Source organism: Mycobacterium pseudoshottsii JCM 15466 (genome assembly GCF_003584745.1).
Taxonomy (GTDB): Bacteria; Actinomycetota; Actinomycetes; order Mycobacteriales; family Mycobacteriaceae; genus Mycobacterium; species Mycobacterium marinum.
Genome location: NZ_AP018410.1, coordinates 5,934,329 through 5,990,925, shown reverse-complemented (window position 1 = coordinate 5,990,925; position 56,597 = coordinate 5,934,329). Strand labels below are relative to the sequence as shown.

Below are 56,597 nucleotides of genomic sequence, written 5' to 3'. Positions count from 1 at the left end.
TTTATGTTCCGGAATCTAATTCCGGTTTATTTCAGAAGATAGTTCTGAAATAAAAATGCCGGAATTTGGTGCGCGAACCATCGAATTTAGCGACGATAATAGCTATAGCACGATGAAGGGGTTTCGGCATGTCGCAGCCGTGGATGCTGGCGGTGGATCCCAGCGAGATCGTGGCCAGGGCCACCGAGGTGGAAGCCCCGATCGCTGATCCGCCCGGCGGTGCGGTGTTGGCCGCGTGCGCCCTGGGCCCGGCGGTTGCGGGGGCCACACAAATGGCGTTGTCGGCCGAGAGCATGCGCGCCTATCTGCAGTCGAGCGCCCAAGCGCGGCAACGGCTTGCGCAGTTCATGCGGGACGCGGCCAAGGCCTACGAACAGATCGACGAAGGTGCGGCAACGGCTTTGGGCACCAACGGCCACGGCATCGGGGCACCGCCGGTGCCCTCGGGTACGGACCTGCCCCTGCCCGCGCTAACCGACACCCCCACCGCACCAGCAGCGCCTCCGTCTCCATATACCGGCGTCAAACTGGCCGCGATCAACCTCAACAAGCCCGACCAGGGAGTATCGCTGAAGAAGTTCGCCCATGACTGGAATGCCTACAACCTGACAATTCAGCAGTCCCTGGGACGGTTCCGCGACTTCGAGAATTGGGAAGGTGAAGCGGCCACCGCGGTGCAGGCCGCATTCGATCAACACCGGGACTGGCTGCGCCTGATCGCGCGGTTGCGTACCACGATGGCCAAACAAGCCTCAGGCCTCGAACAAGCCCACCACTGGGCCATCGGCCAACACCCGACATTGGCTGATATCACCACATTAGAAGACGTCCTTCGTGACCCCAGGGTGCCCGATAAAAACCGTTTATGAAGGTCTACGCGCAATGTCAGAAGAAATCCGAGGAAGTGCTGACCGGATACGCCACCAGGACAATCACCGAGCCCGTACAACCACCCCGACCACCGGCAGCCCTCACCCACAACGACCCCAAACCCCCACCCCCGCTACCACCCCTCCCGCCTAGCGGGGACCCCACACTGCCCTTCACCGGCACACCACCGATGCCGACGATGCCGTTCACCCCACCCCCGCCGCAACCCCCGACACCACTGAAGCCGCCCGCGCCGCCGCCACACTCGCCACCGGCCCCACCGTCAAACCCGCCGCACTCGGCGAAAGCGCCGGCGCCGCGATCCCCTTGACCGCCCCCCTAGGCGCGGGCCCCACACCCCCGGGTGCACCAGGCGCCCTGGGCCCCGGCACCACCCCCACCGGCCGCCCCCCCGGGCGCCGGCCCCATGGCAGGCATGCCCCTAGGCACCAACAGCCCAGCCCACACCACCAAAACCAAACGCACCCACCAAGACGACCGAGCCCTCTACACCGAACAACGCCCCTGGACCGAAGCACTCATCGGCCCCGCCCGACCCCACCTCACCACCACAACCACCACGGAGCACAAACCATGAACCTCGACCCCACCGCCGCACACCTGCTCGCAGGGCTCACCCAATTCCACACCGCCCTACAAAACCGCTTCCACCAAATGAACGCCGGCAACTTCAAAGCCTCAGACAACACCCACACCGTCGAGGTCACCCTCAACGGATACAACTGGCTCACCGGCATCCGCATCCAAGACGGCCTCCTCAAACAACTCGGCTCCCAAGGCGTCGCCCACCGCGTCAACCAAGCCCTCCACAACGCCAAACAAGCCGTTCACGCCTACGGCAACGCCGCCAACCACGCCCTGGCCACCACCTTGGCCACCCTCGCCACCGCCATCAACCAAACCCACCCCTAACCACACCAAACCGAAAGCGACGCCACACTGACGAAAAGCGAAGTTCAGCCGATGAATGACATGTTGACGTTGCAGCCCGACGTCGTGAACCGGCTTGCCAGCGGGCACGACGCCACCGCAACAAGTCTGCGGGCAGCGACGGCGGCGCCCGCCGGGATCGGTGCGACAGTCGCCGAGACCCACGGCCCATTCACCTCGACCTTCAACAATGCACTAAGCGCCTACGAGGCAGTCTGCGCTAGCGCGGGGCGAGCCCTGGAGGGGGTCGCTGATGGGCTTTCCACGAATCTGACCCGGGCGTTCGCCGCCTACGCCGATACGGACCAACGTGGCGCCGAGATCCTCGACGAGCAGATTGACAACTGATGTTCCCGCTCGGCGTGTGGCCAGACCACGCCGAGGCCCAAACCTCGGGCTAGCTTCTCGCCACGCCCGCAACCCATCTCAGAAAGGCATGTCATGACCGACCAGCCCGGGTACGACGCCCATAACTATCTAGCGGGACTGGGTTTCTCCGGCCCCGCAACCGGAGAGACCGACTCCGCCATCGACGCGTTGCTCAGCTACGCACCGGCCCAACCCGAGGACACCGGATCCGACATGTCAGCAATCCTTGGCGCGACCGAGGAGGACAAAACCGATGAGTGCGAACTGTTCACGGTAACCAATCCTCAAGGGAGCGTTTCGGTGTCGGCCGTCATGGGCGGAGACATCCACCGGGTCGAGCTGTCGGACAAGGTCGACAACATGTCCGAACCGAGGCTTGCCGAGGAGATATTTGTTCTTGCGGACCTGGCCCGGCAGAAGGCGCGGGCCGCGCAGCACGCCTTCATGCTCCAAGGCATGGATGAAGTGAACGACGAAGAACAACGCGCCGTACTGCGCGAAATCGTTGAGAAGACAATGAACTTGCCGACGCCCGAGCAGGCGGCCGCGGCAGAAGAAGAGGTGTTCGCCACCCGATACAAGAACGACTTCACTGCAACAACTGGCTAGTCCCGATCGCCGCCCGTGAACCAAGACCACGGCGGCTCGGACGGGCACAGTTGCGGCGGCCCGACCGAATAGGCCACGCTATGCCGTCGCAGAGATCGGGCAACGCAGCCAATTCGTTTTGTCCCGGTACAGGTCAGCCAGGTCTAGCGAATCGGGGACCATGATGGGCATGGTTGGCAAAGCCGGTCAGGTCAGTAGGCGCTGCCGGTGGGGGCGGGTTTGGGTGTCCAGTGGTGCGCGTTCACTGCTGCTGGTGGTGGCTGCGGTGGCGGTGTCGGGGGTGTTGGTGGCGTCGTCTCGGGAGAGGTGATCGGCCGGCGTGGTGTGCTGTTGGGCCGGTTGAGTCGTGGTGCTGGTGGGTCCGGCGAGGTTGGTGAGTTGGCTCAGGGTGGTGCTGAGTTGAGCGATCGTGGGCAGGCCGGCCAGCGTGCTGGTTGGGTCGGGCAGGTTTGTGGGATCGGGCAGGGTTGGCAGGCCGGTCAATGCGGTGATGGGTAGCTGCGGTGCGCCGAAGTCGGGGAAGCCCGCGCCGGCCCCGGTGGCCAGGTGAAACTCGGGGGCACCGGGTAACTCGGCCAACGTCGACTGCAGATCGGGAAGCTGCGGTGGGGTGGGGCCGGTGGCCTCGGTGAGATCGAACTCCGACAGGGAATGTATTGGTGGAAAGGTCATCTCGGGCGGACCGGGAACTGTGTCCGCCCCGGTGGTCAGGGCCGCCGCCATGGCGGTCAATCGCTGCGTCGCCGCCTGCACGGCGCTGGCATCCTGCGACTTCGTGGCCGCCAACACACCCAGGGCGGTAGCGGCCGTAAACACCGCCATAGTGCATATGGGTATTGCGATATGGAAGGACAGGATTTGGCCCTCGGGCCCGTGCAGCTCCAAGCCAATGCAAACCACAAGCAAGACCAAGACAATCCAAATTTCGGCCGATAGCAGGTCGCGTGCCCGCTTCACGGCGTCGGCCTGGGATGACACCAGCTCGCCGGTGAGCCGGTCCAGATCAGCGACCAGCGTGGTGTGTTGGGATTGGGCGAGGTTCTTGGCGCCATAGGCCCGCGCTGCGTTGCCCCGCCAACCGCCGTCGGGATCAAGGGTCGCGATCTGGGTGCTGACACCGTCGAACATCGATCCACTGCGGTCCAGGGATTCGCCCCGGGACGGGCCGGCCTCTCCAAGCAATGCCAGTAGAAGGCCGAGGATGCCCTCGGTCACCCCGCAAACAACGCTTCCTCGACGCGCCCAAGGGGAATTGTCGGGCGCCCCCTCCTGCGCCGGCGGCGGATTTCCGCCTCCCTCTTGGATGTCTTGGAAGTTCTGCAGATTTCCATCTCCGCGTACCCATCGCGAGATTCCCTGAACCAAACGCTGAAGTTGACTGAGATACATGAGATGAACGTTCCTTTCGGGCCCACGTTGTGCCGGCCGCCCCCAGTTATCGGTGTGACCAGTTGGGCTCACACGATGTGGTCTAGGCGGTGTTGGGTGGGGTGGGTTGTGGTGTGCAGGGGTGCGCGTTCGCCGCTGCTGGTGGCTGCGGTGGCGGCGTCGGTGTCGGGGGTTTCGTCTGTGGTGTGGTGATCGGTCAGGGTGGTGTGCTGATGGGCGCCCTGTTGGGCCAGGGTGGAGATCATTTGTGCGTGTTGGGTGGCGGTGTTGGTGAGTTGGCTCAGGGTGGTGCTGAGTTGAGCGATCGTGGGCAGGGTTGGTAGGCCGGTCAGCGCGGGGATGGGCAGCTGTGGTGCGCCGAAGTCGGGCAAGCCCGCGCCGGCCGCGGTGGGCAGGTGAAATTCGGGGGCGCCGGGTAGGTCGGCGAAAGCCGAGTCCAGATCGGGGAGGTGCGGCGGGGAGGCGGCGCTGCTATCGATGAGATCGAACTCCGACAGGGAATGCGCTGGGGGCAGGCTCATTTCGGGTGCACCGGGGATCATGTCCGACCGTGTAGGCACCCCCGCCGCCATGTCGGACAGTCGCTGCGTCGTCGTCTGCAGACTGCCGGCCCTGCGCGACGTCTTCTTCGCCAAGTCGTGCAGAACAAGAGCAGAGATACCCAGCACGGCACCGCATACGACTACGGCGAAGTTGAAGGAGAGTAGCTGGCCCTCGGGGCCCTGAAGTTCTATGCCGAGGCAAATCAATAGGTAGGCCGAGACAAAGCCTATTGCTGCCCACAGTGCGGTGCGGGCTTGCTTCACGTCGTCGGCTTGGGAGGACACCAGCTCGGCGGCGAGCCGGTCCAGATCAGCCATCAGCGTGGAGTGTCGGGACTGGGCGAGGGTGTGGGCCCCGTAGGCGTGGGCCGCGCAGCCCTGCCAACCGCTGTCGGGAACAAGAGCCGCGATCTGGGCGCCGAGGTCGTCGAACATCGCCGCGCCTTTGACCAGGCAACCACCTTGGTCGGGGGACGCATGTCCAAGCCATGCCAGTTCGCCGCCAAGGATGCAGTCGGTCACCAGGCAAACAACGCTGCCTCGGCGCAGCCGTTGGGGATTTTCTTCGTTCCCCTCTGCGTCTTCTGCGATCAGTCGTCGAATCAGATTCCTCATTGTTCCGTTGAGGTTCATGCGTTGAACTTTCCTTCGGTTTCACGTGGAGCCGGCTGTTGAAGGTTGATCGGTGGTGTGATCTGTGTGGCCTCACACGACGACGTCTTGGTGTTGTTGGGTGGGGCGGGTTGTGCTGCCCAGGCGCGCGCGCTCGCCGCTGGTGGTGGTGGCTGCGGTGGCGGTGTCGGGGGTGTTGGTGGCGTCGTCTTGGGTGAGGTGATCGGCCGCGGTGGTGTGCTGTTGGGCCGGTTGGGTCGTGGCGCTGGTGGGCCCGTCGAGGTTGGTGAGTTGGCTCAGGGTGGTGCTGAGTTGAGCGATCATGGGCAGGGTTGGCAGGCCGGTCAATGCGGTGATGGGCAGCTGCGGTGCGCCGAAGTCGGGGAAGCCCACCCCGGCCCCGGTGGCCAGGTGAAACTCGGGGGCGCCGGGTAACTCGGCCAACGTCGACTGCAGATCGGGCAGCTGCGGTGGGGTGGGCCCGGTGTCCTCGGCGAGACCGAACTCGGAGAGGGAATGTTTCGGGGGAGTGGGCATTTCAGGCGAACCGGGAACCGCGTCGGAGCCGGTGGTCAGGGCCGCCACCATGGCGGTCAATCGCTGTGTCGCCGCCTGCACGGCGCTGGCATTCCGCGACGTCGTGACCGCCAAGAAGGTCAGGGCGACAGCGGCGACAAACAACGCGGTACCGCATATGGGTAGTGCGGAATAGAAGGAGACGAGTTGGCCCTCGGGCCCCTGCAGTTCCAAACCAATGCAAACCACAAGCAAGACCGAGACAATCGCTACTAGTGCCCACAGGGTGGAGCGCACTTTGTGCACGTCATCGGCTTGGGCTGACACCAGCTCGGCGGCGAGTCGGTCCAGATCCGCCATCAGCCCCGTGTGCTGGGATTGGGCGAGGTTGCGAGCCCCATAGGCGCGGGCCGCGCTGCCCTGCCAACCGCCGTCGGGACCAAGGGCCGCGATCTGGGCAATGACACCGTCGAACATCGATCCACTGCTGTCCATGCGGTCCCCCTGGTCGGGGAACCCATGTCCAAGCCATGCGAGCAAGCCACCAAGGATGCCGTCGGTCCCCAAGCAAACAACGCTTCCTCGATGCTTCGAAAGGAAACTATCGGTCAACTCCTCTTCCGCCGCTGGCGGATTCGCCTGTGCGGCGTTGAGGTCGTCGAGCACTTGCTGCGAAAGGTCTTGCATCGCTTTTATTGTTTGAATGGTGGCTGGCTGCATGAGATGAACGTCTCCTTCGGTCGGACGTTGTGCCGGACGTGGCCTGTTGGCTTCACACGGCGAGTTTTCGGTGTTGTTGGGTGGGGTGGGTTGTGCTGTCCAGGGGTGCCAGGGCTCCGGCGTTGTTGATTAGCAGGCTTGTGAGCTGGGGGATTGTGGATTGAGGAGGTCTAGGCGGCGGTTGGCGGTCAAAGCGGTGATCCGGCAGGCTTCGGCGATGTTGTCGGCGCCGTTGAGGCGGTGCAGATTGATCGCGGTGTTGCGTAGCGTTGCTAGGACCTGTGCGCCGTTTCCGGTATGTGCCCTTTGACGGTCTTCGTCGAAGGTGACGTCGCGTATCCAGTGCAGGCTGTTCTCGATTCCCCAGTGTTGACGCATCCAGGTCATGATCGCGGTAGGGCGGGCGTGCTCGAACGGCAGGCTGCAGATGGCATAGACCACCTCCACGCTGCGCTGGTCGGTGGCGGTGATCAAGCGTTCACGAGTGATCCGAATGATTTGTTTTGCGTAGGGGAAGCCGATTCCTCGTGCAGCGGCGATGATTTGCAGGGTGCGGGTCTCGACACGGCCGTGGCCGCGGGAGTCGTCGGTAGCGGCTGCGGGCACCTCGGCCCAGGGCAGCGCGGTGATACGCGCAAATATTTTGGCTTGGTTGGACTTGACGATCATCAGGTAGTGCGACTTCAAGGTGGCGCAGATCAACTTCGCGGTGACAACCTGGGTATGCATCGCATCCACGGTGACCAGCCACCGCAAGCTACCCGGCAGCAGCGTGAGCAGGGCACGTACGCAGGGAATTTCATTGCTTTTCTCGGCGACAGCGAGTTGACCGAGCACCAATCGGGCACGGTGGGCGAACACCGACACGAGATGCGTGGCTGTCGCTTTGGCGCGTAAAGCACCACGCAGCATCTTGCCGTCCAACGCGATCGGCACCAATCCACTGGGGTCGCTGCTGGCCACGTGTGCAGTGAAGTAACTGCCCATCCTGGCGTTGAGGTCGGCGGGGTCTAGCCGAGACAAAACAGCGCGGAAGGTCTTCTCACTGGGCCGCCGGAACCGGACCCCTAATTGGGCCAACACATCATCGGGAGCGGTGGCCGCCCATGTGGCAAAACCAGCATAGCCGCGCATCCCCGCGGCAGTGGCCAGAACCGCGATCGCCAACAAAGCCATCAGCGAATACCTCCGACCGCGTGGGTCCCTCGGGTCTGGCACCGAGGCCAACACATCGAGAAACTCCGATCCGATGAGCTCGCTGCGCTCACCAGGACTCCAGCGGTCGAACACCTCTGGAACCGACGACACAGGCAATACTGAAACGGTAGGCACGGGCAACTCCAGACCAACGACGAACAGTAACCAACTCGATCGTTCTCCAGATAGCCCGTGCCTACACTCCGGCCCCAATAGCGCGGCACCAAAGATCATCAACCCAGCTCACAAGCCTGCTAATCAACAACGCCGGAGCCCTGCTGGTCGGTGGCGGTGATCAAGCGTTCACGAGTGATCCGGATGATTTGTTTTGCGTAGGGGAAGCCGATTCCTCGTGCAGCGGTGATGATAAAGGCTCCGGCGTTGTTGATTAGCAGGCTTGTGAGCTGGGGGATTGTGGATTGAGGAGGTCTAGGCGGCGGTTGGCGGTCAAAGCGGTGATCCGGCAGGCTTCGGCGATGTTGTCGGCGCCGTTGAGGCGGTGCAGATTGATCGCGGTGTTGCGTAGCGTTGCTAGGACCTGTGCGCCGTTTCCGGTATGTGCCCTTTGACGGTCTTCGTCGAAGGTGACGTCGCGTATCCAGTGCAGGCTGTTCTCGATTCCCCAGTGTTGACGCATCCAGGTCATGATCGCGGTAGGGCGGGCGTGCTCGAACGGCAGGCTGCAGATGGCATAGACCACCTCCACGCTGCGCTGGTCGGTGGCGGTGATCAAGCGTTCACGAGTGATCCGAATGATTTGTTTTGCGTAGGGGAAGCCGATTCCTCGTGCAGCGGCGATGATTTGCAGGGTGCGGGTCTCGACACGGCCGTGGCCGCGGGAGTCGTCGGTAGCGGCTGCGGGCACCTCGGCCCAGGGCAGCGCGGTGATACGCGCAAATATTTTGGCTTGGTTGGACTTGACGATCATCAGGTAGTGCGACTTCAAGGTGGCGCAGATCAACTTCGCGGTGACGACCTGGGTATGCATCGCATCCACGGTGACCAGCCACCGCAAGCTACCCGGCAGCAGCGTGAGCAGGGCACGTACGCAGGGAATTTCATTGCTTTTCTCGGCGACAGCGAGTTGACCGAGCACCAATCGGGCACGGTGGGCGAACACCGACACGAGATGCGTGGCTGTCGTTTTGGCGCGTAAAGCACCACGCAGCATCTTGCCGTCCAACGCGATCGGCACCAATCCACTGGGGTCGCTGCTGGCCACGTGTGCAGTGAAGTAACTGCCCATCCTGGCGTTGAGGTCGGCGGGGTCTAGCCGAGACAAAACAGCGCGGAAGGTCTTCTCACTGGGCCGCCGGAACCGGACCCCTAATTGGGCCAACACATCATCGGGAGCGGTGGCCGCCCATGTGGCAAAACCAGCATAGCCGCGCATCCCCGCGGCAGTGGCCAGAACCGCGATCGCCAACAAAGCCATCAGCGAATACCTCCGACCGCGTGGGTCCCTCGGGTCTGGCACCGAGGCCAACACATCGAGAAACTCCGATCCGATGAGCTCGCTGCGCTCACCAGGACTCCAGCAGTCGAACACCTCTGGAACCGACGACACAGGCAATACTGAAACGGTAGGCACGGGCAACTCCAGACCAACGACGAACAGTAACCAACTCGATCGTTCTCCAGATAGCCCGTGCCTACACTCCGGCCCCAATAGCGCGGCACCAAAGATCATCAACCCAGCTCACAAGCCTGCTAATCAACGACGCCGGAGCCCTGGTCATGGCCCGACCTCTCTTATCGATCTGATCTTTGTGTTGCTGTGGTCCGCGCTGGTGGCGGGCTTGGTGGCCGAATTCAGTCGTTTCTGCACCAAAGTCTCCGGCCTCAAGAATGGAATTGCGTTCCAGAATGAATCAGGAGTAGTTTCTGAAATGGAATGGCTATGCAAGCGAACCGGACTTTACTTCGGAAATGCGAGTTGCAGGGCGTTTTCGGCTAAATGGACAACGCTGTTATCGAAGCGGCCTGCAGGACGGCTGCCCGAACTGGCGTGGACGCTGCGCACGGGCCCGGCGCGGTATCGGCGCTAGCCCCGCTGGGGGGTGCCGACGCGCGGTTGGTGGTGTTGGGTTCGGCCGGTCGCGGTCGTGACCGGCGCACGCTCGTCGGTGCTGGTGCTCGCGGCAGCGCCGGTGCTGTCGGCCCCGGTGCGCTGTTGAGCAAGTGAAGAGATCATCTGGGCCTGTTGAGCCGCGGCGGTGTTGAGCTGGCCCAGGGCTGCGGTAACCCGATTCATTGCCGCCAATTCGCCGCCGGTGGGCGTCGTGGGCATGCCGGCCAAGGTGGGGATGGGCAAGTGGGGCGCACCGAAATCGGCGAAACCGGGGCTCGGTGCGCTGGGCTGGCTGAACTCGGGTGAGCCGGGTAGGTCGGGTAGGCCGGCCAAAATCATGGCGGCATCGGTGGTCTGAGGAAGGGGCCCAAGGTCCTCGGCGAGTCCGGCGGCACGCCACGGCAAATCTTGCGCGGCTCCATCGGATGCCGACGTGGAAGCCGATGGGGGAACGGCCGCGTCGGCCAGCGCGGGAACCGGGCCAGACCAATTCGGCAAATTGGTCATCATGTCGGTCAATCTTTGCGTGAGCACCTGCAAGCTCCGCCGATTCCGATCACTGGCAATACCGCCGTACACCAGCAGGCCGAACCAGCTGGTCAGCGCCCCGACGCAGACGACCCCGGCGATGTGTTGTGACAGTCGCCAGCCCGCCGGTCCCAGCGCCCCCTCAATGTAGAGACACACCGCGCCCGTACCGGCAACGATGACCATCAACGCAATCACGCCGGTGCGAACGGTTTTCACGATTTCTGCTTGAGAGGCCACTAGGCCGGCGGAGAGGCGGTCAAGATCGCCCATCACCCGCGCGTGTTGTGACTGTGCGAGAGTCTGGCCCGCATAGGCCTGCGCCGCGATGCCCTGCCAGCCCTCCTCGGGAACCAGGGCCGCGATCTGGCCGCTGAGTTGGTCGAACATCACCCCGCTGCGCACCAGGGCTCCGGCGTTGTTGATTAGCAGGCTTGTGAGCTGGGGGATTGTGGATTGAGGAGGTCTAGGCGGCGGTTGGCGGTCAAAGCGGTGATCCGGCAGGCTTCGGCGATGTTGTCGGCGCCGTTGAGGCGGTGCAGATTGATCGCGGTGTTGCGTAGCGTTGCTAGGACCTGTGCGCCGTTTCCGGTATGTGCCCTTTGACGGTCTTCGTCGAAGGTGACGTCGCGTATCCAGTGCAGGCTGTTCTCGATTCCCCAGTGTTGACGCATCCAGGTCATGATCGCGGTAGGGCGGGCGTGCTCGAACGGCAGGCTGCAGATGGCATAGACCACCTCCACGCTGCGCTGGTCGGTGGCGGTGATCAAGCGTTCACGAGTGATCCGAATGATTTGTTTTGCGTAGGGGAAGCCGATTCCTCGTGCAGCGGCGATGATTTGCAGGGTGCGGGTCTCGACACGGCCGTGGCCGCGGGAGTCGTCGGTAGCGGCTGCGGGCACCTCGGCCCAGGGCAGCGCGGTGATACGCGCAAATATTTTGGCTTGGTTGGACTTGACGATCATCAGGTAGTGCGACTTCAAGGTGGCGCAGATCAACTTCGCGGTGACGACCTGGGTATGCATCGCATCCACGGTGACCAGCCACCGCAAGCTACCCGGCAGCAGCGTGAGCAGGGCACGTACGCAGGGAATTTCATTGCTTTTCTCGGCGACAGCGAGTTGACCGAGCACCAATCGGGCACGGTGGGCGAACACCGACACGAGATGCGTGGCTGTCGCTTTGGCGCGTAAAGCACCACGCAGCATCTTGCCGTCCAACGCGATCGGCACCAATCCACTGGGGTCGCTGCTGGCCACGTGTGCAGTGAAGTAACTGCCCATCCTGGCGTTGAGGTCGGCGGGGTCTAGCCGAGACAAAACAGCGCGGAAGGTCTTCTCACTGGGCCGCCGGAACCGGACCCCTAATTGGGCCAACACATCATCGGGAGCGGTGGCCGCCCATGTGGCAAAACCAGCATAGCCGCGCATCCCCGCGGCAGTGGCCAGAACCGCGATCGCCAACAAAGCCATCAGCGAATACCTCCGACCGCGTGGGTCCCTCAGGTCTGGCACCGAGGCCAACACATCGAGAAACTCCGATCCGATGAACTCGCTGCGCTCACCAGGACTCCAGCAGTCGAACACCTCTGGAACCGACGACACACGCAATACTGAAACGGTAGGCACGGGCAACTCCAGACCAACGACGAACAGTAACCAACTCGATCGTTCTCCAAATAGCCCGTGCCTACACTCCGGCCCCAATAGCGCGGCACCAAAGATCATCAACCCAGCTCACAAGCCTGCTAATCAACAACGCCGGAGCCCTGCGCGGCGCACGACGCTGTCACCCTCTTCGGGGGGTGTTGGATGTGCCAAAGCGTAGATCAACCAGGCGAAGAGGACGGCCTCGGTGCAGGCGCACATCACTGATCCAGGTTCGCCACGTAATTCCGGTTCCGGCGGGTTGTTGTTTCCGCCAGGCACCGGCGCGTCATTGCCTGCTGGATTGAAAGGCTGTATGCTGCAAAGTTCCTTCTGATCTGGTGTTATCGTTGCTGCGGTTCAGGCTGTGCCGGCTCGGCTCGATGGGCTTACCGGAGGTGCGCTCGAATGGATTCTCGTTTGGCGTGCCCGAATTTCTATCCGCCGTGCACATCTATTATGGGCGACAAAATGCGGTGATCCCCACGCCAATTTTCAGCCAAGAAAGCAGAACGGCCTTCCAGGATAAATCAGAATTACCTTCTGAAATAAAACGATATGCACGGCTTCTGATACATTGCGTCAAGGCGACCTGGCGGGGGCAAGTGTTAAATAGTCAATGCAGTTGTCGCCACAGCGGAGGGTGTGCCCACTCGTTGGATCCCGCGATTCGTATGGCGATCACGGCGACGCGGGGGTGTGGGTGTGTCGGCGCGATCAACAGGCATTGGACCGCGCGCTAGAGGCGGTGATCTAGGCACACCCAACGGGCCGGAGTCGGCGGTGTGGTTGTCGTGGTTTTCGTTGTCGGGCTCACCGGCCACGGCCAGGTGTGTCCGATCACACTCTCGCGGACTGTCGATGGACGCTGAACTGGGGTCGGTCCAGAATCGGCTGCTAGCTATTGGGCGAGGCGGGGCGAATCGCCGACCCGGACCGCTGACCTTAGCGTTTTCTTAATATTGCGCAAACATGACCGGCGGCAACCGGGGGATGTCGTGGCGTCGTGGCCATGGCGCGTGCACGGTGATCCCAAAATTCCTGCACGATAACTGCCACGCCTTATCGTGGAACGTGTTGCCGAAGTGACTGTTGTGTGACGCGGTCTCCGCTGTGGCCGAGTGCGCTTCGGCGCCGGTCCAGCAAATTAGTCTAAGCAGTTACTGTGGCTCGTCGCGGGGTTGGGGGCGGCGGTTGGCACGCCGATAATTCACCGGAAAACGGCACGTGAGCGCGGCCTTCGATCATTGGCTGCGCTGACCGTACGGCATCACCACTGGGCGGGTTACCATTGGTAAGTTGGCATGTCAGGCGGGCTTTGTCATATCGTTTTACGACTTGTCGTGATCGGTTACAGGGGCACCGTTCAGCGCTGCACGGACGAATCCCTGACTGGGTCATCCCGCACGAGGGCAAGCCTATCGACAAGACCGAAGGGGCCAACGCGGGCAACGTCGGGGCGAGGTGGCCTACGGGCTGCTGGTGAGGCCGCGCAGTTAAGTCTGCTGAAGGGTTAGGTGGGTATGACGCCCAAGCGCGTCGGGCTATACAACCCCGCATTCGAACACGATTCGTGTGGGGTAGCCATGGTGGTCGACATGCATGGCCGGCGGAGCCGCGACATTGTGGACAAGGCGATTACTGCGCTGCTCAACCTGGAACACCGGGGCGCTGCTGGTGCCGAGCCGCGCAGCGGTGACGGTGCCGGCATCTTGATTCAGGTCCCGGATGCATTCCTCCGGGAGGTCGTCGACTTCGAGCTACCGGCCCCGGGCAGCTACGCCACCGGCATCGCCTTCCTGCCGCAGTCGTCCAAAGACGCGGCCGCGGCCTGCGCGGCCGTTGAGAAGATCGCCGAAGCCGAAGGCCTGCAGGTGCTGGGCTGGCGCAACGTGCCCACCGACGACTCGTCACTGGGCGCACTTTCACGCGACGCAATGCCGACATTCCGCCAGGTTTTCCTGGCCGGAGCCTCTGACATGGCCCTGGAACGGCGCTGCTACGTCATCCGCAAACGGGCTGAGCACGAGTTGGGGACCAAGGGCCCCGGCCAAGACGGCCCGGGCCGGGAGACCGTGTACTTCCCCAGCCTGTCCGGCCGGACGTTCGTCTACAAGGGCATGTTGACCACCCCACAGCTCAAGGCGTTCTACCTGGATCTGCAGGACGATCGGCTGACCAGTGCCCTGGGAATCGTGCACTCGCGGTTCTCGACCAACACGTTCCCGTCCTGGCCGTTGGCGCATCCCTTCCGGCGCATCGCCCACAACGGGGAGATCAACACCGTCACCGGCAATGAGAACTGGATGCGGGCCCGCGAGGCGTTGATCAAGACGGATGTCTTCGGCACCGAAGCAAACGTGGAGAAGCTGTTCCCCATCTGCACCCCGGGCGCGTCTGACACCGCGCGTTTCGACGAGGTGCTCGAACTGCTACACCTGGGCGGGCGCAGCCTGGCCCATGCCGTGTTGATGATGATCCCGGAAGCCTGGGAACGCCACGCGAGCATGGACCCGAGCAGGCGGGCGTTCTACCAGTACCACTCCTCGTTGATGGAGCCGTGGGACGGCCCGGCGTCGATGACATTCACCGACGGCACCATGGTCGGCGCGGTGCTGGACCGCAACGGCTTGCGCCCGTCTCGGATCTGGGTCACCGAGGACGGCTTGGTGGTGATGGCCTCCGAGGCTGGTGTGCTGGACCTGGACCCGTCGACGGTGGTGCAGCGGATGCGGTTGCAGCCGGGCCGGATGTTCTTGGTCGACACCGCGCAAGGCCGCATCGTCTCCGACGAGGAGATCAAGGCGGAGCTGGCTGCCGAGCATCCCTATCAGGAATGGCTCGACAACAACCTCGTGCCGCTGGAGAAGTTGCCGTCGGGCGAATACGCCCGGATGGCCCATGAACGGGTGGTCCTGCGGCAGCTGGTTTTCGGATACACCTACGAGGAACTCAACCTGCTGGTGGCGCCGATGGTCCGCACCGGTGCCGAACCGATCGGGTCGATGGGCACCGACACCCCGATCGCGGTGCTGTCGCGGCGTCCCAGGATGCTCTACGACTACTTCCAGCAGCTGTTCGCGCAGGTGACCAACCCGCCGCTGGACGCGATCCGCGAAGAGGTGGTGACCAGCCTGCAGGGCACCACCGGTGGCGAGCGAGACCTGCTCAACCCCGACGAGAACTCCTGCCACCAAATCCAGCTGCCCCAGCCGATTCTGCGGAACCACGAGCTGGCCAAGCTGATCAACCTCGACCCCGAGACCGTGATCAGCGGACGGCCACACGGGCTCAAATCCAAGGTGGTTCGTTGCTTGTACCCGGTCGCCGAAGGTGGTGCCGGGCTGGCTGCCGCGTTGAATGAGGTACGTGCTCAGGCGTCGGCGGCGATCGCCGATGGCGCCCGGATCATCGTGTTGTCGGACCGCGAGTCCGATGAGCGGATGGCACCGATACCGGCCCTGCTTGCCGTTGCCGGGGTGCATCACCACCTGGTACGCGAGCGAAGTCGCACCAAGGTGGGGCTGGTGGTCGAATCCGGCGATGCCCGCGAGGTTCATCACATGGCGATGCTGCTGGGCTGCGGCGCGGCGGCGGTGAACCCCTATCTGGCCTTCGAGTCGATCGAGGACATGCTCGACCGGGGGGTCATCGACGGCATCGACCGCAACACCGCGTTGAGCAACTACGTCAAGGCTGCCGGCAAAGGCGTGTTGAAAGTGATGTCCAAGATGGGCATTTCAACGCTGGCTTCCTACACCGGGGCCCAGCTGTTCCAGGCGGTCGGGGTGTCCGAAGAAGTCCTCAACGAGTACTTCAGCGGACTGACCTGCGCCACCGGAGGGATCACCCTCGATGACATCGCCGCCGATGTCGCCAGCCGCCACACGCTGGCCTATCTGGACCGGCCCGACGAACGCGCACATCGAGAGCTTGAAGTGGGCGGGGAGTACCAGTGGCGTCGCGAAGGCGAGTACCACCTGTTCAACCCCGAGACCGTTTTCAAGCTTCAGCACTCCACCCGCACCGGCCAATACAAGATTTTCAAGGAGTACACCCGCCTGGTCGATGACCAGAGCGAATGGATGGCCTCGCTGCGCGGACTGCTCAAGTTCCGGGCCGGCGTACGGCCCCCGATACCGCTGGACGAGGTCGAGCCCGCTAGTGAAATCGTGAAGCGCTTCTCGACCGGAGCGATGAGCTTCGGGTCCATTTCGGCCGAGGCACACGAGACGCTGGCGATTGCCATGAACCGGCTCGGCGGCCGGTCGAACAGTGGCGAAGGCGGCGAGGACGTCGGGCGATTCGAGCAGGACCCCAATGGGGACTGGCGTCGCAGCGCCATCAAGCAGGTCGCCTCGGCGCGTTTCGGCGTCACCTCGCATTACCTGACCAACTGCACCGATATCCAGATCAAGATGGCGCAGGGTGCCAAGCCCGGTGAGGGAGGCCAACTTCCGGGGCACAAGGTCTATCCCTGGGTGGCGAAGGTGCGCCACTCCACCCCGGGTGTCGGCCTGATCTCGCCGCCACCGCACCACGACATTTACTCCATCGAGGATCTGGCGCAGCTGATCCACGACCTGAAGAACGCCAACCCGTCGGCACGGGTGCACGTCAAGCTGGTCTCCGAGAACGGGGTGGGGACTGTCGCCGCCGGCGTCTCGAAGGCCCACGCCGATGTGGTGCTGATCTCCGGGCACGACGGTGGTACGGGTGCGACGCCACTGACGTCCATGAAGCACGCCGGTGCGCCCTGGGAGCTGGGCCTGGCCGAGACGCAGCAGACGTTGCTGCTCAACGGATTACGTGACCGGATCGTGGTTCAGGTGGACGGTCAGCTCAAGACTGGGCGCGACGTGATGATCGCGACGCTGCTCGGTGGCGAGGAGTTCGGTTTTGCGACCGCGCCGCTGGTGGTGGCCGGCTGCATCATGATGCGGGTGTGTCACCTCGACACCTGTCCCGTCGGCGTGGCCACCCAGAATCCGTTGCTGCGGGAGCGGTTCAACGGAAAGCCCGAATTCGTGGAGAACTTCTTCATGTTCATCGCCGAAGAAGTGCGCGAATACATGGCGCAGTTGGGCTTCCGCACCATCAACGAGGCTGTCGGCCAAGCGGGGGCACTGGACACGACGCTGGCGCGGGCGCACTGGAAGGCGCACCGGCTGGATCTGACGCCCGTGCTGCATGAGCCTGAGTCGGCGTTCATGAACCAGGACCTGTACTGCAGTTCCAGCCAGGATCACGGGCTGGACAAGGCGCTCGACCAGCAGCTGATCGTGATGAGCAGGGAGGCCCTGGATTCCGGCAAACCGGTCCGGTTTGCCACCACCATCAGCAACGTCAACCGCACGGTGGGCACCATGCTTGGTCACGAGGTGACCAAAGCCTATGGCGGCCAAGGCTTGCCGGACGGAAGCATCGACATCACATTCGAGGGATCCGCTGGCAACAGCTTCGGTGCGTTTGTGCCGAAGGGGATTACCTTGCGCATCTACGGCGACGCCAACGACTACGTCGGCAAAGGCCTCTCGGGTGGCCGGATCGTGGTGCGGCCATCGGATAATGCGCCACCGGGTTATATCGCCGAAGACAACATCATCGGGGGAAATGTGATCCTTTTTGGTGCCACCAGCGGAGAGGTATTCCTGCGCGGCGTGGTGGGTGAGCGCTTTGCGGTTCGCAACTCCGGGGCTCATGCCGTGGTTGAGGGCGTCGGCGATCACGGTTGTGAATACATGACCGGCGGCCGGGTCGTCATCCTTGGCCAGACCGGCCGCAACTTCGCCGCCGGAATGTCGGGCGGTATCGCCTACGTCTACGACCCCGACGGCGAACTGCCGGACAACCTGAACACCGAGATGGTCGATGTCGAGACGCTCGATGACGATGATTCCGAGTTCGTGCACGGCATCGTCCAGGCTCACGTCGATGCCACCGATTCCGCTGTCGGCCAGCGCGTCCTGGCCGACTGGCCGCAGCAGCAACGGCATTTCGTCAAGGTGATGCCGCGCGACTACAAACGGGTGCTGCAGGCGACTGCCGAGGCCGAACGCGACGGTGTGGATATCGACAAAGCGATCATGGCGGCTTCGCATGGCTGACCCGACCGGCTTCCTGAAATACACGCATCGCGAACTGCCGACCCGTCGGCCCGTCCCGTTGCGGCTACGTGACTGGAACGAGGTCTACGAGGACTTCGACAACGAGACGCTGCGTGAGCAGGCGACACGCTGCATGGACTGCGGTATTCCGTTCTGCCACAACGGATGTCCGTTGGGCAATCTGATACCGGAATGGAACGACCTGGTGCGCCAGGGGCGTTGGCGCGATGCAATCGAACGGCTGCATGCCACCAACAACTTTCCGGACTTCACGGGGCGGCTATGTCCGGCGCCGTGCGAGCCGGCGTGCGTGCTCGGGATCAACCAGGATCCGGTGACGATCAAGCAGATCGAGCTCGAAATCATCGACAACGCCTTCGATGAAGGCTGGGTGAAGCCACTGCCGCCGCAGACGCTGACCGGTAAGACGGTTGCCGTTGTGGGCTCCGGTCCGGCCGGTCTGGCGGCCGCGCAGCAGCTCACCCGGGCCGGGCACAAAGTCACCGTCTTCGAGCGTGAGGACCGCATCGGTGGTCTGCTTCGCTACGGCATCCCCGAGTTCAAGATGGAAAAGCGTGTTCTGAATCGGCGGCTCGAGCAGATGCAGGCCGAGGGCACCGAGTTCCGGGCCGGCGTCAACGTCGGGGTTGATATCACGGCCGAGCAGCTGCGCGCCGATTTTGATGCGGTCGTGCTGGCCGGTGGTGCCACCGCGTGGCGGGATCTGCCCATCCCCGGCCGGGAGCTGGATGGCGTCCATCAGGCGATGGAATATTTGCCGTGGGCCAACCGGCTGCAGGAGGGCGACGACGTGCTGGGGCCCGACGGGCAACCACCGATTACCGCCCAGGGCAAGAAGGTCGTCATCATCGGCGGCGGCGACACCGGCGCGGACTGCCTGGGCACCGCGCATCGCCAAGGTGCGGCCAACATCCACCAGTTCGAGATCATGCCGCGTCCGCCGGAAGCCCGCGCTGCGTCGACCCCGTGGCCGACCTACCCGCTGATGTATCGGGTGTCTGCGGCACTCGAAGAGGGCGGCGAGCGGGTGTTCTCGGTCAACACCGAGAAGTTCATCGGTGACGATGGGCGCGTGCGTGCGCTCAAGGCGCACGAAGTCGCGATGCAAGACGGCAAGTTCGTCAAGGTCGAAGGGTCAGACTTCGAATTGGAGGCCGACCTGGTTTTGCTGGCGATGGGCTTCGTCGGTCCGGAGAAGCCCGGTCTGCTCACTGACCTCGGGGTCAAGCTCACCGACCGCGGAAACGTGGCCCGCGGCGACGACTTCGAGACCTCAGCACCGGGCGTCTTTGTTGCCGGAGACATGGGTCGTGGCCAGTCATTGATCGTCTGGGCGATTGCCGAAGGCAGGGCGGCGGCGGCCGGAGTGGACCGCTATTTGATGGGTTCCACGGCGCTGCCAGCCCCAATCAAACCGACCGCAGCACCGCTTCAATAATCACAACAGCCACATTAGAAACATTTGATAATTGCTCGGCGCGTCGTTTTCGGTTTGCCAGAGCCGGGGTGTCTAATTGGCCGATGTGGGCTCCGTCACATAGACGTCGCACATGGGGTCCAAGTAGTTTGTCCGATCACAGGGAGCGTCACTGTGCGTAGTAACCCGTTACCCCGGTCAAGGATGGGGCGAATCGCCTGGTCATGGTTTCGCCACCCCGTCAAAAGCCACGAGTTTCCTGCCAAACACGAGCGCCTGGCAACGGCCGAAGAGCTGCTGCGGTTCGCGGTCTAGCGCCTGGCCCGGCGCACTTGCCGGCGCCAAACGGGTTTGCTCGACTTCATCGAGTTGTTATTAGAAGCATCGTTTATCCGTCAATTAATCCCGACTCGCGGATCGCCTCGGCCATCGGCTCCAGCACGGCCGGGTCATGCGGTGGCGCGATATAGACGATTCCCAGATCCAATCCCTCGGCCGCCAGCGCGGCGGCGTTCTCGATCACCTGCCCGAAATCGCGCTCCGGCGCCAAACCCAGGTGGGCTGAAAGCGTGATCTCTTTCGGATCGCGCCCGATATCGGCGCAATGGGCCGCCAATACGTCGCGCTTGCGGGCAAATTCCTCCGGAGTTCCGCCCGCAAAATTCCAGTGTTGGGCATAGCGGGCGGTGATCCGCAGCGTACGTTTCTCCCCGCTACCACCGATACAAATCGGCGGGTGCGGACGCTGCGGGCCCTTGGGCTCGTTGCGCGCGTCCTCGAGCTGGTAGTACTTCCCGTCGAAGGTGGTGCTCGGTTGGCTCAGCAGCCCGGTCAGTACCGCGCAGGCTTCCTCGAATCGGTCGAAGCGCTCCTTGACGCTGCCCAGCTCGATTCCGTAGGCACCGGACTCCTCCTCGTTCCAGCCGGCGCCAATCCCCAGCTCGAGTCGCCCATGGGAAATGATGTCGAGTGCGGCGGCCATGTTGGCCAACACCGCGGGATGGCGATAGTGAATGCCGGTCACCAGGGTGCCTAGCCGCAGCCGCGTGGTGGCCTGAGCCAGCGCGGTCAGCGTTGTCCACCCTTCCAGGCAGGGGCCGGTGGGGTCGCTGAAGATCGGATAGAAGTGGTCGAAGGTCCAACCGGATTCGTAGACGTCGATGCCGTCGGCGGTCTGCCAGACCGCCAGCATCTGCTCCCAGGTGGTGTTCTGCGGTGAGGTCTTGAAAGCGAAACGCATGCCTTCGACGGTAGTCGCGGTGCAACTGCCGCAAACGCCCGCGCAGGTCCACGGTCGCCGCGCGTATGACTTGCCCTGTGCGCCAGCGGTTTTAGACCTACCGAACACGAAACCTCGCACACTTGCCTGCGAGCAATAGTGCCCACGGAGAAGGGACCAACGCCTCCTGCCACCCGCACGCGGATTAACTAACGTCGGTGTTAGCCGGCAAAGCTTGAACGTCCACCACATGCGGTAGCGATGCCCGAACAGGGAGGTTGTCTATGTCGACCGAGTCCACGAGCCCGGCAATTGTGGTCGGCGTCGACGGCTCGCCGGCCTCCACGTTGGCGGTGGAGTGGGCCGCGCGGGACGCTGAGATGCGTAATGTGCCGCTGAAGGTGGTGCACGTCTTCGCGCCCATGGTGGCTCCCGCTAACGGATGGGCAGACGTTGCGATGCCCGCGGACTATGCGCGCTGGCGAGAAGACCAGGCGCACCAGATTGTGCAGCAGGCCCACGCGGTGGCGGTCGACGCGGCCGCGCCGGGTCGGGCAGCGCACGTCACGAGCGAGGTGCGCTATGCCGCGATCGTGCCCGCCATGGTGGAGCTGTCCCAGCAGGCCGAGATGGTCGTGGTGGGTTGCCGCGGCCAGGGCGGGGTGGCTAGTGCCCTGCTGGGGTCGGTCAGTTCCGGGCTGGCCCACCACGCACATTGCCCCGTCGCGATCATCCATGACGATGAACCGCTGCCACCGCGGTCCGCACAGGCGCCGGTGCTGGTGGGCGTCGATGGCTCGCCCACCTCGGAGTTGGCCACCGAGATCGCTTTCGACGAGGCATCTCGGCGCGGCGCGGAATTGGTGGCATTGCACGCTTGGACCGACATGGGTCCCCTCGACTTCCCGAGCATCAATTGGGCGCCGATCGAGTGGAGCAACATCAAGGACCAGGAGGAAGAAGTCCTAGCGGAACGCCTTTGCGGATGGCAGGAACGCTATCCCGATGTGGTTACGCACAAGGTTGTGGTGAGCGACCGACCAGCACCTCGGCTGCTCGAACACGCCCACGACGCTCAGCTTGTGGTTGTGGGCAGCCACGGTCGCGGTGGGTTCCCCGGCATGCTGCTCGGCTCGCTCAGCCGAGCGGTCGTCAACTCGGCACGGATTCCGGTCATCATCGCCCGCACGCCCCCAAACTCCTGAGGCCAAGCCGCGGCTAGGCCAGCATCGGGTCCACCGCAGCGCGGGGGACCAGCACCTGGCGAGCGCCGGCGGCTTCGGGCAGCAGTTCCCCCGGGCTGAAGAAGAACGCGATCCCGTCATTGGAGATGGCGAAATTCTGGTAGTTCTTCGGGTCCAGACCGGCGCTGGATGCGATCACCACCTGCTCCTCGGACTGCTTTGACAATTCGCTTTCCACGATTGGGAAAACGACCTTCAGCGGATCGGTTTCAGGCTGCCACAACTTGTCCCAAGTGATCGGCTTGCGATAGGCCTGGTCCCAATTGAACGCCTTGTATGTGGTTTGGGGGCGCGGGCCACCGACGTTTTGATAAATCTTGAGCACCACGCTCTGCGTTCCCCGCGGAGGAATCGCCGACTCGTAATTGGTCGAGGTGATGTCGAGCTCGTAGGGTGCGTCGCGCGCAGTGGAGGATTTCGCCTTGTCGAGGAAATGCTCGCCCGTCTCGCGGACGAAGCTCTCGAGCGACTTCCCGTCGGGGTAGTTGCTTGGCAGGCTGATATCGACGGTGTAGCCGGGTTCGGTCATCTGAATCTTGCACACCTCGCCGGTGGTGGTCCCTTTGAGTTCGTCGCAGTAGCTCTTGGGCGGCGCGGCTGCGGCGAGGCCGGTAGAGCCGAAGAGCGTGGCAAACGTGACCAGCACGAACATCATGATGTGACGCATGTCGAAATTCCTCCTGGAGCACATCGCGGCGCGACGGCATAGACACAAGGGATTGGCTTGCCGCGAGATTTGCATCGACGACAAGGCGGGGCCAGCTGGTGCGGACCCCGGTGACCGACGTGACCCAAGCTAGCAGATCATCTGGATTTGGCCGCTAACGCGCAGCAGACGACCGGCGCGCAGGCCGTGCGGCTCCCGGCGGTTTAGGTGAGGCCTGCCCGTAGCCCGCGGGTTATCTCCTCGGGCATGATCGGGCTCTCGGCCGGCCCACAATTGCAGCTGAAGCCGCCGAAGGGGTTGGGCTCTTCGATGACTTCACCGGGACTGGCGCCGGCCGGTGTCGCCCCAACCAGGCAGCCGATAATGACGGCAGCGCCAACCAACACCATTCTCATCGCGGGGCGCTTCAGAATGGGGAATCCCACGTTTGGCCGTTCGTGCTTCGCGATCGACATGACGGCCTCTCCTTCAGAATTGTCGGTATTTCACGGACGACTAACTCGTCACGCAGCTGTATTCGACGGTATTTGCCGGGTGATCGACGGTTCAAGCAAATGGGTGACACACATGCAGAATCCATAACCACCGCGGTGCCCGATGGCGTGACGTCGGAGAACGCCATGAAGCCCGGGGCGCAACTAGACTCCATACAACGATGAGCCACATCCTCGGGGTCGACACCGCCATCACGCTGGTGGCGGCGGGAGCCATCTTTCTGCTGGCCCTGGCGCTCGGAGTGTGGAAGTACCGGCAGGTCATGGTCAGCGATGGGCACCGGGCCCACGTTTACGTCGATATCGCGCATCGGGCCGCGCTGCTCTACGCGTTCGCAACGCTGCTGGTTGCCGTCTTCGTCGAGCTGAGCGTCTGGCCAGCGTGGCTCAATCTCACGGCGGCGATGGTCATGGTGTTCTTTTTCGTCGCTGCGATCGCGACATACATCTTCCACGGCGCGCGTCGTGACACCGAGAATCAGTTCGATCCTGCTGTGCCGGGGACCGGCGTGTTCATGGTCTCGCTAATGCTGGGGGAGATTGGGGGCTTCACGGTGGTCTTCGTGGGGTTCATCGTCGGTCAGCTGAGGTGAGCGACAAGGCATGGATCCGGTAGCCGCACTTCGGCAGATCGCCTACTACAAGGACCGAAGCCGTCAGGACCCCGGACGGGTCATGGCCTATCGCAACGCCGCCGACATCATCGAAAGACTGGACGAGGATGCGCGCCAGCGGCATGGTCGGGCCAACAGCTGGCAATCGCTGCCGGGTATCGGTCCCAAGACCGCAAAGGTCATCAGCCAAGCGTGGTCCGGTCAGGAGCCCGATCTGCTGGTCGAACTGCGGTCTGCGGCGCAAGATCTGGGCGGCGGTGAGATTCGCGGCGCGCTGCGTGGGGATCTGCACCTGCACTCGGAGTGGTCGGACGGCTCGGCGCCGATCGAGGAGATGATGGACACCGCGGCGGCGTTGGGGCATGAGTATTGCGCGCTAACCGACCACTCGCCGCGGCTGACGATCGCCAACGGGCTGTCGGCAGAGCGATTGCGCAGGCAGCTCGATGTCATTGACGAATTGCGCGAGAAGTTCGCCCCGATGCGCATCCTCACCGGAATCGAGGTCGACATTCTCGAGGATGGCAGCCTCGACCAGGAACCGGAGCTGCTCGACCGTCTCGACATCGTGGTGGACAGCGTGCACTCGAAGCTCTCGATGGAGTCGGCGGCGATGACTCGGCGGATGGTGCGGGCCGTTTCCAACGGTCATGCCGATGTGCTCGGCCACTGCACGGGCCGGTTGGTGACGGGCAACCGTGGCATCCGGCCCGAATCCAAATTCGACGCCGAAGCGGTGTTCACCGCCTGCCGTGACCACGGCACCGCGGTGGAGATCAACTCGCGTCCGGAGCGGCGCGATCCGCCGACCCGGCTACTGAACCTGGCCCGCGACATCGGCTGTGTCTTCAGCATCGACACCGACGCACACGCACCCGGCCAGCTGGACTTCCTCGGCTACGGCGCTCAGCGCGCGCTCGACGCGGGAGTTGCGGCCGATCGCATCATCAATACCTGGCCGGTCGACAGACTCCTCGACTGGGCTTCAGTCCGGTAGACGGGGCACCTCCTGGTCCGGGGCCCGGCCCACCAGCACCGCGCGGGTGAGCGCGGAGTTGCCGTATCGACGCCGAATCCGGTCCACAGCCGCGTCAATGGCCACGGGTTCGCCGCCGAACGGCAGCATCAGTTGCTGGGCACCGCCGGGGTCGATGCTGGACACGGCGAAGCCGACCAGCGTCAATCCCCGCTGCGCGATAGCCGGCGCGGCCGAGCGCACCAGTTGGCGCGCCGCGGCGAGGATCGGCTGGGTAGACGACGTTGCCCACGGCAACGTGTGGGACCGGGTCGCCCGGCTGAAATCGTCGAATCGTAGCCGCAGCACCACGGTTCGGCCGGTGCGGCCGGCCGCTCTCATCCGGCCCGTGATTCTGTCGATCAACGTGACCACCACCGCGTCCAACTCCGCCGGCGACAGGGCGTTGCCCGCTCGCCCCAGTGCGCGCTGGGCGCCCACCGAACGCCGTCGCACACCGGTGCTCACCCGGCGCCGATCGATGTTGCGGGACAGGGCATACAGCTGGCGCCCCATCGCCGCACCCAGCATCGAGCTCAGTGCCGATTCGCTGAGCTCGGCGACGTCGGCGACGGTGCACAGGCCGTGCGACTGCAGTTTCGCGGCCCACTCCCCAGAGCCGGCGCACCGGCAGGGGATGCAGGAATGCCAGCTCATCTTCCGGCGGCACCAGCAGCAAGCCGTCCGGCTTGGCCTCTTGGCTGGCGACTTTGGCCAGAAACTTCGTCCGCGCCACGCTGACGGTGATGGGCAGCCCGACCCGCCCGCGTACGTCTTCCCGCAGCCGCGCCGCGATCTGCACCGGTGTGCCCGAGACCCGGCGCAAGCCGGCCACATCGAGAAACGCCTCATCCACCGAAAGCGGCTCCACCAGTGGAGTGCAGTCGCGGAACACCTCGAACACGGCATCACTGGCCCGCATGTAGGCGCGCATACGCGGCGGCACCACCACGGCCTGCGGGCACAGCCGCCGCGCCTGAGCTCCGTCCATCGCGGTGCGGACCCCGTATGCCTTGGCCTCATAGCTCGCCGCCAGCACGACACCGCCGCCGACGATCACCGGCCGACCCCGCAACGAGGGGTCGTCACGCTGCTCGACGGACGCGTAGAACGAATCCAGGTCCGCGTGCAGGATGGAGGCATCGCCGTGCACGAACATATGTTCGCACCGCGGACCGACAAGTTCCTGGTTAGCGAGCCGCGCCGTAGATGCTGCTGACCCAGACGTGCACCAGGGTGTCGACCACATGTGTCTCCGGCACGGACGGCTCCTCAGCCAGGAACGACGCCGACAAAGTCCGCTCGTTCATCAGGTTGAGTGCGGTGGCCAGTTCCAGGGCGGGCAGCGTCACCGGCGCGGCGCCCCGTTCGCGCTCGGCTTCGATGATCTTGGCGGTATAGGCGATCCACTTCTGCATGAATGTCGACCACAGCTCCCGGACTTCGGTGCTGATACTTCGGACGCCCTGACCGCCCTGCACGACCGCTCGGTGCGATCCGAAGGTCTCGAAGAACACGTTGATTCCGTTGCGCCACATCGTCACGTGGTCGACGTCGGGTGCCTGGGCGAGGTTGTCCAGCGCCGCGTCGGCCTCATTGACCACCCGGTCCAGCAAGGTCAGCAACACTGCTTCCTTGGACGGGAAATAGAAGTAGAAGGTGGGGCGGGAGATGCCGGCTCCCTTGGCCAGGTCGTCGACCGAGATGTCGACCATCGGACGGTCCTCGAGCAGCTTCTCGGCCGTGTTGAGGATCGCCAGCTCCCGCTCATCACCGGATGGTCGCGCGCTACGGCGGCCCCGGCTCACCGATGCCTGACTGGCAGTGGAAGTAGACACCACGGCAGCTTACCGCGCGTCGAGAGTTTCGACACTCCGTTGACGGACTCAACACAGCGTTGATAGCGTGGCGCCATGACTGAGCATCTTGACGTCGTGATCGTGGGGGCGGGTATCTCCGGCGTGAGTGCAGCCTGGCATCTTCAAGACCGCTGTCCGACCAGGTCCTACGCGATCCTGGAGAAGCGCGCCGCCATGGGTGGCACCTGGGATCTGTTCCGCTACCCCGGCATCCGATCCGACTCCGATATGCACACGCTGGGCTTCCGCTTTCGTCCGTGGACCGAGCGCCAGGCCATCGCCGACGGCAAGCCGATCCTCGAATACGTCAAAGGCACGGCGGCCATGTACGGCATCGACAAGCACATCCGGCTCAACCAGAAAGTCATCAGCGCGGACTGGTCGAACGCGCAGAACCGCTGGACGCTGCAGATCGAGAGCAACGGTGCCATGAGCGCCGTCACCTGTTCGTTCCTGTTTCTCTGCAGCGGCTACTACAACTACGACCAGGGCTACACCCCGAACTTCGCCGGCGCGCAGGACTTCGCCGGCTCGATCATCCATCCGCAGCACTGGCCCGAAGACCTCGACTATGACGGCAAGAACGTCGTCGTGATCGGCAGCGGTGCCTCCGCGGTCACTCTGGTCCCGGCGCTGGCGAACTCGGGGGCAAAGCACGTCACGATGCTGCAGCGCTCGCCGACCTACATAGTCTCCCAGCCAGAACGGGACAGCATCGCTGAGCGCCTCAACCGCTGGCTTCCCGAGAACATGGCCTACGCCATGGTGCGGTGGAAGAACGTGCTGCGCCAGGCCGCCGTATACGGAGCCTGCCGCAAGTGGCCGCGGCGAATGCGGAAGAACTTCATGGGACTGGCCCAGCGTCAGTTGCCCGAAGGCTATGACGTGCGAAAGCATTTCGGCCCGCACTACAACCCATGGGATCAGCGGCTATGCCTCGTGCCCAACGGCGACTTGTTCCGGGCCATTCGCCACGGACAGGTCGATGTGGTCACCGACACGATCGACCGGTTCACGCCGACCGGCATCCGGCTCAACTCGGGCCAGCAGCTGCCGGCCGACATCATCGTCACCGCAACGGGTTTGAACCTGCAGCTCTTCGGCGGGGCGGCGGTCACCGTGGACGGAGAGTCGGTGGATCTCACCAAGGCGATGGCCTACAAGGGCATGATGCTTTCCGGCCTGCCCAACATGGCCTACACCGTTGGCTACACCAACGCGTCGTGGACACTGAAGGCGGATCTGGTGTCGGAGTTCGTTTGCCGTCTGCTCAACTCCATGGACGCCAATGACTATGAGTCCGTCGTCGTCGAGCGCCCGGATTCGGATGTGCAGGAATGTCCATTCATGGAGTTCACTCCGGGCTATGTGCTGCGCGTGATCGACGAACTTCCCAAGCAGGGTTCACGCAAGCCGTGGCGACTCAACCAGAACTATCTGCGCGATATTCATCTGATTCGCCGCGGCAAGATCGACGACGAGGGTTTGCGATTCGCCAAAAAGCCGGTCGCAGTGCCGGTTTAGTCGCCGGCTTAGCCGCGATTCAGGATTCGGTTGCGACGGCGGCGACCACCACGATGCCGTCGTCGTCGCTGTAGGCGATCTCGCCCGGCACGAACGTGACACCGCCCAGCGTGATTTCGGCGTCGAGTTCACCCGACCCGGTCTTGGCGCTCTTGCGCGGATTGGTGCCCAGTGCCTTGATGCCAATGTCAATGCCACGCAGTGCGGCCGAATCGCGGACCGCGCCGTGCACCACCAGCCCCGCCCAGCCGTTGGAGCGCGCCAGTTCGGCGATGACATCACCGACCAGGGCGGTATGCAGGGAACCGGCACCGTCGATCACCAGCACCCCGCCCTCACCCGGCTGCGAGAGCACCGATTTCAGCAGCGCGTTGTCCTGAAAACACCGCACGGTGCTGATCGGTCCGGCGAACTCGGCGCGGCCACCGAACTGGCGGAATTGAAGATCACAGCTGCGCACATCGGGCCCGATGTCGTCAACGAGATCGGCCGTTGGCCGAAACGCCACGTTTCCCATCGATCAGCGCCGGCGCAGCTGGCGGATCAGCAGCATCGCCAACAGGCTCAATGCGATTGCGACGACCAGCGGAACGGTGGAGTGGCTTGGCTGCTCATCGGCGACCCGGGGAAGTGGGTTGTTGGCGCGGTCTACCGTCGACTTAGCCTGTGCGGCCGCATCTTTAGCGGCTTCGGCGAGTTGGCCGTTGGCGCTCGGTTGTTGCTGTGAAACGTTGGCCAGCGCGGTCGGTTGCGGGGCCGGTTCGGGGCTTTGTGCGGGCGGCTTGGTCGCCGGGGCCTTTTTGGCCGGTGCCTTTTTGGCGGGGGCCTTCTTGGCTGGCGCCTTCTGCGCCGGGGCCTTCTTGGCCGGCGTCTTCTTCGCAGGTGTCTTCTTGGCCGGTGTCTTCGCAGCCTTGTCGGCGGGCGGCTTCTTGGCCGGCTGTCCCGGTGTCGCGTCGGGTTCGCCGTCGGGTCGATCCTGCGGGTCTGCCATGCGGCCGCTCCTTTGCAGCTTCCTCATTGCTCACTAGATCGCGAAACACTCGGGTCCATCATGCCAGGACACGGTTCGTCGTCTGCCTCGCCTACCAGGTCGCCGGCCCAAGCCGCTACGGCCGGCGCCGCGTAGCCCACAGCGCTGCCGCGCCTACCGCAGCGACCACTCCCACCGCGAACGGCCAGGCGGGCAGGTCCTCGCCCGAATCGCCACCGCCATCACCACTGGCGCCGACGGTCACCGATTCGTGCGCCGCCATGCCTCCAGCCTGCGCGGATGCCGCCGGAACCGGCAGCGCGACGACAATCGTGATGGCGACCAATAACGGCGCGAACCGCAACTTCCCGAGCACCTGCGCAACCACACCACGCGAATATCTGGCTCGTGACTGAACACGGCTGCTCGAAACCCAACTGCGCAGGACCGGCATGCTGACTCAGGCTAGCCCTAGACGCGCCATCAGGTCCGCCTCGATGCCGTCGAGTTGCGAGGAGATCGCGGAATGCGCGGCTCGACGCCGCTGGGCCGGCATGTTCTTGGCTGCTGTGATAGCGGCCGAGAGTTCGCAGAGCCGCTCGCTGATGGCCGAGACGAACTGCTTGGTCTCCGCGTCCTTCGGCTTCTTTTCCTGCACAATCCGCAGCGACCGCTCACAACCGGACACCCGGGCGGACAGCTGTGCGCCGTGGCCCGAGAACTGTCCGATCTGAGCCAGCGGCACCCCGAGCTGGTCTGCCCGCCGTTGATCCAGCAGTCCGCGGGCCGCGATGGCCGCGCGATACATCACCGGCGCAAGGATCGGGGCGAGTAATCGAGACACCGTCAGTGTCCGGCGGATTCGAGCGGGCGAGAGGAACTTGCCCTCGCGGGCCGCCTTGAGTTGGGTCTCGGCGACCTTCAATGCCGCCCGGTCGCTGTCGCGCTGCGCCTTGAGCTGCGCCTTGAGCGCCTTGTCGGTCGCCTTCTGCGCGGACTTGATGCGGCGCGCCTCATTCTTGGCGGACAGTTTGGCTTCCAGCTTGGCGCGGGCCTTGATCGCGCGGGCTTCGGCGCGACGCGTCGCGCGGCTCTTTCGCTTGCGGAACAGGCCCATTCCCGGCCGCCTCCCGGTATCTCGTGGACTATCGCGGTGCGTGCGCGCTCGCTGGGCCCAACCCTAATCCGGGAGGGGCGTCGGCAATCCCTCAGGTCGGGGGACCGGCCCTGCGGTAATCGCGTTAAGCGTCGAGGCGTTCCGTCCGGCGGAGTTCTTCGATTCGCTCCACGATCTCCTGCTGCGCTTGGGTGGACAACCCTTGGGAACGAACGGCGATGCGGCGCACGCCGTCGTCACGCATCGTGGCCAGCCACTGCAGTTCCTGATTGAGGTTTTCGTAGTACTCGTCATCGGTGAAATAGGCCGACTTGATGCGAAAGAAGTTGGCGAGGGCGGCCATGGTCGCGGTGGAAGGGTTTGTGCGGTTGCCGGAGCGTAGCTGCGATAGATAAGGAGCCGACATCGTGATGCCCTCCGCCTTGAGCGCCGCAATCACCTCGGCGGAGGTATGCGGCCCCCGCCCGGGCGGGTACACCGTGTCAAACAGACGGTTCAGGCGGGCAGCGAACGTCGTGCTCATCGATATGACCTCCACCGGGCTGCAAAATTGAACGCTTATCTATATGTATTTGCTGATCATGGTAGCGACAGTTATGTCAACAACCAAGTGCAAACCTGAGGCGATTGGGTGCCGGTGCGTCGGACAGGTGCCCAAGCCGCCTCCGACGAGCGTCCAACCGATTCGGTGGGGTGTCCATAAGATGAACGAATTTCACAGGTTATCCGCAGAATACGGCCTTCGGATGGCATCGAAAGCCCACGAGCACCGGCGCTGGCAAGGAACAAAGGTGCTGCCCGTCGGCGGAACGCGCTCGATTCTGGGCAACCAGACGCCAACGGCGGACGTCGGATTGGGCGCTTTGCTGTCTATGAAGCCTCGGCGGGTGGCAGCGCGAAACCGGGGCGGGCGGGGGACCGGTGCGACGATGTCGGGGGCGGTGGTCGAGATGGCCGGAGCCCGGCCGATGCCGGTTGGTGCCGGCTACCGGCCCGAGGGTGAATTCGTGCCGAGTGCGGAGGCGCTGCGACGCCGCCGGAGAGTTTGCGCCGTGGCTCCGGCAGCGGCGGCCAGCGCCACCGCCGCGGTCACACCGATGGCGACCGAGCGCCATCCCAGCGCCCCCTCGAACAGCATCCACAAGCCGAAAAGCAGGAACAGCAGGCTGGCCAGCAGATGCAGCAGCTGTTCGGGCAGCCGGTGATGCAGCAGTAGTCCGACACCTATTGCCAGGCCGTCGGCCACGATCATGCCCAAGGTGGTGCCGATCCATACGCCGGCCCAGTTGTGATCGCTGGCCAAGGTGACCGTGGCCAGGGTTGTCTTGTCGCTGAGCTCGGCCAGGACAAACGACGACACCACGGTGAGCAGCGCGAATCGGGGGTTGGGCAGATGCGCGACCTCGTCGGCGCCGGCCGGGTCTTCGCGGCCTTCGCGCCAGGCCCAGCCCGCGAATATCAGGAAGGCGATCGCTCCCACAAACGCCATCGGCCGGGCCGGCACCGTGGTGCCCAGGAAGTGGCCGACCGCCACCGAGACACCATGCACGGTGACGGATGCGATCGCTACCCCGGTCAGCACCACCCACCAGCGGTACCGCAACGCGTAGGTCATCGTGATCAGCTGCGATCTGTCGCCCAGCTCGGCAAGGAAAACCACTCCGAGACTCAGCATTGTGGCGGAAAGCATGCGGGCGACCTCTCGACACGTGCCGATGACCGTCCGGTCATCGAACATCGGTCGAAGGTCTCGCCCACCGTCCGGTGTGACGGTTCGCGGGCCGGGCTGTGCGCCAGTATGTCGACCCAACGATTCGGGGCTACTCCCCTTCGCTAACAGTTTCCCAGGCTAGCGGCCGGATTCGATGCGCGCCACCGTGGCGATGAAGTTCGGGCGGCCGTATCCGTCGATTCGGCGCGCGAACTTATTGGTTCGAATCTCCTTATGCGGCAAGCAGCATCGCCAGAATTGCGGTGTCGGGATGACTGATGGGGTCAACGCCGACGCGGCTGACCATCGAGGTGATGGTTCTGTCGGCTTCGGCCTCCACCCACGCCGCCCGATGTTCCAATCCCAGATACGGCAACCCCGGTAGTAGCACACAGCCCGAGGCGGCGCCGGTGCACTCCGGCAGCGACGGCGTCGTTTCCGACGGCGGATGCAACATGAGCAATGCAGGGGGTTGATGATCGGCGAAGTATCCCGGCTGGATCGCGGATTCGCCGAACACCGTGCCCTCGGCCAGCACCAGTCCGACGGTGCCGGGCTCGGGCTCATCGGGCAATTCCTCGCGCGCCCCGAATACCGTGGTGGTCGAAAGCAACCCGGGCAAAGATGCGACGCGCACGGCGACCATCAACAGTTGAGCCCATTCTTTCGTTGAATCAGGCCAACGCCCGGAGATGACAAACCCTTTCAGCGAACCACGAGAATGAAAGGGTGCAACACCGATAGGCCCATCTGACCCAGCATCCATCTCGCCCTCCGTTGACGCCTCCATCCGAAATAACCACGCTGGTAGCTCGAATAAATGGTAGCTCGAATGATCAAGCATGCGCGGGGTTTTGGCGCCGTGCAACTCGACACGGCGGGTGTCCGGCGGTGTTCGTAAGCGCGAAATATTAAGGCCCGGTTAAAACGCAAGGGCGCCGCGCAATGGTGTGCGCGGCGCCCAAGCCTTCGGGTATTCGAGTCAGCCGAAGATTAATCCTTGAGTTTTCGAGGTGGCGGCGTCGTAGCGCGACTGTACGTCGGCCCAGTTGACGACATTCCAGAAGGCCTTGGCGAAGTCGACCTTCACATTCTTGTACTGCAGGTAGAACGCGTGCTCCCACATGTCGAGCAGCAGCAGCGGGACAATGCCCAGCGGGAAGTTGGTCTGGTGGTCGTAGACCTGGAAGATCAGCAGCTTGTTGCCGAGGGTGTCCCAGCCCAGCGCTGCCCAACCCGACCCCTGCACGGTGGTCGCGGCGGCGTGGAACTGGGCCCGAAACTTGTCGAACGACCCGAACGCCTCATCGATGGCCGCGGCGAGTTCACCGGTGGGCTTGTCGCCACCGTTGGGGGAGAGGTTCTTCCACCAGATGGTGTGGTTGACGTGGCCGGCGAGGTTGAAAGCGAGGTTCTTCTCGTTCAGCAGGATCGTCGAGTGGTCTTCCTTAGCGCGCGCTTCCTCGAGTTTGGTGACGGCGTCATTGGCACCCTTGACGTAGGTGGCGTGGTGCTTACTGTGGTGAAGCTCGTTGATCTGACCTGAGATGTGGGGTTCCAGGGCTCCGTAGTCCCAGTCCAAATCGGGCAAGGTGTATTCAGCCACGGCATTCCTTCCTTCGATCGTCCGATAAGTCATTCGCGTGGGGACCGCCACGCAGCGGGCTGCAGTAGTTAACCCTGCTTCATGAGCGCTCGCGCCGCAAGGACGCCCCACCGGGCTGATACTGCCGGGTACCCGGTTGGTCGGGGATCTAATACAAGACGATGAGGGCGAGAACTCCCAGTAATGCCAGCGCAATCAGGCCCGCACGCAGGGCGGCTATGACGTAGGCGTGATTCCAGGTGGGCGATCCGGAGTGCGACTTCGGTGAGGGAGTCGACCCGGGGCCGTAGGAATGTGTCGCCATCGAGCGCCTTTCACCTGCACGGTCACCTCCAACAGTGAGGTGACTCACACTGAACCTGGCGTCCGCGATCATAACCCCTGGTGCCCGGCTTGAAAAATTCTTGCCTGGGCGGGTCGGCAACCGCACCAGGTGAGAGCGCCAATGCGGCGATGTGGGCCGCCGGCGGACGCTGTTCGGTGGGCCGTGGTCGGTCACGTTTGTCGAGTCGTCCAACTGGGTACAAGTGCTTAGCGCGGCAATGCATTTCGCTCGGGCCCGGCCAGGGCTGTCGATCGGCGGGTGTTGGTGGCGGGGGTTATCCACAGCGACGGCCGATCTCGACCGACAGACGCTGTGTTGATAACCAAAACCCACCCAACCCATGTTGTGGATAAACCTGTGGAAACTGTGGATACCCACAAGTAGCTGAGTCGGAGGTCGCGCGGCCCGTATGCCCACGAGTGCCGACTCGCATTACGCTGGTCCGGTGATACAGGTGTGCTCCCAGTGCGGCACTCGGTGGAACGTACGCGAGCGACAGCGCGTGTGGTGTCCCCGTTGTCGGGGAGCGCTGATGGCGCCGCTGACCGGGGCTGCGGCCGCCGACCCGCAGTCGCGAACCTCGGTCGGCCCGCAACGGGTGGCGTCTACCGCGCGGCGGGCGGCGCCCCGGCTACCACCAGGTTTTCGCTGGATAGCGGTGCGTCCGGGCGCTGCGCCACCGCACCGGCCCCGGCGACGCGCGTACGGGCCCACCCCCCGGTACACGGTGATGCCGCGCTGGGGACTGGGCGACCGCGTCGCGCAGCCCGGCCCTTCGCCCGTGCCGGTAGCGACCAAGACGGGACCGGCGGCCGCGACCGTACGCACCCTGTTGTTCGCCACCATGCTGGTTCTCGGTGCCGCCGCATTCGTCTACGCGGTGCGATACGTGTTGCTGATCATCAACCGCGACATTCTGCTGAATTCCGTGCTGGCCGGCATCGCGGTCTGGGTGGGAGTGGCGGTCAGTTTCGCCGCGCTCGCCGCGATGGGCGTCTGCTTCGTCGTACTGATCAAGTGGCTTGTCGCGCGCCGGGCCGCCGCCTTCGCCTACTACGGCCTACCCGAGCACCGCTCCACCCTGCAGTTGTGGGCTGGTTGCCTGACGCCGCTGGCAAACCTGCTGTGGGCGCCGGTGTATCTCATCGAACTCGCGGTGGTCGAGGACACCTATCAACGGTTGAAGAAACCCATCCTGGTGTGGTGGATCGCATGGGTGGTCAGCACCGCCACGTCGCTGTTCGCCATCGCCACCAGCTTTTCCAGCGACGCTCAGGGCATCGCGAACAACACCGTCATGGTGGTCGTCGCGTATGCACTGGCGGCAGCCGCCGTGGGCACCGTTTCTCGCGTTTTCGAGGGATTCGAGCGCAAGCCGGTGCAACGGCCCGCGCACCGCTGGCTGGTGATGGGTCAGGATGATCAACCCGGCCGGTCCGCCACGGATGAAGACGATCGGGTCGATGCGGCCCCTGATGCTGATGCGGTTGAGCTGGAGGGGCAGGAACCGGCAGCATAATGGGTATGACCTGGGCCGACGAGGTGATCGCCGGGCATCCTTTCGTGGTGGCCCACCGCGGGGCGTCGGGCGCCCGGCCGGAACATACGCTCGCCGCCTACGACCTGGCGCTCAAGCAGGGGGCCGACGGTGTGGAGTGCGACGTCCGGCTCACCCGTGACGGTCATCTGGTTTGCGTGCACGATCGCCGGTTGGATCGGACTTCGACCGGGGCCGGGTTGGTCAGCACGATGACGCTGGATCAGCTGCGTGAGTTGGAGTACGGCGCCTGGCATGACAGCTGGCGGCCGGACGGTGCCCACGGAGATACCAGCCTGCTGACCCTGGACGCGCTGATCTCGCTGGTGCTGGATTGGAAACGGCCGGTGAAGGTCTTCATCGAGACCAAGCATCCGGTGCGGTACGGGTCGCTGGTCGAAAGCAAGGTGCTGGCGCTGCTGCAGCGCTTCGGCATTGCCCAACCTGCGTCCGCAGACCGGTCCCGCGCCGTCGTGATGTCGTTTTCGGCGGCCGCGGTGTGGCGGATTCGCCGAGCAGCACCGCTGCTGCCAACGGTGCTGCTCGGCAAAACGGCTCGCTATCTGGCCAGCGGTGCCGCCTCGGCTGTCGGAGCGACCGCCGTGGGACCGTCGCTGGCGGTGTTGCGGGAATATCCACAACTCGTCGATCGCGCCGCCGCCCAGGGGCGAGCGGTGTACTGCTGGGGTGTCGACGAGTACGAAGACATCGATTTCTGCCGGGACGTCGGCGTGGCGTGGATGGCCACCGACCACCCCGGCCGCGCCAAGGCCTGGTTGCAGCATGGCCGGCCGGGCGTGAGTAGCGGTCCCGCCGCCCCGCCGGAGGCCTAGAGGTTGCCTCCGGCGGCACGCGGAGCGGCTGCGCCCGACGGAGCCCGGCCGACCTCACGCGCAACGAAGTTCTCGAGCTCGAACAGGTTGGCCCCGGCCCGGTCGGCAATGCGCACCAGGCTGGCCATCAGCGCCACCTCTTCGATCTGCTCCTGCAGGAACCACTGCATGAACTGCTCGCCGAGGAAGTCGCTCTCATCGCGTGCCACCGCGGTCAGCCGACTGACCTGATCGGTGACGGCCCGCTCCTGATCGAGGGCCAACGCCAGGGCGTCGCGCGGCTTGTCGAAGTGATTTCGTACCGAGTCGATTCCCGGAATCTCGACACGGAGGTCGCGGTCGATCAGATGCTGCACCAGCATCATCGCGTGGTTGCGCTCCTCGACCGCCTGAGCGTAAAAGTGCTTCGCCAATTGGGGCAATTCTTCGCTATCGAAATAAACGGCAATGGCAACGTATTGTTGGGCCGCGGTGAATTCGTTGAAAATTTGTTCCTGCACCAGCGCATGGAATTTCGTCTTTGGTCCGTCGTAGTCGGTCATACCGCCAGAATAGTGCAGGTAAAACGCCACCTGCAACGAAGGCATGACTTACTCAGGAAAGGTTTTCCTAAGCCGATGCGCGAAATCAATAAGGTCAGGTTTGCCTAAGTAAACCTAGCCGGGCCGGAATTATGGGCGCATTTTCCGCATTTTTATGACCTACAACACACCCGGGGCGCCGAAATTGCGTTGTTATGGTGGCCCGTCGAAAGCGTCGGCCGGTATCGGTGTGTCGGAAGCCAGCGCGTCGAACATCTCGGCGGCCGCGTCGTGGTTCCACACCACGACCGAGCCGACGTCGGTGGTGGTGAATTCGCCGATCGGCACCGTCAGGGCCGTCGGGTGCCCGTGTAGCGCCCACCCGAGCCGGGCAAGGTCGAATACGTGGGCCCCCTGGTCGACGGTGAGCGCCGCGGCTGCGGCGCGCGGCACCGAATACCAACGCCACGGATTGAGCCATACCGCGGGGCTTTCGGCCCGGCGCAGCAACGCGGACATGAACTGGCGCTGGTTGATCATCCGGTCCAGGTCGGCTCTCGGTGTGGCTCGGGACCTGACGTAGCCCAGTGCGCTTCGGCCGTCGAGTTGCTGGCAGCCCGGCGCTAGGTCGATGCCGGCCAGTGGATCGCCGATCGGTTCCGTCAAACACATCCGGACACCGCCGAGCGCGTCGACCAGTTCGGCGAATCCGCCGAATCCGATCTCGGCATAGTGGTCGATTCGCAGGCCGGTGGCCTGTTCGACCGTTTGCACCAGCAAGGGCGCCCCGCCTATGGCGAATGCCGCGTTGATCTTGTCGCGGCCATACCCGGGAACGGGGACATATGAATCGCGCGGGATCGATACCAGGGCCGTCGGGGTGCTCGATCCGAGTCCGGCCAGGTGGACCAGCAGGATGGTGTCGGTTCGCCCGTCTCCGGGATCTCCGCCGGTGGTCAGCTCCTGCTGTTGCTCGGCGGTCAGACCCTGGCGACTGTCCGAGCCGACGATGAGCCAGTTGGTGCCGCGCCCGGGGCCGGGCCGGTCGGCATAGTCGCGCAATACCGGTTCCCGGTGCAGCGCCGTGTCCAGCCACAAAGCCCCGCCGAGAATGCCGGCGCCGGCCAGCAACACGGCGGTCAGCAGGCTCAGCGCAACGATCTTGCCCCAGCGGCGCTTGGTCTTTTTGCGGCGCGCTTTGGGTGCGGCCGGACGTGGCGGCGGCGCCGGGGTGGGGGTGCGCCGCCGGCGTCGGGGGCCGACGGGGCCGGTGGCCGGTTTGGGTGGAGGTGGCGCTGAGGTTGGTTGACGCGGTGGCGCCCCGCTGGGTTCGGCCGGACGGCGCAGGGGCAGCGTGTCGCGCCGGATGACCTGCGAGGGTTCCGATTGCGGCGGGATCGGAGGCTGGGGTCGCCGAAACTGAGCGGGTCGATCGCCGTTCACCTGGAAAACGTACGTGCCAGGACACCGGAACGCAGCCGGCCGCCACGGCGCGCGGGGCGCAACGGGTTGGCCGCGGCCGGTTATCGCCGGGCGCGCAGACCGTTGCCGAACGGGCAGCCCAGCAGCACCCGGATGGCCTGCCTGAGCCCGTGCATGTCGTCGACCGGGCGATGAAATGGCAGCCGGATATCGCGGTCGCCGTCGTTGCTTTCGATGCGAAACCGCACGCCGTAGCGGTCGAGGCCAAGCGGGCGGACCTCACCGCGTCGCAGCGGGGCCGGCAGGCGCGACACCAACCGCGCGACCACGTCCTGATGGTCGGTCGTCAGGTGGCGCAGCAGGCTCGACTCGATCTCGCAGAACGGATCCGGTCGCGCGGCCAGTAGGTCCACGACGCTGATCGGTTCCGCGCCGGTGGAGTCGGTGACGACCACCGACTCGATCTCCAGTCGCATCAATGCGTATCGGATCTCCGCGCCGTGCGCCGGTGCGGATCTAGGTGTCTGGACTTGCAGCAAGGCTGGGTTGGGGTTCTTGGTGGCGATCAGGTCGAGCGCAGCGCCGATCATGTCCGCGGGAACGGGGTGCAGGCGCCCGCGTATCCAGACCAGCGAGCGGACGGGTTCACGCACCGGCAGTGGGGCGTAGTCCGTTAGTTCGAGGAGGGCCTGCGACGGGGGCTGCCCGGGATCGCCGGTGCCCGCACCCGGGTGCTCGATGGGAACGGCCACCGCAAAAGACCCGTCGGGCATCAGGTGATGGATGGGTGTGGCGACGGGGCCGTCCCGTTCCACCGCCAGCAGGGCACCGCCGGCCCGGGCGCATGCGCTGCGAATACGTTCGGCGGTCGTCGGCGCCGGGCTGGTGAGCGGCAGCATCACAAACTCCTCCATGCTCTTAGGTAAGCCTAAGTTAACTTACTGAGGTGGTGGCTGCAAGCACCGAAAGGGCGGGCGCCGCCGTTAATGTTGTGTGCGTGGCGCGCATCGCATATCTCGGTCCGGAAGGGACATTCACCCAAGCGGCGCTGCTCGAGATAGCGGCTGCCGGGCTGGTCCCAGGCCACGACGACGGCGGCGCGCAACCGCTGCCGGTCGAAAGCACTCCCGCCGCGCTCGACGCCGTCCGTACCGGCGCCGCCGAATTCGCCTGCGTGCCCATCGAGAACTCGATCGACGGCTCGCTGGCCCCCACCCTGGACAGCCTGGCCATCGGGTCGCCGCTGCAGGTGTTCGCCGAGACAACGCTCGACGTGGCCTTCAGCATCGTGGTCAAGCCCGGCGTCGGCGCGGCCGACGTACGGACCCTGGCGGCTTTCCCGGTGGCAGCGGCGCAGGTTAGACAGTGGCTGACCGCTCATCTGCCCAACGTCGAGCTGCATCCGGCGTACTCCAACGCCGACGCGGCCCGCCAGGTGGCGGAGGGGCAGGTCGACGCTGCCGTGACCTCCCCGCTGGCCGCCGCGCACTGGGCGCTGCAGTCGCTGGCCGACGGCGTCGTTGACGAGTCCAACGCCCGCACCAGGTTCTTGCTCATCGGTGTACCGGGACCGCCGCCGCCGCGCACCGGCACCGATCGCACCTCGGCGGTGCTGCGTATCGCCAACGTGCCCGGTGCCCTGCTGGATGCACTGACCGAGTTCGGCATGCGCGGCATCGACCTCACCCGAATCGAGTCCCGGCCCACCCGTACCGGGCTGGGCACGTACATGTTTTTCATCGACTGTGTGGGCCACATCGCCGACGATGCTGTGGCTGAGGCACTCAAGGCGCTGCACCGTCGTTGTGCTGATGTGCGATACCTGGGTTCTTGGCCGACGGGTCAGACCTATGCGGCGCAGCCGCCGCCGGCGGACGAGGCGGCGATCTGGCTGCAGCAGCTGCGCGAAGGCAAGCCCGAAGCAAGCCCGGAGCCGCCGCTATGAGCGGTCGTCTGGTGCTGGTTCGCCACGGTCAGTCGGTCAGCAATGTCGAGCGTCGCTTGGACACGCTGCCGCCGGGGGCGGAGTTGACCCCGACGGGCCGGGCGCAGGCACAGGCCTTCGCGCGCGGCGGTTTGATTCGACCCGCCATGCTGGTGCACTCGATCGCTACTCGGGCGTCGCAGACGGCCGAGGTGATCGCCGCCGAACTGACCGTCTCGGCCCACGAGGTGGTCGGCATTCACGAGGTACAGGTCGGCGAGCTGGAAAACCGCTGCGATGACGAGGCCGTCGCGGAATTCAACGCCATCTACAAGCGGTGGCATTGCGGCGAGCTGGATGTCCCGTTGCCGGGCGGTGAGAGCGCCAACGACGTGCTGGCGCGCTATGTGCCGGTGCTCAACGACCTGCGAATGCGCTATCTGGACGACGAAGACCGAACCGGCGATCTCGTCGTGGTCAGCCACGGCGCGGCCATCCGGCTGGCCGGTGCTGTGCTCGCCGGGGTGGACGCCAACTTCGCCTTGGACAACCACCTGGACAACGCCGAATCGGTGGTGCTGACCCCGATCACCGACGGTCGCTGGAGTTGCGTCCGGTGGGGAACGAAAACGCCGCCCTTCTGCGCCGAGGTCGACTCCGCCGCCGGCGACCTCATGGCGTCCAGCGGCGACCCGATGGGCTGACGGTCACCCCGCCGGGGTGACCGCGGCGCTCTCGCCGCAAGTGCAGCCGATGGCCGCGCAGTCGACGACGAAGGTGTGCGGTATCAGCTCGGCGTCGTCACAATCAGATTCGGTGCATTCCGACCGGCCGGATAGTGGACCCTCCACGTGCCGAATCAAGGTCCCGTGGCAGTGTTCCAAGCCTGCCCGGCAGTCGCGGCAGCCTGTGCTCATAGACCGTTCATAGCACCGCACCCCGACATCGCCGGGTTGGCGCGCCCATCGTAATTCGATGGCCGATCACGCCCAGCCCAGCTGGCCCAGCCGGTCGTCGTCGATACCGAAATGGTGGGCGATCTCGTGGATCACCGTGATCGCCACCTGGTCGACAACCTCGTCGGCGGACTCGCAGACATCCAGCAGCGCTTCCCGGTAGATCGTGATGGCGTCCGGCAGGGCTCCGGCGTAGTCGGAATCACGCTCGGTCAGGGCGACCCCCTCGTAAAGGCCGAGCAGGTCGTGTTCGTCGGGGTGGCGGTCGGCGACCAGCACCACGACGTTGTCCATAGCGGCCGCCAGCTGGGGCGGAATCAGGTCCAGTGCGTCAGAGACCAGTTCGTCGAACCGCCGGGGGTCCATCCGCACCGCCACCCGGCTAGCCTCCCGGTGCGGGTTCCGCGGGCGCGGGGGCCTCGGGTTCGGGTGCTTGGGCAGGCGGTGGTGCGCCGCCATCGGCGGGCGGCGGCTGACTTTGGGTCGCCGGCGGCGGCTGAGTCGCCTGGGTTGTGGTGGCCGGGGCGGCGGGTGCCCGCGACGGCGTCACCACCGGTTGCTGATTGGGCAGATGCTGATTGCTCGGCGGAGCCGTTTGGGTCTGCCGGGGCGCGGGCGCGGGCGCGGCGGGCGGCACCTGCAGCGGAATGGGCGGCAACGTGAGCCGCTCTTCGGGAATGTCGGGCGGCGGCACCGGTGGCTGCCCGTTGATCAACAGCTCCCCCTTGGCGCTGTTCACCAACGTGGCCCAGCCCCCATTGCCCAGCGTCGCGCCGATGCTGCACGCGACTTCGCGGCTGCCCGCGGACCAGCTCGGCAGCGACAGCGTGGGGTAGATCAGGGTCAGGGTGGTGGTGCGCAACTTGATGGGGGCGAGGTAGGCGTCGGTCATCCGGGTACAGGTGTCTTTGATGTACCCGTCCTGCTCGGGCTCGGGAGGCAGGGCGTCGGGGAACTTCTCCGCCAGATTGACCGTGCCGGTGACCTCCATGGCATGGGGCGCCGCGCAGTCGACCGGAATATCGATTGGCTGGTTGGTGGTCGAATCAATGCCCAAACAGGTGCCGGCCGGCCAGACCTTGGATTGATTGATGTCGGCGACCTTGCCCTTGAACGCGGTCTGTTGGTTGTTGGGACCGGGCAACTGCAGGCCGCACAACATGCGGCGCTCGCCGGCCTGACGCCACGCCCGGTCGCCGGACCAGAGCATGCTGGTGGTGAACTTGCTGTTGGGATCGAACTTGGCGCCGAGGTAGCGGCGCACCGCGGCCTGGCACTGTTCCTGGCTGATCTGCTGAATGCGGGCCGGTGATGGGGGAGAGGCGTCGGGCCCGTACTCCGAACCGGGGAAGGTTCGCATGTCAATGGACTCGGCGACTTCGAACCGGTGCTCATCGCCGCAGTCGACGATGGTGGCCGCCTCCGGTGTGCCTTCCGGCCACATCAGGCAGTCGCCGGTGGTGGCGCGGTTGAAAGCGGCGTTGCTCTTGGTGCCGGTGCTGGGCACCGGGTTGTTGTCGATGTAGCCGGCCAGCCGGCCCGGCCCGGTGGCAACGTCGGGGATCGCGGTGATCAACCCGGCGATCAGCAGGCCGCCTAGTGCGGTGAGCAGCAACCCGCGCCTGGTCGCCGACGCTTGCAGGGCACGCGGCCACCGGAAGCCGGCCGACGGCTGCTCCGCTTCGGCGGCAGTTTCGGCGTCGGGGTCAGGCTCGCTATCCGGTGCGAGCTCCTTCTCGGGCGCGTCCAACATCAGTTCCATTCTTACAGGGCCCACATAGCCACGTGACCAATGTTGCACATGTGATACCAGAGCCCGACAGAAGCCGAGCTGACGCGACGCGGCCAACCCGTCAAAAGTAGTCTTGCGGCCGTGATCGACCTGAAACTGCTCCGGGAAGACCCCGACGTCGTACGCCGATCCCAGCTCAGCCGCGGCGAAGACCCGGCGCTGGTAGATGCCCTGCTCACGGCGGACACGGCCCGCCGGACCGCGATCTCGACCGCGGACTCCCTGCGGGCCGAGCAGAAAGCCGCCAGCAAGAGCGTGGGTGGTGCATCGCCCGAAGAGCGTCCCGCCCTGCTGCAACGGGCCAAGGATCTCGCCGAGCAGATCAAGGCCGCCGAGGCGACGCAGTCCGAAACCGAGACGGCCTTCACCGCAGCGCACATGGCAATACCGAACGTCATCCTCGACGGCGTGCCCGCCGGCGGGGAGGACGACTACGCGGTGCTGGACGTGGTCGGCGAACCCCGCGCGCTAGACAATCCGAAAGACCACCTGGAACTCGGCGAATCGCTGGGCCTGATCGACATGGCGCGCGGCGCCAAGGTGGCAGGGTCGCGATTCTATTTCTTGACCGGTCAGGGTGCGTTGCTGCAGCTGGGTCTGTTGCAGCTGGCGCTGCGGCTGGCCGTCGACAACGGCTTCATCCCGATGATCCCGCCGGTGCTGGTGCGTCCCGAGGTGATGGCCGGCACCGGATTCCTCGGGGCCCACGCCGACGAGGTCTATCGGCTCGAGGCCGACGACCTGTACCTGGTGGGCACCTCTGAGGTGCCGATGGCGGGCTATCACGCCGACGAGATCGTGGACCTGTCCGAGGGGCCGTTGCGCTACGCCGGATGGTCGTCATGCTTTCGGCGCGAGGCCGGCAGCTACGGCAAGGACACCCGCGGCATCATCCGGGTGCACCAGTTCGACAAGGTGGAAGGCTTCGTCTACTGCGCCCCCGCCGACGCCGAGGCCGAACATCAACGGCTGCTGGCCTGGCAGCGCGAGATGCTGGCGCAGATCGAGGTCCCCTATCGGGTGATCGACGTGGCGGCCGGCGATCTCGGCGCCTCGGCCGCCCGCAAGTTCGACTGCGAGGCGTGGATACCGACCCAGGGCACCTACCGCGAGCTGACCTCCACCTCGAACTGCACCACGTTTCAGGCCCGACGGCTGGCGACGCGCTACCGCGACGCCAACGGCAAGCCGCAGATCGCGGCCACGTTGAACGGCACGCTGGGCACGACGCGGTGGTTGGTGTCGATTCTGGAAAACCACCAACAGCCCGACGGCAGCGTGCGGGTTCCCGCGGCCCTGGTTGGGTTCGTGGGCACCGAGGTGCTCGAGCCCAAGGGCTAGACGCCCACCTTGTCGCGAGCCTGTTCGTGGCGGTGCTGGCGTTCGATGGTGGCGAAGTAGAACGCCAGCGCGAAGGCGAAGCTGGTGAACAGGCTGGACACGAAGTACAGCCAGGGCCTGCGCAGACCGCGTCGGTAGCCATCGACGATGGAGAACAGCGGCAGCAGGATCACGTTGGCGATCGTGTAGTCCTGGCTGGCCGAACCGGCGGCCGGGTTGGTGAACATCAGCCGGATGTAGTCCGCCCAGCTGCCCGGGCCCCAGATGGGGTTGGTCGCGCCGTGCGAGTACTCCCGGACGAAGCGGATGTTGAAGTACCAGCCAAAGGCGATCGAGGCGATGCCGACCGCGTAGTACACGCATTCCGGCGGGGAGAACCACGCACCTGCGGCCGGCCGGGCATACACCTGAGGGTTCGACGCGATGATCCAGCTGATGACGGCAATTCCGAGAACCGCGTGGACAAGAAGCGACACCATGGGCGCAGTCTCACCCCTATCCCGAAGTTTTGTCAATATTGACATAACTGTCGGGGTCGCGGGTTGAGGTACCTTACTGCCATGGTCAGGCCCGCGCAGACGGTGCGCAGCGAACGCACCCGCGAGGCCCTGCGCCAGGCCGCGGTGGTGCGATTCCTGGCCCAGGGCGTCGAGGAGACGTCGGCCGAGCAGATCGCCGCCGATGCCGGGGTGTCACTGCGCACGTTCTATCGCCACTTCAGGTCCAAGCACGATCTGCTGTTTGCCGACTACACCGGTTTGCATTGGTTTCGCGCGGCGCTGGACGCCCGTCCCGTCGACGAGGCGATCATCGACTCGGTACAGACCGCGATCTTCGCCTTCCCGTATGACGTTGAAGCCGTAGCGAAAATCGCCACCCTGCGCGGTGGGGAGCTGGACCCAAGCCGCATCGTCCGGCACATTCAGGAGGTCCAGGCCGACTTCGCCGAGGTGATCGCGGCTCAGCTGCGACGACGTAGCTGTGCCGCGGCGGGAACGTCGGCGCAAACCCCGGATGCCCGGGTTCGCACCGCGGTGACCGCGCGTTGCATCGCGGCCGCGGTGTTCGGCGCGATGGAAGTGTGGATGCTGGGCGAAGACCGGTCCCTCGGCGAGTTGGCGCGGGTGTGTCAGCTGGCGCTGGAGACGTTGCGGGCCGGGCTCACCAACACCTGGTGCCCCGACCGGCCCCGGACTGTTTCGTCATAATTGACAAAACTTTCGGACCGTGCCAGCCTCCAACTCGGGAGGTCGAGAGCATGGCGGAGTATGACGCGATAGTGATCGGCGCGGGGCACAACGGCCTGACCGCCGCGGTGCTGCTGCAGCGAGCGGGCCTGCGCACCCTCTGCCTGGACGCGAAGCTCTACGCCGGCGGCATGGCCTCCACCGTCGAACTGTTTGACGGCTACCGGTTCGAGATTGCCGGATCGGTGCAGTTCCCGACGGCGGCCGCGGTGATCAGCGAACTCGGCCTGGACACCTTGCCGACCGTGGATCTGGAAGTGATGTCGGTAGCCCTACGCGGCGTGGGCGACGATCCGTTGGTCCAGTACACCGACCCGATGAAGATGTTCGCCCACCTCAACGAGGTGCACGGGGCCGACGCGGTCACCGGGATGGCGGGCCTGCTGGCCTGGAGTCAGGCGCCGACCCGGGCGCTCGGGCGGTTCGAATCCGACACGCTCCCCAAGACCTTCGACCAGATGTATGCGTGCGCCACCAACGAATTCGAGCGATCGGCCATCGACGACATGCTGTTCGGGTCGGTCACCGACGTGCTGGACCGGTACTTTCCGGACCGGGAAAAGCACGCCGCACTACGGGGTTCGATGACGGTCCTGGCCGTCAACACCATCTACCGGGGACCGGCCACGCCGGGTAGCGCCGCCGCGCTTGCCTTCGGTCTGGGTATCCCCGACGGAGACTTCGTGCAGATGAAGAAGCTGAGCGGGGGCATCGGCGCACTCACCGCACATCTGTGCCGGCTGTTCGAGCGCGACGGCGGCGAGTTGCGGTTGCGCACCAAGGTCAGCGAGATCCTCGTCGACAGCGCCGAGGCCGGAGCGCGGATCAGTGGCGTACGCACCGAGGCGGGCGACATCGTGGCCGCCCCGATCGTGGTTTCCGCGATTGCCCCAGACGTCACGATCAACGACCTGATCGATCCGACGGTGCTGCCCAGCGATGTCCGGGATCGCTACGCACACATCGACCACCGCGGTAGCTACCTGCAGATGCACTTCGCCCTCGAGGAAGCCCCGGCGTTCGCGGCGCCGTATGAGGCCCTCAACGATCCGGCCATGCAGGCCTCGATCGGCATTTTCTGCACGCCAGAGGAAGTGCAGCAGCAGTGGGAGGATTGCCGCCGCGGGATCGTGCCGGCCGACCCGACCGTCGTGTTGCAGGTACCGTCGGTGCACGACCCCGACCTGGCGCCGCCGGGCAAGCACGCCGCATCGGCGTTCGCGATGTGGTTCCCGATCGAGGGCGAGCAAGACTCCCATGAGTACGGACAGGCCAAGACCGAAATGGGGCAACGGGTGATCGACAAGGTCACCCGCTTGGCGCCCAACTTCGAGCGCAGCATCATCCGGCACACCACCTTCACTCCCAAGCACATGGGCGTCATGTTCGGAGCGCCCGGTGGCGACTACTGCCACGGCTTGTTGCACCCCGACCAGATAGGTCAGAACCGGCCGGGTCCGAGAGGCTTCATCGGCCAGCCGATCCCGATCGCCGGGCTCTACCTGGGCAGCGCGGGATGCCATGGCGGACCGGGAATCACCTTCATCCCCGGTTTCAACGCCGGTCGTGCGGCGCTGGCCGACCGCTAGCGGGTCAGCGCCGGTCGCTGAGCAGTTCGTCGAGCAGCGCGATGAAATCGTCTGGACGCGCCGGGGTGAAGGCCGGTTGCCAACGAGCATCGGGGATGTCGAGGGTGATCAACGTCGACTTGAGCGGCCGGTTCATGTCCATCGGCAGCCAGCGGCGCAGATCCGAGCTGCCCCAGATGCGAAAGCGATGGGTGAGCAGTCCCAGCGATTCGGCACGGTAGCCGCGGATCGTGTCCAGCGCGATGATCTTCGCGGTGCCCGACGGGAAGTGGTAGCGACGCAACGTCAGCGCGGCCCCATCGAGCTGGACCACGCCGTCGTCGTAGAACCGCATCATTTCCGCGAGCTCCGCAGCTGGTGACCGCGGGTGGTGAGGCAGCGGCCGTCCTCCAGGCGCCACTGCCACCCGTGCAGGTTGCAGGTCAACGTATCGCCTTCTACCACACCGAACTTCGATAGGTCGGCTTTGAGGTGAGGGCAGCGGCGCTGAATCTCCCAGCCGTCCAGAGTGATTGAAGCGGAGTCGTCGTGAGTCTCGGCGAACCAGCCGTCGGCGTAGGCGATCCGCTCGTCGGTGAGGCACTTGAAGAACGTGTACAGGTATTCGTTGTAACCACCCACGCGCCAGGCCTGGAAGCGGGTGGACAAGAAGATGGTGTTGACCCAGTCGGGTTCTTGATCGCGCAGTACCGTGCGCACCAGCTCCGGCGCTATGGCAAACCCGTAGCGGAACTTCTCGTTGGGAATCGGCTCGCGCACCGTCCTTTTCGGAAAGTCCAGTACGACGGTTTCGGCGCCGATGACCAGTTCCACGGGGTAACCGATACCGTCGCAGATCTCATTGCTCTGCAACATGATCGGCTCGAACAGCGCGCGCAACGGCTCCAGCAGCGGCTCGCCCTCCGCGGGGGCCCAGCTCGCCCGTTCGGCGGCGATCACCGGAGCCATCCGGTCGGCGTAATCGGCGATGTAGGCGGACTTTCCGGTGGTGAAGATGGCCTCGACGTCTTCGGTGGGCAGCGGGTGGCTCAGCGAATTCAGGGTCGATCCGGTGAAATCCGCGATCGATCCGGGAATCATCAGCAAACCGCGATCATGGCCGTGGATGCGCATCTGGTCCAGGAAGACCATCTGGTCGGGGAAGATGTTGGCCGGATCGCTGCGGTCGTCGTTGAGCTCGCGCAGCTCGGGGTCCAGAAAACACGGTGGTCCCGCCGACGGCACCACCCAGGTCGCGTCCACCTGCGCGACGTACTGGCGCGCCCGGTCCATCCCGCGCTGTCGCTTCTGGGTGCCGAACGCCTCCTTGGCCCGGGCCGGCATGTCGTAGACCATCGGGTACCAGATCGCGCCGGAGTACTGCAGCAGGTGCACATCGACGTGGCCGAACTCCGATGCCAGCATGTCCAGCTCGATCGGTCGTGCGTCATTCATATTGAAGGCGGTGGTCTCGCCGTCGGAAACCACTAGCGCGGAGTCACCGATCGGACCGTCGGCCGGCGCCCGCAGCGCGATGATCATGATGTCGAGATCGCTGCGGGGCCCGCTGAGCCGGTGCTTGACCGAGCCGGTGGTTTCGAAGAACCGGTGAAATCCCAGCTTCTCGAGTTCATTTCGCAGATCCGGCACGGGGAAGTCCGGGAGCAGCACCACCGCGTCTTTGTTGACGTGCGAACGCAGGTTCTCGGCGTCGAAGTGATCCTTGTGCAGATGCGAGACATATAGGTAGTCGCAGTCGCCGATGGCGTCCCAGTCCAGTGCGCTGTTGTCCGGAAACGGGAACCAAGAAGCAAAGTAGGCCGGGTTGACCCAGGGGTCGCACAGAATGCTGCCGGACTGGGTCTGAATCAGAAAGCCGGCGTGGCCGACGCTTGTGACCTGCACAAATACCTTCCTGCAACAGCTACTGCTGACGCATGTTCGGCGCCAAATGCAGCATCGAGCTTAGCTTGAGTCGAGATCCTCGGCCCCCACAGCCGCCGGTAGTAATCGATTCGCCGCGGGTCCGGCGCCACTCCGTAGGCGGCGAAGAACTTCGCCTCCCAACCGTGGCCGGGAAAGTTCCACTGCAACGACAACGTTGCTACCGCCAGGTCGGCCCATCGATCGGCCACGCCCAGCGTGCCGAGGTCGACGTGGCCGCAACAGTTGCCGTCCTGGGCGATCAGGGTGTTGGGTGCACACGCGTCGCCGTGGCAGACCACCAACCGATCGATCGGGGGCGGGGCGCCGACATTAGCCCGGCCCGCCGCGGTCAGCCGCGCCAGTCGGCTTTGCGCAGACCAGTCGAATGGGCACGCTCGGACCGGCAAGCGCTCGTGCAGTGTGCGCAACCCCACACCGATGGCCCGCACGGCGACATCGGGTGCGGCCACCCAGCGGGGGTGCACGGCCGAGACGCCGGGTAGCCCCGCGGTGCGTAGCCACGCCCAGTCTTGCTCGACCCCGAAGTCCAGCACCGCCGGCACGGTGAGGTGTGCTGACGCCCAGCGCAAGCGTTGCGCCTCGGCGGTGAAGTCGAAGACGCCGGTTCTGGCCACCTTGATGAACTCGGCGCCGGGGCCCACCCGGAAGGTCACACCGCCCAGTTCGTTGGCCCAGACGGCTTGCACGGGGCGCCCGGCGGCAAGCCGTCGGACAACCGGGGGCACCGCGGGAGGTGCGGCGGGGAAGGACAAAGCACTCCTCTTTCGGACTTCAAATTCGCCACTTCAACCGACCGCCGGCCGGGAGCACTAGGCTTGACTGCTGTGGAACCGGTATACGGGACGGTCATTCAGCTTGCCCGCTTGACGTGGCGCATCCAGGGGCTCCGCATCACCGTGACTGGTGTGGAGAACATACCCGTCCAGGGTGGTGCGGTCATCGCAATCAACCACACCGGATACCTCGACTTCACCTTCGGCGGGTTGCCGGCCTACCAGCAGCGGCTGGGGCGCAAGGTGCGGTTCATGGCCAAGCAGGAGGTCTTCGACCAGAAGATCACCGGTCCCATCATGCGCAAGCTGCGACACATCCCGGTGGACCGGGCCGACGGCGCCGCGTCCTATGACGCTGCGGTCCGCTTGCTCAAGGCCGGTGAGCTGGTCGGGGTCTATCCGGAGGCAACGATCAGCCGAAGTTTCGAAATCAAAGAATTCAAGTCCGGCGCCGCGCGGATGGCGCTCGAGGCTGGGGTGCCGATCGTCCCCCACATCGTCTGGGGCGCCCAGCGGATCTGGACCAAAGGCCACAAGAAGAAGCTGTTCCGCCCGAAAGTGCCGATCGTGGTGGTCGTCGGCGAACCGATCGAACCCACGCTGCCGACCGCGGAGCTGAGCAATCTGCTGCACTCCCGGATGCAGCACCTGCTCGACCAAGCGCAGGAGCAGTACGGGCCGCATCCGTCCGGGGAGTTCTGGGTGCCGCGCCGGCTGGGCGGCAGCGCGCCATCGCTGGCCGAGGCGGCGCAGATGGATGCGCAGGAGGCGGCGGAGCGGGCCGCTCGCCGTGCCCAACGAGCCCATCCCGCGGGAGCGCCGGAGCAGTAGCGCATGGCGGAGCCGACCTACCGGACCCTCGAGATCCTGGCCAAGTTGCTGGTGCTGGCCACGGGGACCCGGATCGCTTATGTCGGCGTCGAGAATGTGCCCGAGCGGGGCGGCGCGGTGATCGCGATCAATCACACCAGCTATGTCGACTGGCTTCCGGCCGCGCTGGCAATGAATCGGCGGCACCGTCGCATGAGATTCATGATCAAGGCCGAAATGCAACGAGTGAAGGTGGTCAACTTCCTGATCAAGCGCACTCGGACCATTCCGGTGGATCGCGGCGCGGGGGCGGGCGCCTATGCCCTAGCGGTGCAGCGCCTTCGCGAAGGGGAGCTGGTCGGCGTCTACCCAGAGGCGACGATCAGCCGGAGCTTCGAGCTCAAGGAGTTCAAGACCGGGGCCGCGCGGATGGCGCTGGACGCAGACGTGCCGATTGTGCCGGTTATTGTTTGGGGTGCTCAGCGGATCTGGACCAAGGGCCAGCCCAGGCACATCGGACGCGCCAAGGTTCCGATCGTCGTGCAGGTTGGCCCGCGTTTACCGGCTGCCGGTGACATTGCGCAGACCGACGCCGCCCTGCGCCAAGCGATGACCATGCTGCTGCAGGAGGCGCAACGGAGCTACCCGCAGCCAGCAGGGCAGTACTGGGTGCCGCGCCGGCTTGGCGGCACCGCGCCGACTCCGGCCGAGGCAGCTCGGCTGGACGCTGACGAGGCTGCCGCCAGGGCCGCCGGCCGGACACCGCATCAATCGCGGTAGTGGCGGCTGAAGGACAGAAGGAGGAACCGAAGGATGGCAGAGCCATTCTTCCGAATGATGGAAGTGCTTGTTCCGTCGATCGTTGCCGCTAACGGAAACAAGATCACCTACTACGGGTTGGAGAACATCCCCGACCGGGGCGGCGCGTTGATCGCCCTCAACCACACCAGCTATGTGGACTGGGTCCCTGCCTCCATTGCCGCCAAGGAACGCAAACGTCGGCTGCGGTTCATGATCAAGGCCGAGATGCAGGAGGTGAGGTCGGTCAACTATGTGATCAAGCACGCCCAGCTGATTCCCGTTGACCGCGCCGAGGGCGCCAATGTCTATGGGGTCGCCGTCCAACGACTGCGTGAGGGTGAACTGGTCGGGGTACACCCCGAGGCGACGATCAGCCGCAGCCTCGAACTACGGGAATTCAAGACCGGGGCGGCCCGGATGGCGCTCGAGGCTCAGGTACCGATAGTTCCGATGATCGTCTGGGCCGCGCAGCGGATTTGGCCGAAGGGTCACCCCAAGAATCTGTTCCGCAACAAGGTTCCGATCAGTGTGGCCATTGGGCCCGGGCTGCCGCCGGCGGGCGATCCGACGGAACTCAACGCCACGCTGCGGCAAGCGATGGAATCGATGCCGCACTGGGTGCAGGAGCAGTACCCTCACCCCGAAGGGGAATTCTGGGTGCCACAGCGGCTGGGCGGCGGCGCGCCCGGTCCAGAGCAGTCCAGCCAATTCCGCATCGCGGAGTTGGCCGAACGCGCCCGCAAGCGCGGATATGACGGCGTTACCTCACGCAGTTCCAGCGAAGGCGGACCACACTGACCACACCGGAGAGCCGGCCGGCGCTCATCGCCTGCGACGTCGACGGCACCTTGTTAAACGATGATGAACACGTCTCCGGACGCACCCGCGATGCGGTGCGCGCCGCGGTTGCCGGCGGCGCGACCTTCATTCTGGCCACCGGCCGGCCGCCGCGCTGGGTACGGCCGGTCGTCGAAGAACTCGGGTTCACGCCGATGGCGGTGTGCGCCAATGGCGCCGTCATCTACGATCCCGCGACCGACCGGGTGGTGTCGGCGCACACCCTCTCGGTTGAGGCGCTGGCCACGTTGGCGGAGGTTTCCAGTCGGGTAATTCCCGGGTCTGGGTTGGCGGTCGAGCGAATCGGCGAGCGAGCCCACGACACGGCGACCCCACAGTTCGTCAGCTCGCCCGGCTACGAGCACGCCTGGCTCAACCCGGACAACACCGAGGTGTCGATCGAAGACCTGCTCAGTGCCCCGGCGATCAAGCTGCTGATCCGCAAGGCCGGTGCCGCCAGCGCGGACATGGCGGCCGAACTGGCCAAGCACGTGGGCATCGAGGGCGACATCACCTACTCGACCAACAACGGGCTGGTCGAAATCGTGCCGCTGGGCATCAGCAAGGCCACCGGTGTGCGCGACGTCGCGGCGCCCTTGGGCATTGCCGATACGGACGTGGTGGCGTTCGGCGATATGCCCAACGATGTGCCGATGCTGTTGCGGGCCGGTTTGGGTGTGGCGATGGGCAATGCCCATCCCGACGCGTTGGCCGCCGCGAACGAGGTCACCGCCCCCAACAGTGAGGACGGTGTCGCCAAGGTGCTCGAGCGCTGGTGGTTCTGAGCGCGTCGCCGCGCCTCAGGGAATGATCGGGTGGATTGGTAGCGAGAAGTGCTCGGGTGGCACCATCGGCCCGCTCGGGGGTTTGGTCGCCAGCGGTGTGGTGATCCCGTTGACGACCTCGGAGACGTTGCCGGTGAGCCGTTGGAAGTTCAACACACCGTGCTGGAAGTTCTGCGTAATCCGCAGCGGCTCCTGTATCTCGGCGCTGGTCGGCAATCCGAGCGGGCCGCGTTCGTAGCTCAGCGAGGCCCACGCGTCATAGATCGCGCCGGTCACCGGTTGGGCGCCGGTGGTCGGTGACCAGTACATCGCGCCCTTGGCGAAGGTGGCGTAGCGCGCGCCGTCGGCCCCGTCCGCTTCCGGAGATGTCGGTGCCCCCAGCACGCTGTTCATCGCGCCCAGCTCCTGCCAGCGCTGGTAGATCGCGCCGCCCTCCAAGGACTTGAGCAGCTCCTCCGGCGGGTCGTTGAAATGGGATGCGATTTCGCGGATCTCGTCCATCAGGGCGTAGGCGGCGTTGCCGGGACAATCGGTGTTGCCGACGTCGCGATGGGTGAAGATGGCCGGCAGTTTCGCGATGGCGCCGCCGGGAACGGTGGTGTACGAACTGCCCGTGGACTCCAGCTCCACCATGCTCTTGGGGTCGACTTCGGCGATGCCCAGCCGCCACCCCAGCAGTCGTCCGACGGCACGGATCTGCAGCGGCGTGGGCGCCACGTCATCGAAATTGCCGATCATCGCGACACCCCAGGTGTCACGGTTGAATCCGCCGGTGTGGAACCCTTCGACCGGTTTGGTGAGCCCGCCGGCACTGCCCTCGAAGATCTGACCGTACTTGTCGACCAGCGCGTTGTAGGCGATGTCGCACCAGCCCAGCGTCTTGCTGTGATACGTGTAGATCGCCTTGACGATGCCCGCCGATTCCAACGGGGAATAGTCGTTGCTGCCCGCCGTGTGATGGACCACCGCGGCGCGTACCGCCCGGTCGTATTCCGGGCTCTCACAGCGCAACGCTTCGTCCGCTCCCCAATCCGCGCGGCTGATGATGGGGGGCGCCTGGCCAGGCATGGTGACCCCGGTGGGCGGGGTCCAGTGGGTGCCGGCCGGGGCCTGCGGCGGGGAGATGAGCACCGCCGAAATGTTCTGCCCGAACGGCAGCTCCTTGGTGGCCGGACGGTAACCAAGGTCAACGGGCTCGGGTTCGCCGGTGGGTGGCGGCTGAGTCACCGGGGCGTCGATCGGGCGGGTGACCGCGATCTCGACCGTGTTGGTGGTGCCCACGAAGACCGGTTCGGTGCTACGCGGTCGCTCCGAGGTCCCCGCCGTTGCCGGTGCCCCGGCGCCTTGCTCGTCGGGCGTGGCGGTTTCGTACTCCGCCTGGTACCACGGCCCCCACGAACCATCCGACTGCCTGGCCCTCATCCGTGCTGAGGTGCCGACCAGATCCCCGGTCAGCGCCACTAGGGAGAACGGCTCGTCCTGGGTGAGTTGGCGCACCGTGACGCCGCCGCCGAGGCCGACCAGCGGCTGCTCGACCAGCCGGGTGTCCTGAGCCGACGGCTGCTCGTGGGTGCTGGGAGGGGGACGGGTCAGCACCCACGAGACGATGACGACCGTCGCCGCGATGGCGGTGAGCAGCATGGTCGGTGCGCGACTGCGGGACGGCACCAAAGGGATGTTACTTGTGTGTCTGATGTTTCTTGTGAGGCAACACGGGGTAATGGGCCGAAAACCTGTCGACGACACCGCAGAGGATAAGTAGCTGGGGGGTGGGTTCGGGTCCAGCGTGACTCTGCGGTGTCGTCAAGTGACAGGTTCTGGGGCCTTTCGCTAGGTGCCGATTAGATCGGCGGTACCGCGGCTGCGGCAGCCGCCGCAGCCGGTGCGACTGCCGCAGGTGCGGCCGCCGCGGGTGCCGCTGCCGCGGCGGGTAGTTCGGGCACCGCCGCTGCGGCCGCCGGCGCGGCTGCGCCACCGTTTTGGACGGCCTGCATGATCGAAGGCATCAGCACGCCCTTGAGCAGGTCGATGGCCTGGCCTGCGCCCAGCTGGTTGGCGGCCTGCATCACGTCGTTGAGGATTCCGCCGCCGCCGGTGCTGCTGCCCAGGCCGCTGCCGCCCAGGGATGAGGTCCCCGGCCCGTATCCCAGGCTGGGGTCACCCAGGATCGGATAGGTGCCGTCCATCCCGGGGTCCAGGCCGACCGGCGTCGTGATGGGAATCTCGTTGGTGCCACCAAGTGACGGGTCCAGGCCAGTCGGACTGGTCAAGCCGGGTGCCAAGCCGGTCGGGCTGGTCAACGCCGGATTGGTGAGTGCGGGGTTGACGGCGGCGCCCGGTGTCGGGGGCAGCGTCGTGCCCGTCAGGGCCAAGTCTCCCGGCATTCCCGGCGTCAGACCCGGGGTGGTCAGGCCTGGGCTGGTGAGACCCGGGCTGGTCAAGCCGGGGCTGGTCAACCCCGGGCTCATGCCGGTGCCGGTACCGCCGGTGAGGCTGGGCACTGGAGGCAGATTGATCCCGAACGAGGACAAACCCTGCGACAGCGCGGTCATCAACTCGGTGGGCAGGTCGGCCACGCTGGCCGCCCGCACAAACTCGTGGTGTTCGGTCGGCTTGGTCTCGGTGGTCGATTCGTAAACAAGAAAGTATGCACATGGACTCGCAACTGCCAGGGCGGCGACCGCGCTCATGGCTGTCGAGAGCTTGCGTCGGCGTCGATTCGGCACGGAAGTCTCCTCAATCTGGACTATGTGTAGCGTCGGTTCGCGCCGGCTGTCCTCGGCGGCTCGAACCCACACGCTCGATGGTACGAGTGAGGTTGGTGAGACTAATGTGGTTATATCGAATCGTGAGGCAATCGCTACCTAAGGTGGCATCTTCGGCCCATCGGGGTCATCGGACCCGCTTTAGACCTGCTTAGGGCCTGCTTGGGTTGTCGAAAGCCGGTGCAACCCTGACCTTGTCGTCCTGCCAAATCGGGTTTTCGCAGGAAGGTCGGATACCCTAGGCAACCGATGACCGAACGCTTTGACCTCTTCGTCGTCGGCTCCGGATTTTTCGGCCTGACGATCGCCGAGCGCGTGGCTACCCAACTCGGCAAGCGTGTCCTGGTTGTCGAGCGGCGCCCGCACATCGGCGGTAATGCATATTCCGAACCCGAGCCGCAGACCGGTATCGAAGTCCACAAGTACGGTGCGCACCTGTTTCACACCTCCAATAAGAAGGTGTGGGACTACGTGGGGCAGTTCACCGACTTCACCGACTATCGCCACCGGGTGTTCGCGATGCACAACGGGCAGGCCTATCAGTTCCCGATGGGGCTGGGTCTGGTCTCGCAGTTCTTCGGCAAGTACTGCAGTCCCGCCGAAGCGCGCCAACTCATCGCCGAGCAGGCCGCCGAGATCGATACCGCCGACGCCCAGAATCTCGAGGAGAAAGCCATCTCCCTGATCGGGCGCCCGCTGTATGAGGCGTTCGTCAAGGGGTACACCGCCAAACAGTGGCAGACCGACCCGAAGCAGCTGCCGGCGGCGAACATCACCCGCCTGCCGGTGCGCTACACCTTCGACAACC

53 protein-coding genes and 3 pseudogenes (1 of these 56 cut by a window edge) are annotated in these 56,597 nt (G+C 65.1%); 23 read left to right on the top strand and 33 right to left on the bottom strand.

Annotated elements, in window-relative coordinates; genetic code table 11:
• Positions 1–128: 128 nt before the first annotated feature.
• The 5 genes from MPSD_RS30065 (at position 129) to MPSD_RS27435 (ending at position 2,799) form a co-directional block, all read left to right on the top strand.
• A complete protein-coding gene (locus MPSD_RS30065) occupies positions 129–869 on the top strand; it encodes a PPE domain-containing protein (RefSeq protein WP_020785508.1) in 741 nt (246 codons plus the stop codon).
• Entirely contained in the window at positions 866–1,201 is a 336-nt protein-coding gene (locus MPSD_RS30965) for a PPE domain-containing protein (RefSeq protein WP_420811826.1), read from the top strand. Before MPSD_RS30065 ends, MPSD_RS30965 begins: the two co-directional genes overlap by 4 nt.
• Positions 1,202–1,464: 263 nt before the next feature.
• Positions 1,465–1,803 (top strand): YbaB/EbfC family nucleoid-associated protein, encoded by a 339-nt coding sequence (locus MPSD_RS27445; protein ID WP_086085876.1) that lies wholly within the window; start codon positions 1,465–1,467, stop codon positions 1,801–1,803.
• Between the two features lie 51 nt (positions 1,804–1,854).
• The gene (locus MPSD_RS27440; RefSeq protein ID WP_036426097.1) at positions 1,855–2,169 is read left to right on the top strand and encodes an ESX-1 secretion-associated protein; all 315 of its coding nucleotides are present in this window, start codon (positions 1,855–1,857) and stop codon (positions 2,167–2,169) included.
• Positions 2,170–2,262: 93 nt separating this feature from the next.
• Complete coding sequence (locus MPSD_RS27435) at positions 2,263–2,799, top strand: DUF2694 family protein (protein ID WP_020785512.1); 537 nt, start codon at positions 2,263–2,265, stop codon at positions 2,797–2,799.
• A gap of 186 nt (positions 2,800–2,985) precedes the next feature.
• Here MPSD_RS27435 and MPSD_RS27430 read toward each other — a convergent pair whose 3' ends face one another.
• The 7 genes from MPSD_RS27430 to MPSD_RS27390 form a co-directional block, all read right to left on the bottom strand.
• A complete protein-coding gene (locus MPSD_RS27430; protein ID WP_223161535.1) occupies positions 2,986–4,188 on the bottom strand; it encodes an EspA/EspE family type VII secretion system effector in 1,203 nt (400 codons plus the stop codon).
• A 68-nt stretch (positions 4,189–4,256) separates the two neighbouring features.
• Positions 4,257–5,363, bottom strand: coding sequence for an EspA/EspE family type VII secretion system effector (locus MPSD_RS27425; protein WP_020785514.1), 1,107 nt, complete (start codon positions 5,361–5,363; stop codon positions 4,257–4,259).
• A gap of 72 nt (positions 5,364–5,435) precedes the next feature.
• Entirely contained in the window at positions 5,436–6,578 is a 1,143-nt protein-coding gene (locus tag MPSD_RS27420) for an EspA/EspE family type VII secretion system effector (protein WP_086085877.1), read from the bottom strand.
• Between the two features lie 129 nt (positions 6,579–6,707).
• Positions 6,708–7,910, bottom strand: coding sequence for an ISAs1-like element IS2404/ISMul1 family transposase (locus MPSD_RS27415; RefSeq protein ID WP_420811987.1), 1,203 nt, complete (start codon positions 7,908–7,910; stop codon positions 6,708–6,710).
• Positions 7,911–8,163: 253 nt separating this feature from the next.
• Entirely contained in the window at positions 8,164–9,366 is a 1,203-nt protein-coding gene (locus tag MPSD_RS27405; protein WP_420811986.1) for an ISAs1-like element IS2404/ISMul1 family transposase, read from the bottom strand.
• Between the two features lie 453 nt (positions 9,367–9,819).
• Positions 9,820–10,779: an EspA/EspE family type VII secretion system effector gene (locus MPSD_RS27395; protein WP_086085916.1), complete on the bottom strand. Its 960-nt coding sequence runs from the start codon at positions 10,777–10,779 to the stop codon at positions 9,820–9,822.
• Positions 10,780–10,799: 20 nt separating this feature from the next.
• Positions 10,800–12,002: an ISAs1-like element IS2404/ISMul1 family transposase gene (locus MPSD_RS27390; protein WP_420811985.1), complete on the bottom strand. Its 1,203-nt coding sequence runs from the start codon at positions 12,000–12,002 to the stop codon at positions 10,800–10,802.
• Positions 12,003–13,543: 1,541 nt separating this feature from the next.
• On the opposite strand from MPSD_RS27390, the gene gltB reads away from it, so the two are divergent.
• Positions 13,544–18,127: a glutamate synthase large subunit gene (gene gltB, locus MPSD_RS27375; protein WP_020785517.1), complete on the top strand. Its 4,584-nt coding sequence runs from the start codon at positions 13,544–13,546 to the stop codon at positions 18,125–18,127.
• The gene (locus MPSD_RS27370) at positions 18,120–19,586 is read left to right on the top strand and encodes a glutamate synthase subunit beta (protein ID WP_015357676.1); all 1,467 of its coding nucleotides are present in this window, start codon (positions 18,120–18,122) and stop codon (positions 19,584–19,586) included. The genes gltB and MPSD_RS27370 overlap by 8 nt, the downstream gene beginning before the upstream one ends.
• Positions 19,587–19,953: 367 nt before the next feature.
• Here the strand turns inward: MPSD_RS27370 and MPSD_RS27365 are convergent, their stop codons facing one another.
• Complete coding sequence (locus MPSD_RS27365) at positions 19,954–20,805, bottom strand: LLM class F420-dependent oxidoreductase (RefSeq protein ID WP_020727005.1); 852 nt, start codon at positions 20,803–20,805, stop codon at positions 19,954–19,956.
• 263 nt (positions 20,806–21,068) lie between these two features.
• Between MPSD_RS27365 and MPSD_RS27360 the strand changes: the two genes are divergently transcribed.
• A complete protein-coding gene (locus MPSD_RS27360) occupies positions 21,069–21,989 on the top strand; it encodes a universal stress protein (protein WP_086084833.1) in 921 nt (306 codons plus the stop codon).
• 13 nt (positions 21,990–22,002) lie between these two features.
• Here the strand turns inward: MPSD_RS27360 and MPSD_RS27355 are convergent, their stop codons facing one another.
• Positions 22,003–22,695 (bottom strand): esterase, encoded by a 693-nt coding sequence (locus tag MPSD_RS27355; protein WP_086084834.1) that lies wholly within the window; start codon positions 22,693–22,695, stop codon positions 22,003–22,005.
• Positions 22,696–22,898: 203 nt separating this feature from the next.
• Positions 22,899–23,150, bottom strand: coding sequence for a hypothetical protein (locus tag MPSD_RS27350; RefSeq protein WP_036426103.1), 252 nt, complete (start codon positions 23,148–23,150; stop codon positions 22,899–22,901).
• A 200-nt stretch (positions 23,151–23,350) separates the two neighbouring features.
• Here MPSD_RS27350 and MPSD_RS27345 point away from each other — a divergent pair, with 200 nt between their 5' ends.
• Both MPSD_RS27345 and MPSD_RS27340 read left to right on the top strand, forming a co-directional pair.
• Positions 23,351–23,782 carry a hypothetical protein gene (locus tag MPSD_RS27345; protein ID WP_020785521.1) on the top strand — a complete coding sequence of 144 codons (432 nt, stop codon included), beginning with the start codon at positions 23,351–23,353 and terminating at the stop codon, positions 23,780–23,782.
• Between the two features lie 10 nt (positions 23,783–23,792).
• The gene (locus MPSD_RS27340; protein WP_086084835.1) at positions 23,793–24,800 is read left to right on the top strand and encodes a PHP domain-containing protein; all 1,008 of its coding nucleotides are present in this window, start codon (positions 23,793–23,795) and stop codon (positions 24,798–24,800) included.
• Here the strand turns inward: MPSD_RS27340 and dinB are convergent.
• Positions 24,789–25,977, bottom strand: a pseudogene (dinB, locus tag MPSD_RS27335) (DNA polymerase IV). The gene MPSD_RS27340 and the pseudogene dinB overlap by 12 nt on opposite strands.
• 31 nt (positions 25,978–26,008) lie before the next feature.
• Positions 26,009–26,656: a TetR/AcrR family transcriptional regulator gene (locus tag MPSD_RS27330; RefSeq protein WP_086084848.1), complete on the bottom strand. Its 648-nt coding sequence runs from the start codon at positions 26,654–26,656 to the stop codon at positions 26,009–26,011.
• Positions 26,657–26,731: 75 nt separating this feature from the next.
• Here MPSD_RS27330 and MPSD_RS27325 point away from each other — a divergent pair, with 75 nt between their 5' ends.
• Positions 26,732–28,201 carry a flavin-containing monooxygenase gene (locus MPSD_RS27325; protein ID WP_086084836.1) on the top strand — a complete coding sequence of 490 codons (1,470 nt, stop codon included), beginning with the start codon at positions 26,732–26,734 and terminating at the stop codon, positions 28,199–28,201.
• A gap of 19 nt (positions 28,202–28,220) precedes the next feature.
• Here MPSD_RS27325 and rraA read toward each other — a convergent pair whose 3' ends face one another.
• The 9 genes and pseudogenes from rraA to MPSD_RS28325 all read right to left on the bottom strand — a co-directional run bounded on the left by rraA (position 28,221) and on the right by MPSD_RS28325 (position 33,909).
• Positions 28,221–28,718: a ribonuclease E activity regulator RraA gene (gene rraA, locus MPSD_RS27320; protein ID WP_020785527.1), complete on the bottom strand. Its 498-nt coding sequence runs from the start codon at positions 28,716–28,718 to the stop codon at positions 28,221–28,223.
• A 3-nt stretch (positions 28,719–28,721) separates the two neighbouring features.
• Complete coding sequence (locus MPSD_RS27315) at positions 28,722–29,192, bottom strand: Rv3852 family protein (protein WP_012396901.1); 471 nt, start codon at positions 29,190–29,192, stop codon at positions 28,722–28,724.
• 115 nt (positions 29,193–29,307) lie between these two features.
• A complete protein-coding gene (locus MPSD_RS27310) occupies positions 29,308–29,625 on the bottom strand; it encodes a hypothetical protein (RefSeq protein WP_012396900.1) in 318 nt (105 codons plus the stop codon).
• A gap of 6 nt (positions 29,626–29,631) precedes the next feature.
• Positions 29,632–30,288 (bottom strand): DUF6474 family protein, encoded by a 657-nt coding sequence (locus MPSD_RS27305; RefSeq protein ID WP_020785529.1) that lies wholly within the window; start codon positions 30,286–30,288, stop codon positions 29,632–29,634.
• A gap of 124 nt (positions 30,289–30,412) precedes the next feature.
• Complete coding sequence (locus MPSD_RS27300) at positions 30,413–30,811, bottom strand: hypothetical protein (protein WP_020785530.1); 399 nt, start codon at positions 30,809–30,811, stop codon at positions 30,413–30,415.
• A 497-nt stretch (positions 30,812–31,308) separates the two neighbouring features.
• Positions 31,309–31,978, bottom strand: a pseudogene (locus MPSD_RS27295) (TMEM165/GDT1 family protein); the annotation flags it as partial.
• Positions 31,979–32,231: 253 nt separating this feature from the next.
• On the bottom strand, positions 32,232–32,765 hold the full coding sequence (locus tag MPSD_RS27290; RefSeq protein WP_020785531.1) for a hypothetical protein: 534 nt from the start codon (positions 32,763–32,765) through the stop codon (positions 32,232–32,234).
• 216 nt (positions 32,766–32,981) lie between these two features.
• Complete coding sequence (locus tag MPSD_RS27285; protein ID WP_011742484.1) at positions 32,982–33,605, bottom strand: superoxide dismutase; 624 nt, start codon at positions 33,603–33,605, stop codon at positions 32,982–32,984.
• Between the two features lie 148 nt (positions 33,606–33,753).
• Complete coding sequence (locus tag MPSD_RS28325) at positions 33,754–33,909, bottom strand: hypothetical protein (RefSeq protein ID WP_012396896.1); 156 nt, start codon at positions 33,907–33,909, stop codon at positions 33,754–33,756.
• Positions 33,910–34,375: 466 nt separating this feature from the next.
• Here MPSD_RS28325 and MPSD_RS30630 point away from each other — a divergent pair, with 466 nt between their 5' ends.
• Positions 34,376–35,449, top strand: a complete 1,074-nt coding sequence (locus MPSD_RS30630) for a DUF4328 domain-containing protein (RefSeq protein WP_012396895.1) — start codon at positions 34,376–34,378, stop codon at positions 35,447–35,449.
• Positions 35,450–35,454: 5 nt separating this feature from the next.
• Positions 35,455–36,300, top strand: coding sequence for a glycerophosphodiester phosphodiesterase (locus tag MPSD_RS27270; RefSeq protein WP_036427075.1), 846 nt, complete (start codon positions 35,455–35,457; stop codon positions 36,298–36,300).
• Here MPSD_RS27270 and MPSD_RS27265 read toward each other — a convergent pair.
• The 3 genes from MPSD_RS27265 to MPSD_RS27255 all read right to left on the bottom strand — a co-directional run bounded on the left by MPSD_RS27265 (position 36,297) and on the right by MPSD_RS27255 (position 39,142).
• Positions 36,297–36,842: a ferritin gene (locus MPSD_RS27265; protein WP_036427077.1), complete on the bottom strand. Its 546-nt coding sequence runs from the start codon at positions 36,840–36,842 to the stop codon at positions 36,297–36,299. The genes MPSD_RS27270 and MPSD_RS27265 overlap by 4 nt on opposite strands.
• 192 nt (positions 36,843–37,034) lie before the next feature.
• Positions 37,035–38,264 (bottom strand): LCP family protein, encoded by a 1,230-nt coding sequence (locus MPSD_RS27260; RefSeq protein ID WP_020785534.1) that lies wholly within the window; start codon positions 38,262–38,264, stop codon positions 37,035–37,037.
• An 80-nt stretch (positions 38,265–38,344) separates the two neighbouring features.
• Complete coding sequence (locus MPSD_RS27255; protein WP_015357659.1) at positions 38,345–39,142, bottom strand: DUF2470 domain-containing protein; 798 nt, start codon at positions 39,140–39,142, stop codon at positions 38,345–38,347.
• A 98-nt stretch (positions 39,143–39,240) separates the two neighbouring features.
• Between MPSD_RS27255 and pheA the strand changes: the two genes are divergently transcribed.
• Both pheA and MPSD_RS27245 read left to right on the top strand, forming a co-directional pair.
• Complete coding sequence (gene pheA, locus MPSD_RS27250; protein WP_036450706.1) at positions 39,241–40,188, top strand: prephenate dehydratase; 948 nt, start codon at positions 39,241–39,243, stop codon at positions 40,186–40,188.
• The gene (locus MPSD_RS27245; RefSeq protein WP_015357657.1) at positions 40,185–40,871 is read left to right on the top strand and encodes a histidine phosphatase family protein; all 687 of its coding nucleotides are present in this window, start codon (positions 40,185–40,187) and stop codon (positions 40,869–40,871) included. Before pheA ends, MPSD_RS27245 begins: the two co-directional genes overlap by 4 nt.
• 3 nt (positions 40,872–40,874) lie before the next feature.
• On the opposite strand, the gene MPSD_RS30050 is transcribed toward MPSD_RS27245, so the two are convergent.
• From MPSD_RS30050 to MPSD_RS27235, 3 genes and pseudogenes are all read right to left on the bottom strand, one after another.
• Positions 40,875–41,084, bottom strand: a complete 210-nt coding sequence (locus MPSD_RS30050; protein ID WP_145987921.1) for a hypothetical protein — start codon at positions 41,082–41,084, stop codon at positions 40,875–40,877.
• Positions 41,081–41,501: pseudogene (locus MPSD_RS27240) on the bottom strand (metallopeptidase family protein). The gene MPSD_RS30050 and the pseudogene MPSD_RS27240 overlap by 4 nt, the downstream one beginning before the upstream one ends.
• Before the next feature lie 4 nt (positions 41,502–41,505).
• The gene (locus tag MPSD_RS27235) at positions 41,506–42,876 is read right to left on the bottom strand and encodes a septum formation family protein (RefSeq protein WP_086084849.1); all 1,371 of its coding nucleotides are present in this window, start codon (positions 42,874–42,876) and stop codon (positions 41,506–41,508) included.
• Positions 42,877–42,996: 120 nt separating this feature from the next.
• Here MPSD_RS27235 and serS point away from each other — a divergent pair, with 120 nt between their 5' ends.
• Positions 42,997–44,256: a serine--tRNA ligase gene (gene serS, locus MPSD_RS27230; protein ID WP_020785539.1), complete on the top strand. Its 1,260-nt coding sequence runs from the start codon at positions 42,997–42,999 to the stop codon at positions 44,254–44,256.
• Here serS and MPSD_RS27225 read toward each other — a convergent pair.
• Positions 44,253–44,735, bottom strand: a complete 483-nt coding sequence (locus MPSD_RS27225) for a DUF2834 domain-containing protein (protein ID WP_015357653.1) — start codon at positions 44,733–44,735, stop codon at positions 44,253–44,255. The genes serS and MPSD_RS27225 overlap by 4 nt on opposite strands.
• Before the next feature lie 81 nt (positions 44,736–44,816).
• Between MPSD_RS27225 and MPSD_RS27220 the strand changes: the two genes are divergently transcribed.
• Positions 44,817–45,464, top strand: a complete 648-nt coding sequence (locus tag MPSD_RS27220; protein WP_041300746.1) for a TetR/AcrR family transcriptional regulator — start codon at positions 44,817–44,819, stop codon at positions 45,462–45,464.
• A 50-nt stretch (positions 45,465–45,514) separates the two neighbouring features.
• Entirely contained in the window at positions 45,515–47,092 is a 1,578-nt protein-coding gene (locus MPSD_RS27215; RefSeq protein ID WP_012396884.1) for a phytoene desaturase family protein, read from the top strand.
• Positions 47,093–47,096: 4 nt separating this feature from the next.
• Here MPSD_RS27215 and MPSD_RS27210 read toward each other — a convergent pair whose 3' ends face one another.
• The 3 genes from MPSD_RS27210 to MPSD_RS27200 are packed head-to-tail and all read right to left on the bottom strand — an operon-like array spanning position 47,097 to position 49,770.
• Positions 47,097–47,429 carry a hypothetical protein gene (locus MPSD_RS27210; protein ID WP_015357650.1) on the bottom strand — a complete coding sequence of 111 codons (333 nt, stop codon included), beginning with the start codon at positions 47,427–47,429 and terminating at the stop codon, positions 47,097–47,099.
• Entirely contained in the window at positions 47,426–48,976 is a 1,551-nt protein-coding gene (locus MPSD_RS27205; RefSeq protein ID WP_086084837.1) for an MBL fold metallo-hydrolase, read from the bottom strand. The genes MPSD_RS27210 and MPSD_RS27205 overlap by 4 nt, the downstream gene beginning before the upstream one ends.
• Positions 48,940–49,770: an aminoglycoside phosphotransferase APH(3') gene (locus MPSD_RS27200; protein WP_036426106.1), complete on the bottom strand. Its 831-nt coding sequence runs from the start codon at positions 49,768–49,770 to the stop codon at positions 48,940–48,942. The genes MPSD_RS27205 and MPSD_RS27200 overlap by 37 nt, the downstream gene beginning before the upstream one ends.
• Before the next feature lie 72 nt (positions 49,771–49,842).
• Here MPSD_RS27200 and MPSD_RS27195 point away from each other — a divergent pair, with 72 nt between their 5' ends.
• Genes MPSD_RS27195 through MPSD_RS27180 form a run of 4 tightly spaced genes read left to right on the top strand, consistent with a single transcriptional unit; the run spans position 49,843 to position 53,024 of the window.
• Positions 49,843–50,622: a lysophospholipid acyltransferase family protein gene (locus MPSD_RS27195; RefSeq protein ID WP_012396880.1), complete on the top strand. Its 780-nt coding sequence runs from the start codon at positions 49,843–49,845 to the stop codon at positions 50,620–50,622.
• A 3-nt stretch (positions 50,623–50,625) separates the two neighbouring features.
• A complete protein-coding gene (locus MPSD_RS27190; protein WP_086084838.1) occupies positions 50,626–51,381 on the top strand; it encodes a lysophospholipid acyltransferase family protein in 756 nt (251 codons plus the stop codon).
• A 33-nt stretch (positions 51,382–51,414) separates the two neighbouring features.
• Positions 51,415–52,200 carry a lysophospholipid acyltransferase family protein gene (locus tag MPSD_RS27185; RefSeq protein ID WP_086084839.1) on the top strand — a complete coding sequence of 262 codons (786 nt, stop codon included), beginning with the start codon at positions 51,415–51,417 and terminating at the stop codon, positions 52,198–52,200.
• Entirely contained in the window at positions 52,197–53,024 is an 828-nt protein-coding gene (locus MPSD_RS27180) for a Cof-type HAD-IIB family hydrolase (RefSeq protein WP_049785276.1), read from the top strand. Before MPSD_RS27185 ends, MPSD_RS27180 begins: the two co-directional genes overlap by 4 nt.
• Before the next feature lie 15 nt (positions 53,025–53,039).
• Here the strand turns inward: MPSD_RS27180 and MPSD_RS27175 are convergent, their stop codons facing one another.
• Positions 53,040–54,692 carry an LGFP repeat-containing protein gene (locus tag MPSD_RS27175; RefSeq protein ID WP_179953024.1) on the bottom strand — a complete coding sequence of 551 codons (1,653 nt, stop codon included), beginning with the start codon at positions 54,690–54,692 and terminating at the stop codon, positions 53,040–53,042.
• Between the two features lie 173 nt (positions 54,693–54,865).
• Positions 54,866–55,750, bottom strand: a complete 885-nt coding sequence (locus MPSD_RS27170) for a hypothetical protein (protein ID WP_119571763.1) — start codon at positions 55,748–55,750, stop codon at positions 54,866–54,868.
• A gap of 288 nt (positions 55,751–56,038) precedes the next feature.
• On the opposite strand from MPSD_RS27170, the gene glf reads away from it, so the two are divergent.
• A protein-coding gene (gene glf / locus MPSD_RS27165) for a UDP-galactopyranose mutase (RefSeq protein WP_020785547.1) crosses the window boundary here: on the top strand, positions 56,039–56,597 show its beginning. Its footprint extends 650 nt past the window's final position; the window shows 559 of its 1,209 coding nt (coding positions 1–559); its start codon is at positions 56,039–56,041; its stop codon lies off the right edge, out of view.

Excerpts from the sequence above, each read along its gene's own strand:
- MPSD_RS30065 (WP_020785508.1), top strand. The coding sequence starts at position 129 with ATGTCGCAGCCGTGGATGCTGGCGGTGGATCCCAGCGAGATCGTGGCC.
- MPSD_RS30965 (WP_420811826.1), top strand. The coding sequence starts at position 866 with ATGAAGGTCTACGCGCAATGTCAGAAGAAATCCGAGGAAGTGCTGACC.
- MPSD_RS27445 (WP_086085876.1), top strand. The coding sequence starts at position 1,465 with ATGAACCTCGACCCCACCGCCGCACACCTGCTCGCAGGGCTCACCCAA.
- MPSD_RS27440 (WP_036426097.1), top strand. The coding sequence starts at position 1,855 with ATGAATGACATGTTGACGTTGCAGCCCGACGTCGTGAACCGGCTTGCC.
- MPSD_RS27435 (WP_020785512.1), top strand. The coding sequence starts at position 2,263 with ATGACCGACCAGCCCGGGTACGACGCCCATAACTATCTAGCGGGACTG.
- MPSD_RS27430 (WP_223161535.1), bottom strand. The coding sequence starts at position 4,188 with ATGTATCTCAGTCAACTTCAGCGTTTGGTTCAGGGAATCTCGCGATGG.
- MPSD_RS27425 (WP_020785514.1), bottom strand. The coding sequence starts at position 5,363 with ATGAACCTCAACGGAACAATGAGGAATCTGATTCGACGACTGATCGCA.
- MPSD_RS27420 (WP_086085877.1), bottom strand. The coding sequence starts at position 6,578 with ATGCAGCCAGCCACCATTCAAACAATAAAAGCGATGCAAGACCTTTCG.
- gltB (WP_020785517.1), top strand. The coding sequence starts at position 13,544 with ATGACGCCCAAGCGCGTCGGGCTATACAACCCCGCATTCGAACACGAT.
- MPSD_RS27370 (WP_015357676.1), top strand. The coding sequence starts at position 18,120 with ATGGCTGACCCGACCGGCTTCCTGAAATACACGCATCGCGAACTGCCG.
- MPSD_RS27365 (WP_020727005.1), bottom strand. The coding sequence starts at position 20,805 with ATGCGTTTCGCTTTCAAGACCTCACCGCAGAACACCACCTGGGAGCAG.
- MPSD_RS27360 (WP_086084833.1), top strand. The coding sequence starts at position 21,069 with ATGTCGACCGAGTCCACGAGCCCGGCAATTGTGGTCGGCGTCGACGGC.
- MPSD_RS27355 (WP_086084834.1), bottom strand. The coding sequence starts at position 22,695 with ATGCGTCACATCATGATGTTCGTGCTGGTCACGTTTGCCACGCTCTTC.
- MPSD_RS27350 (WP_036426103.1), bottom strand. The coding sequence starts at position 23,150 with ATGTCGATCGCGAAGCACGAACGGCCAAACGTGGGATTCCCCATTCTG.
- MPSD_RS27345 (WP_020785521.1), top strand. The coding sequence starts at position 23,351 with ATGAGCCACATCCTCGGGGTCGACACCGCCATCACGCTGGTGGCGGCG.
- MPSD_RS27340 (WP_086084835.1), top strand. The coding sequence starts at position 23,793 with ATGGATCCGGTAGCCGCACTTCGGCAGATCGCCTACTACAAGGACCGA.
- MPSD_RS27325 (WP_086084836.1), top strand. The coding sequence starts at position 26,732 with ATGACTGAGCATCTTGACGTCGTGATCGTGGGGGCGGGTATCTCCGGC.
- rraA (WP_020785527.1), bottom strand. The coding sequence starts at position 28,718 with ATGGGAAACGTGGCGTTTCGGCCAACGGCCGATCTCGTTGACGACATC.
- MPSD_RS27315 (WP_012396901.1), bottom strand. The coding sequence starts at position 29,192 with ATGGCAGACCCGCAGGATCGACCCGACGGCGAACCCGACGCGACACCG.
- MPSD_RS27310 (WP_012396900.1), bottom strand. The coding sequence starts at position 29,625 with ATGCCGGTCCTGCGCAGTTGGGTTTCGAGCAGCCGTGTTCAGTCACGA.
- MPSD_RS27305 (WP_020785529.1), bottom strand. The coding sequence starts at position 30,288 with ATGGGCCTGTTCCGCAAGCGAAAGAGCCGCGCGACGCGTCGCGCCGAA.
- MPSD_RS27300 (WP_020785530.1), bottom strand. The coding sequence starts at position 30,811 with ATGAGCACGACGTTCGCTGCCCGCCTGAACCGTCTGTTTGACACGGTG.
- MPSD_RS27290 (WP_020785531.1), bottom strand. The coding sequence starts at position 32,765 with ATGGATGCTGGGTCAGATGGGCCTATCGGTGTTGCACCCTTTCATTCT.
- MPSD_RS28325 (WP_012396896.1), bottom strand. The coding sequence starts at position 33,909 with ATGGCGACACATTCCTACGGCCCCGGGTCGACTCCCTCACCGAAGTCG.
- MPSD_RS27270 (WP_036427075.1), top strand. The coding sequence starts at position 35,455 with ATGACCTGGGCCGACGAGGTGATCGCCGGGCATCCTTTCGTGGTGGCC.
- MPSD_RS27265 (WP_036427077.1), bottom strand. The coding sequence starts at position 36,842 with ATGACCGACTACGACGGACCAAAGACGAAATTCCATGCGCTGGTGCAG.
- MPSD_RS27255 (WP_015357659.1), bottom strand. The coding sequence starts at position 39,142 with ATGCTGCCGCTCACCAGCCCGGCGCCGACGACCGCCGAACGTATTCGC.
- MPSD_RS27245 (WP_015357657.1), top strand. The coding sequence starts at position 40,185 with ATGAGCGGTCGTCTGGTGCTGGTTCGCCACGGTCAGTCGGTCAGCAAT.
- MPSD_RS30050 (WP_145987921.1), bottom strand. The coding sequence starts at position 41,084 with ATGAGCACAGGCTGCCGCGACTGCCGGGCAGGCTTGGAACACTGCCAC.
- MPSD_RS27235 (WP_086084849.1), bottom strand. The coding sequence starts at position 42,876 with ATGTTGGACGCGCCCGAGAAGGAGCTCGCACCGGATAGCGAGCCTGAC.
- MPSD_RS27225 (WP_015357653.1), bottom strand. The coding sequence starts at position 44,735 with ATGGTGTCGCTTCTTGTCCACGCGGTTCTCGGAATTGCCGTCATCAGC.
- MPSD_RS27220 (WP_041300746.1), top strand. The coding sequence starts at position 44,817 with ATGGTCAGGCCCGCGCAGACGGTGCGCAGCGAACGCACCCGCGAGGCC.
- MPSD_RS27215 (WP_012396884.1), top strand. The coding sequence starts at position 45,515 with ATGGCGGAGTATGACGCGATAGTGATCGGCGCGGGGCACAACGGCCTG.
- MPSD_RS27210 (WP_015357650.1), bottom strand. The coding sequence starts at position 47,429 with ATGATGCGGTTCTACGACGACGGCGTGGTCCAGCTCGATGGGGCCGCG.
- MPSD_RS27190 (WP_086084838.1), top strand. The coding sequence starts at position 50,626 with ATGGCGGAGCCGACCTACCGGACCCTCGAGATCCTGGCCAAGTTGCTG.
- MPSD_RS27185 (WP_086084839.1), top strand. The coding sequence starts at position 51,415 with ATGGCAGAGCCATTCTTCCGAATGATGGAAGTGCTTGTTCCGTCGATC.